The sequence below is a fragment of the Nitrospirota bacterium genome (genome assembly GCA_016214385.1).
In the GTDB taxonomy this organism is placed as follows: Bacteria; Nitrospirota; Thermodesulfovibrionia; order UBA6902; family JACROP01; genus JACROP01.
The window spans coordinates 1-40,649 of sequence record JACROP010000158.1 but is presented as its reverse complement, the minus strand read 5'-3'; the positions used below and the strand labels follow the sequence as shown (position 1 = coordinate 40,649).

The following is a 40,649-nucleotide window of genomic DNA, read 5'->3' as shown; positions in this document are numbered from 1 at the left end:
CTACCGTGATCTTTTGCGACCGGTTTATCGACAAGAGGTCGCGTACGCATGATCAGATGGTGCAGGCGGCGCGGAGCGGGGTGCAGAACATTGCCGAGGGAAGTATGGCGTCTGCAACCTCGAAAAAGATGGAGCTCAAGCTGACCGGGGTGGCCCGGGCGAGTCTGGAAGAATTGTTGCTGGACTTTCAGGCATTCCTCCGACAGAAGGGCTTGCGTGTTTGGGCTAAGGATTCACCAGAGGCGCTTGCGATCAGGGAAAAGTATCAGTCTGACATGTCTGACAGGTCCGACGGGTCTGACCCCTATTCTCTGAAGACAGTTTCGCCTGAAGTTGCGGCGAACACTCTTATTTGCCTGATAAACCAAGCCAGTTATCTTTTGAGGCGGCAGCTTCAGAGGCTTGAACAGCAATTCCTGACTGAGGGCGGGTTCACTGAAAGACTTTATCAGGCGCGCTCGCAAGTGCGCAATAGGAGGAAGAAAACTTGAGTTACACCGAGGATGATTTAATCCAGCTTTCATCCTTACAGCACTTTATGTTCTGCGAAAGGCAGTGCGCCTTAATTCACATTGAGCAGCTCTGGAGCGAGAACTTGTTTACCGCCGAAGGCAGGATTATGCACGACAAAGTTGATACTGCAAACAGGGAAGTGCGGGGTAAGGTTCGTATTGATTACGGTGTGCCGATGCGTTCACTCAGGCTCGGCTTAATCGGCAAGGCGGATGTGGTGGAGTTTCACAAAAAAGATAATGGGACGTGGATTCCTTTTCCCGTGGAATACAAGCGGGGAAAGCCCAAAATGGATGATTGCGACAAAGTTCAGCTTTGCGCGCAAGCGATCTGTCTTGAGGAGATGCTCAATGTTGAAATCGAAAAGGGTGCGCTTTTTTATGGGCGGACGCATCGCAGGGAAGAAGTTATGTTCGACGCCAAATTGAGGCAGGAGACGGTGGACGCGGCAAAGAAAGTTCATGAGCTGATCGAATCCGGAATTACTCCAAAGGCCGAATATTCAAAGAAGTGCAAGAAATGTTCTCTATTGAATCTGTGTATGCCGAAGGTAAACAGGAAGGCGAGTAACTATCTTGTCAATGCGATGAGGCATGAATGAAAAAGCTTCTTAACACTCTCTTTGTAACGACTCAGGGAGCGTATCTTTCAAAAGAGGGCGAGACTGTTATCGTCAAGGTTGACGGAGAAATATCCATGCGCCTGCCTGTTCACACACTCGGTGGGATTGTCTGCTTTGGGCAGGTATCATGCAGTCCTTACTTGATGGGCTTCTGCGCTGAAAATGGTGTAGCCATCAGTTTTCTCACTGAGAACGGGGGATTTCTCGCAAAGGTCCAGGGGCCTGTATCGGGAAATGTGCTTCTCAGGCGGGAGCAGTACCGCCGCGCAGATGATATGAATTCTTCCGCTGAGATAGCCAAGGCTGTATTGACCGGAAAGATTGCAAACTGCCGAACAGTGCTTCAGAGATTATTGAGAGATCATTCTGAAAAAATTGATACGGATGCGATTTCAGATGCTTCACAGAAGCTTGCAAATGCAATGAGAAGATTGCAATCTGAATCATCTCTCGATATCTTGCGCGGAATAGAAGGAGAATCGGCAGACGCCTATTTTGAGGTCTTTGATCATCTGATTACATCGCAGAAGGATGATTTTACTTTTCACGAGCGGAACCGAAGGCCGCCTCTGGATAATGTAAACTGTCTGCTTTCGTTTATTTATACACTCTTAATGCATGATGTCCGTTCAGCCCTCGAATCTGTTGGGCTTGATCCCGCAGTTGGTTTTTTGCACAGGGATAGGCCGGGGCGCTATAGTCTTGCACTCGACCTGATGGAGGAATTCAGGCCGTATATTGCTGATCGTCTCACTCTTTCATTGATTAATCTATGTCAGGTGCAGGGGAAAGGATTCAAAAAGAAAGAGTCTGGAGCAGTGTGGATGGATGATGATACAAGGAAGACAGTGCTGGTAGCCTATCAGAAACGTAAACAGGAGGAGATAGAACATCCATTTCTAAAAGAGAAGGTTGCAATCGGTCTTTTACCCTATGTACAGGCGTTATTGATGGCGCGCTATCTGCGTGGAGATATTGACAACTATCCTCCGTTTATATGGAAGTGAGGAGTGCTAAAAATTGCCCCCTTTGAAAAAGGGGGCTGATGGGGGATTTTCAGGTAAATCGTTATTGAAAAATCTCCCCTCACCCCTCTTTTACAAAGAGGGGAAAGATAAAAGGTGAATTGAAATGTTTGTGCTAATAAGCTATGACGTTGCCACAGATGATACCGGCCCGCGCCGCTTGCGAAGGGTGGCACGCGCATGTAAGGATTTCGGGCAGAGGGTTCAATATTCTGTATTCGAATGCATTGTTGATCCTGCACAGTGGACAAAGTTAAAAGAGAGATTGATTTCCGAAATTGATCCTGAGAAGGACAGCCTGAGATTTTATTATCTCGGATCAAACTGGAAACATCGGGTCGAGCACGTTGGAGCGAAAGAACCAATTGATCAGGAAGGACCTTTGATCGTTTAAGTTGTCGTTGCGAACCGGGAGCTCACATTGTTTGTTTATGTAATTCGCAGCGATTGAAAGTTGTTTTGGAATAATGAAAGTTTTTATATTGCTCTTTGACAACTGAATTTTTTGGAATTGTGTATTGAAGGGTTCGCAAAAAGCTGTAGGTAAGTAGTTTATTTTTAAATGATTTATAGTTTAACAGTCGCTCCCCGCGCGGGAGCGTGGATTGAAACATGAGGTTAAGGGATGATAAGAAATCCCTGAGGCAGCCAATTAAACATAGGCAAGCAAAACGCTTGACACAAAACAGAGGGTTTGATAGCATTTTCCTAAAACACTCCTAAGGCTCAGTTATTCTGCCAATCAAGGATAAGACGCTACGAAGGGAGGTGAGGGAAGAGGATCATTTTCGTATCATCAATTCTTTCAATCGGATGCCATGGGCATCCTACATAACTTGACGGGGAGGACGAGATGCAAATTCTAAGGCTTTTTATGTTAGTGATGGCTCTGTTCCTGGTTGTTTCGATTGGCGCGGTTTCAGCCGTTGAGGCCTCAGACCAGACAGTAAAATTGTCAGGCACCAGATTCGAGATGGAGGTTCCGGCCGGCTGGGCGCCAGGGTATAAGGACCTGGATGAGAAGCTTCTTATGATTTTCTTCAAAGACGCGAAAAGTGGCGCTACCATAGAAGGTGTATACCTCAGAAAAGTACAGGCATCCTCATTCACACTCGCAGACTTCAAGAAATGGAGGATCGATGCAGAAAACAAGAGGTACGAGGGTAAAGGCCATAAGGTGGTCAAAGAGGGCGCTCTCACAATAGCAGGTGAAAAGGGAAACTACATCATGACCACATGGAAAGATGGCGGAAAGGAGTTTGAAAAGCATACCGCCCAGTATCTAAAGGATGGAAAGCAGTATATGGTCGTTCTTCACGGTGAGAAAGGTAAGGTGGACAAGAAAGTCTTTGACCACGCTGTCAAGACATTTGCCCTCGGGAAGGAATAACAAAGAAACGGGGGCAAACTGCCCCCGTTTTAGACGCACACTTTGACCAAGTCTGAAAGATACCTCCAATAAAACAAGAATTGAAGCAAATTGTGTTTGACATTTTTCTCATATATGATATTATATATGATATTCTATTCTTAATATTAATATAAAACATAGGGGGTGAGTAAAGATGCCAGGGGTTGGATTTTATCTCAATCAAAAATTACTTAATGCTGTTAAATCAAGGGCCAAAAAAGAAAAGGTAACTGTCTCTAAAATAATCAGTGAGGCATTGGAGAGCTATCTCTCTGTTAAAGAAAGGAAGTCGGCTAAGGAGAAGCTGTTTAGGCTTATTATTGAGAAGCATCCTTTAGGTGGAAAAGAAGGATGGGATAAACTCCACAAAGAAAGGACTATGGCGGATGAAAACAGGAATTGATACAGGATTTTTCTTCTCTCTTGAAATAAGAGACCCGATAGCTATGAAGGTATGGGATGAAAGAACAGAGGTCGTTACCTCAGTAGTTGTTATGTATGAGCTTCAGAAAAAATTACTGCAAGGTAGTTTTGAACAATGGGCATCAATGATTGAAGATATCCAGAAGGCAGTTACGATTGTACCCTTAACTGTAGAGGCAGCCCTGAAGGCTGGACATCTTGCCCACGATCTCAAGATTCCGGGTCTTGATGCCCTGATTTTATCTTCTCTGATCAATGCAGGGTGTATTGAGATATATACTACAGATTCTCACTTTGAAGCATATAAGAAGAGAGGAGTAAGGATTATAAACCTGGAAAAGTCGTAATAGAGCAAGGAGGGGTTTAATATGACATCAATAACTATTCTGAAGCGCGGAAACAATGCATGATATAATTTTTGTATGGCAAAATAGAGAGGTCTTATAGTCTTTCAGAAAGCTGAGGTAGAGGATGGGGAAAGAAGTATGGACAAAATAGAAGCCTCTACAAAGGTGCACGAGATAATGAAGGAGTTCCCTGAGCTTACTGATTATCTTCTGGAGCTGGGGCTTTGTGGTTGCGGGTTTGGCGATGAAAACACCCTTACATGGAACGTTGTCAAAGTGGCGGATGAGAAAGGTATGGACTTAAAGGTGCTTCTAAATGAGTTGAACAGGAGAATCAGGATATAAGATATTGGAGTGATGGAGTATTGGAGTATTGGTTTCTAAATTTTTAGAATCTCTGGTTTTTTCCATATCAGCAGTATTGTACCTAAAAGGCAGAGTTTTGCTCCGATTGCGATTGCAATCCCTGTCCCGACGTAATGCGCTAAAGTGCCGACTACAAAGTTTCCGATCGGCGTCATCCCGAGGAAGAAAAGCGTATACGCACTCATTACCCTTCCCCTCAGGTGGTCAGGTGCAACAAGCTGTATCAGGCTGTTTGCTGTTGCAAGATGTGTTAGTGCTCCCCAGCCGGTGAGGACAAGCATTGCTGAGGAAAGCCACATGACCTTTGAAAATGAAAACACAATAAGGGCCAGGGAAAAAATAATTCCCGCAGATACAGAGAGTAGTCCTTTTTTCTGCACATCGCCTCTCAGGGCAAGGCCCATGGCTCCGATAAAAGCGCCTGCGCCTGCTGAACTCATCAAAAGACCGAGGCCTGTTGGCCCTACCTGGAGGATATCGCGCGCGAAGACAGGCAGAAAAGTGATATATGGAAACCCGAAGAAGCTTATTATTGCAACAAAGATAATAAGGACATATATCCTTGATTCGCCAGAAATATACCTCAGGCCCTCAACCATTTCTTCTTTTATTTTTGAAGTCTTTTCTTTCAGCCCTGAGCTTGTCGAAGGGTCAAACCGCATCTTTCCAAGGGCAATGATGACTGCGAGGAAGCTCAAAGCATTTATATAGAAGCATGCCTCAAGGCTCAAATAGCCGATGGCAAGCCCTGCTATTGCTGGCCCTATTATCCTTGCGCCATTGAAGGCAGCAGAATTCAATGCTATTGCATTGAGGAGGCTTTCCCTTCCGACCATCTCAATGATAAAAGACTGTCTTGTCGGGACGTCAAAGGCATGGACTGTGCCGAGAATGGCTGTAAGGATTAACACATGCCATACATTGACAATCCCGGTGGATGTGAGTATTGCGAGAGTCAGGGCCAGGAACATGGATGATATCTGCGTTGTAATTAATATATCCCTTTTTGGAAATCTGTCAGCAGCAATGCCGCCAAATAGTGTGAACAGGAGTATTGGCAGTGAACCGGCAGTTCCAACAAGGCCGAGATAGAAGGGGGAATCTGTGAGCTTGAGCACAAGCCAGCCCTGGCCTACAGAGTGCATCCACGTGCCTGTGAGGGAGACGATCTGTCCGAACCAGAATATGCGGAAGTTTTTATGCCTGAGGGACAGAAGTGGTTGCTCCATCTTCATATTCGCTGATTTTACATGATACTATGTTGCAAAGGCAAAGGAGTAATAGTATGATTATTTAATCCGTGAATACATGTAAATTAAGCTTATTGCCGAACAATCCCGGAATCGAGTCGTACCGACTTTTTCGCTTTCTTCCTGTTTTTTTACTGGCCATTTGCTTTTTACTCCCCCAGAATTCCCCGGCATCAGAGAGAATCAAGGTCGCTGTGAGTATTTTCCCGCTTGCTGATATGGTCAAACAGGTGGGTGGAGAAAGGGTTGATGTCAGAGTCCTTTTACCTCCTGGCGCAAGTCCACATACATTTGAGCCAACTCCCAGGGACATGAGGGAACTTTCTGGTACAAAGATTTTTGTAAAAATAGGGGCTGGCCTTGAATTCTGGGCAGATAAAATAGTAAAGGCTGTAGCCTCAAAAGAGCTTGTAGTCGTAGAAGGGGCATCAGGTGTAAAATTAATAAAACAGATCGGAGGACATAATGGACATGAAAAACCAGGACATGCAGAAGATATTCGACAAGCTCAATCAGGAGACCCTCATATATGGCTTGACCCGGTTATTGCTGCTGACATAGTTCTAAAAATAGAGAAGGCCATTATCAGAGTTGATCCCCGGAATGCGGAATTTTATCAAAGAAACTCTAAGTTATATAGAGAGAAACTCCTGCAGCTTGACAGAGAAATATCAGCGAGGGTGAACAATTTCAGGATAAAAGAGTTTGTTACATTTCATTCAGCCTGGGGCTACTTTGCAAGACGTTATGGCCTCAGGGTTGCCGGAGTTATAGTTGAAACCCCTGGAAAAGAACCCGGGCCAAAACACATAGCAAAAATTATAAAAGAAGTTAAAAAAACAGGCTCTAATGTTATATTCGCTGAGCCACAGTTCAGCCCTAAAATAGCAGAGTCAATAGCGAGGGAGTCAGGGGCAAAGGTACTTTTTCTTGATCCCATTGGAGGCGCTGGACTCAAGGGGAGGGAGACATATATAGCCCTTATGAGATACAATCTATCTATAATGGAAGAGGCAATGAAATGATAAACACAGATAAAAATGGGCAAGACAGATACAAAAGCAATAGGGATAAATAATCTCGGTGTGCGGCTTGGAGGAAGAGAAGTCCTTAAAGGCATTAATCTCAGCCTTGATGCTGGATTGTTTCTCGGTATAGTTGGCCCGAATGGCGGTGGAAAGACAACCCTGCTGAAAGTAATCCTTGCACTGATAAAGCCTGACAGCGGTTCAATTGCGGTTTTTGGCAGGACGCCAGATGAAATTATAAAAAGAGACAGCATTTTCGGCTATCTCCCGCAGGGCCTTAAGATTGATAGCAACTTCCCTGCGAGGGCTATAGATGTTGTGCTTATGGGCAGGTATAAGAGAATAGGGATGTTTCGCTGGCCCGGCTCAGACGACAGGGAGAGGGCAATGACACTCCTGAGGATAATGGGGATGGAGGCCCATGCTGGTACACCTTATGGAAGGCTCTCTGGAGGCGAGCAGCAGCGTATTTCCATAGCAAGGGCACTCTCAGGAGAGCCTAAAATTCTGATCCTCGATGAGCCGAGCACAGGCATAGACGTTGTGGGTCAGGAAGACTTCTATCACCTGCTCAAGGGCCTTCAGAAAAAACTCGGCCTTACAATAATCATGGTGTCTCATGATATAGGAGCGGTTACAGCTTATGTTGATGAGATAGCGTGTCTGAATCATACGCTTCACTATCATGGCAGCCCGCTCGGAGCCCTGAATGAGGAAATCCTTGCAGGGCTCTATGGAAAAAATATAGACCTCCTTATGCACACTGATGTGTGCGATAAGTGTGCCAGGCTCAGGGGTATCCGTGATGAAGGTGACTCACAGTGATAGCTGAACTTTTATCATACTCATTTATGCAGAAGGCCATGGTTGCCGGTATCCTCGTAAGTTTGCTGTGCGGTGTTATCTCAGTCTTTGTCGTTTTGAAAAAAGTATCATTTATGGGTGCTGGCATTTCGCATGCGGCCTTTGGAGGAATTGCCCTGGGGGTATTTGCAGATGTCAATCCCCTTATAATGGCAGCGATTTACACTATAACTGTAGCGTGGGCAATAGAGATGTTGAGCAGAAAGGGGAAATTACCTGAGGAGACATTAATCGGAATATTTTTTGCAACCTCAATGGCCCTCGGTATCTTACTGATCGGACTTTCTAAAAAATATAACGTTGACCTGTTTGGTTATCTTTTCGGCAATATTCTTGCAATCTCCAGGGAAGAACTTATCATAATGGCTGTAATGACTGTTGTTGTCCTTTTTCAATTGGTTGCAATCTTGAAAGAGCTGCTCTTCATAACCTTCAATGAGGAGCTGGCTAAGGTGAGCGGCATATCTACTAATTTTGTCAACTCCGTCTTTATGCTTTCAATGGCAGTAACTATTGTAGTTTCCATGAAAGTAGTCGGTATCATCCTTGTCTCAGCCCTCCTTGTAATTCCCGGAGCAACAGCTCACCTTTTGACAAGGAATTTTTATGCGATGCTTTTGATCTCAGTGACTGTTGGCGTTGTGTCCACATTTTTAGGGCTTTTCATCTCCTATGCCTTTGACCTCGCGCCAGGCGGTGCAATTGTTATTGTTGCAGCATGCATTTTTGCGGTGGCTTTCCTATTGCGGAGGGGTTAACGCAGTCTTTTTAGATGGAGGATATGTGAGATACGTAATTATAGGTAACGGTGTTGCCGGGACAACTGCAGCAGCAAACATCCGCAAGGTTGATAAAGAGGGCGAGATAAGCATTCTCACCGATGAGCAATACCCATTCTACAGCAGGATAAGGCTGATGGACTACCTTGCAGGAGAAGTCGATGAAAATGGTCTGATAATCCATTCGCAGAGCTGGTATGACAGCAATGGTATAAGTCTTTTTCTCAAGACTCCTGTACAGGAGGTCGATAGGAATAATAAAGAGGTTGTTACAGCAGCAGGTCGGTACGAGTCACAACCGAGGCAGAGGCTTAAATATGAAAAACTCCTTATTGCTACAGGAGGTGTATCTTTTGTCCCTCTGATCCCTGGCGCTGATAAAAAGGGGGTCTTTACACTCAGAACCCTGAAGGATGCAATAGAGATAAGCAATTATGCAAAGAGTGCAGAAAAGGTTCTCCTCATAGGAGGAGGCGTCCTTGGCCTTGAGGCTGGCAATAGCCTGAGAAAGACAGGGCATCCTGTGGCAGTGGTTGAGTTTTCCTCAAGGCTTCTTCCAAGGCAGATGGATTACGAAGGAGCAGAGATGCTCAAGACCCAGATGGAGGAGATGGGATTTACTTTTTATCTCGGAGCAAAATCAAAAGAAATTCTCGGAAGCGATAAAGCTGAAGGACTTCTCCTTGAGGATGGGAGAAAAATAGATTGTGATTTAATAATCATCTCTGCAGGTGTAAGGCCCAATGCAGGACTTGTCGAGAGGCTCGGAATCAAGCTCGGCAAGGGTTTGCCTGTGAATGACAGGCTTGAAACAGAGATTTCTGATATATACGCTGCTGGAGATATAATCGAGCACAGAGGTATGTTTTACGGTATATGGCCTGCATCAGAAAAGCAGGGGGAAATTGCAGGGATAAATATGGCTGGTGGAAATGCCCGATATAATGGCACTGTCTCATCAAATGTTCTGAAAATAGCTAACATTGACCTTGTTGCTGCTGGAGATATTGATGCTGAAGGCAAATGTGAGTGTATCATACAAAAAGACAGGGACAGGCATGTTTACAGGAAACTGGTTATTAAAGAGGATGTCATTGCCGGCTGTATTCTTTATGGGAGCACCGCTGACAGGAGAAAGGTGCTCAAGGCCATAGATGAAAAGCGGAATATAAGTGCCATTAAAAAAGAACTGGAGAGGTGGAATTTAGATGTGCTCTAAGAAAATTGAAAATTTCTCAAAGGCTGGTGTATGTTAGATTTATGAGGTTGAAGATAAGGCAGAAGCTCCTTATGGTCTTCCTGGGAATAGCAATTGTTTCCACCACAACTATTTTTATTCTTAATTATACAGTCAGCAGCCGCGCCCTTACCAATAAGGTGAAGGAGGAATTGATGGAATCAGTCAGCCGCTCATCAAAAGAGGTGGACAACTTCTTGAGAGACCAGGAGGGCGAGGTTCTATCATTGGCTCAACTGCCGATACTAAAAGCCCTCCTTTATTCTCTGAGGTCTGAAAACTATGATGATTTTGACAGAAAACGGGAGATATTAGAGAGGTTTTTCCTGAGATACCAGGAGCACAAGGGGGCTATTCAGGCAATAAGGGTGGTTGATACAAAAGGGCAGGTGCTCGTCAAGATAAAAGAATTAAAGATTATAGAGAAAAATAAGCCACACCCCTACATACCCATCACTACAGTTGGTTCCCTCTATGAAAAGGAATTTTTCGATAAGCTGATGACTTTGAAGAAAGGGCAGGTGTGGATGTCAAACTTCGAGCTCGGTGTTGATAATAATCAGTTCTGCCCTCCGATGATACGTCTTTCTACTCCAATCTTTTACAGAGATGGCAAAAGGGCCGGATTTATTGTTATTAACATCTGGGGCAAGAGGATTGGAGAGATAATAAATAATACAATAACAAAGGATAATGGCTATTCCTTTATATTTGAAAAGAACCTTCATGAACCGCACCGGCATGGAATATATCTCTCACATCCTGATGCCGGCCTGTGTTTTTTAAATCAGACAAATAAAGGCAGGCTCTTTTTCGAAGATTACCCTGATGGGGCAGAATTGATTACCCGGGATGGGGGTGTGATTCAGGCCCCATCTTCAGGAAACCTCATGGCATATGTCTATTACTCTCCTTACAAATCACAGCAGAGGGGCTGGTATATTGTCACCATGGCATATGGCGACAGGGTTCTTGGCCCTGTTTTAAAACAAAGACAGGTTATGGTAACAGTGAGTCTTGTAACCTTTATAATGGTAGGTATTGCAGCGGTTTTGCTTTCAAGGGCGATGACAAGGCCAATAAGTCTTTTAGCGAGAGGTGTAAAAGAGGTAGGTGAGGGAAACCTCGACCACAGAATTGCTGTATCATCGGGAGACGAGATAGGAGAACTGGCAAAGAGTTTTAACTCGATGAGCACAGCCCTCAAAGAGAACATTGAGAAAAGGATGGAGGCAGATGCAAGGGCATGTCAGGCAGAGAAACTCGCCTCTATCGGTGAGTTAGCCGCAGGAGTCGCCCATGAGATAAATAATCCCTTAGGCAACATAATCTCAATATCCAGGCTGCTGGAGCAGGACATTAATAATGGCAACAATAACGCAGAGGCAATAAAGGCAGACATAGATACAATAATTAAAGAAGGTATGAAATGTGAAAGAATAATAAGCGGGCTACTTAATTTTTCGAGGGAGGTCCCACTGCATAAGAGTATGGAAGATATTAACTGTCTTATTGATGAGGTGATTCATGGCCTGAAATATAAGATTGAAAATAAGAAACTGACAGTCTACAGAGATTATGAAAAAATGCTGCCGATGATTTATGTGGATAAGGCACAGATGCAACAGGTTTTTTCGAATATCATTCTTAATTCTATACACGCAACAGAAACGGGGGGAAGTATAAAAGTTATAACCAGGCCATACGACAATAGGGTTGAAGTGGAAATCTCAGACACAGGTGTTGGAATATCAAAGGAAAACATAAAGCGGGTCTTTGACCCATTTTTTACCACAAAGGATGTTGGTGAAGGCACAGGGCTTGGGCTGGCAGTCAGTTATGGGATTGTGCAAAAACACATGGGAAGCATAAACATAGAAAGTGAATTAGGCGAGGGGACAAGGTGCATCATTACACTTCCCTGTGATGGAGGCAGTCATGTATGAGAATCTGAGGGTGCTGGCTGTGGATGACGACCCTGTCACATGCTCGATCCTCGAGAGGATACTCAATAAATGCGACTGCAAACATGAAATCATACAAAGCAGCTCAGAGGCACTCAAGAGGATCGAAAGGGACAAATATGACCTGCTGATAACTGACCTCAAAATGCCTGAATTTGACGGCATGAAAATAATGAAAGAGACCAAAAAGAAATCCCCTGACACCCATGTAATTATGATCACGGGTTTTTCCACGGTTGAAAGTGCAGTAGAGGCCATGAAACTCGGTGCCTATGATTATATAAGAAAACCTATAGACCCTGATGAGCTTTTGCTCATCGTCGAAAGGGCATTAGAAAATAAAATACTCCTTGATGAAAACAGGTTGCTGAAGGAAGAATTGGCCGAGAGATTCAGCTTCGAAAGCATTATAGGCCAGCATCCCAGGATGATGCAGGTTTTTGAAGTCGTTAAGAAGATATCACAGTCGAGGTCAAATGTAATAATCTGCGGTGAGAGTGGCACAGGAAAGGAACTTATAGCAAGGGCCATACATTATAACGGCCCGAGAAGGAAAAACAGGTTTATTGCAGTGAACTGCGGCGCAATACCGGATAATCTGCTTGAGAACGAGCTTTTTGGCCATGAAAAAGGCGCATTCACCGGCGCTTATGAACAGAAAAAGGGGCTTATAGAGGCAGCAGATGGAGGGACGCTATTTCTGGATGAGATTGGAAATATAAGTGAACCGATGCAGGTAAGGCTCCTCAGGGTGATTCAGGAAAAGAATTTCTTCAGGGTAGGTGGCACTGTAGAGGTAAAAGTGGATGTGAGATTCATTTCAGCCACAAATCAGGATATTGAGAGACTCGTTGAAGATGGTAGATTCAGGGAAGACCTGTTTCACAGGCTTAATGTCGTTACTATATCATTGCCTCCGCTCAGGGAGAGAAGGGAAGACATCCCCCTTTTGATTAACCACTTTATAAAAAAATTCAATCACTATTATGGAAAAGAGATAAAAGGGGTTACAGAAGATGTTCTGAAAGTGTTGATGGGATATGAATGGAAAGGGAATATTAGAGAGCTGGAGAATGTGATAGAAAGGGCTATAACCCTTATGGACGGCGATACCATAGAAGTCAGCGACCTTCCAGCCTATATCCTTAAGAGAGGTGATGCTAAAAATATAAGAAGAATACCTACGCTCAAAGAATTAGAGAAAGAACATATCCTCCGGATTTTGAAAGAGACAGATGGAGACAGAAATAGGGCGGCAGAGCTTCTCGGAATAGATAAGACAACACTGTGGAGAAAAATCAGGAGATATAACATTTGACCTAAGGTAAGATTCGCACAAAATTAGGAGCCGTTGGATTCTTCTTCAGTTTCAATTTCGTGAAATTCCATTGCACCCTCTAATTCCCAGCCACAATTGGGACAGACCATCTTTTCTCTACTAATTACTAAATCTCCTTCTTCAACATACCATTTGTCTAAATCCTTACCGCATCTATAACATATATTTCCTCTAACCAATTTCCCCTCTTATTTCCAGCACATAGCTTACCTAAACCCTACACTAAATCATACAAAAATTATTCTGTGGTATTTTAAGGTGATAAAGATGGGAGCACATTGCAGATTGCAATTTATTGATTGCATAATGCACTCCGAGAAATTATCTTTATTGTCAATCCTCTCCGTCGCTGCTTCTAAGATTATTCGATGCATTTTGCATTTATCCCGATATTTATTAAAAGATAAGTCCTTGAAAATCTTACATTCTCAAGATGGCATTACCCTTGCTTATTTTTAAGTGGAGATTTAACCACAGAGGTCACAGAGTTACAATTTTTCTTTACACTTTTCTCTGTGAACTCTGTGTTCTCTGTGGTTAAGTTTTGACAAAACGATTAATTGATTAAGGAGGGGAAATGAGGAAATCGATATTAATATTTTTTGTCCTGACACTGGGTATTATCTCATTACTCATTGTCAGCAGTAAAACCACTGCGCAGCAAAAGCCTCAGGATGTCAATAGCTGTCTTGAGTGCCATAGTAATGCAGCTAAGATGAAAGAGCTGGGTTTTCCGCAATTCACAATGACCCAGGAGGAGGTTGCCAAGCAGACAGGTATGCCTGCCTCATGCACAGACTGTCACCTCGGAAATCCAAAGGACAATACCAGGGAAGGCGCACATAAGGGAATACTCAGGCTCTACTATGTGAAGACGAAGGGATTCGAAGCAGTGACAAGGGATAAACTTAAGAAATTTGCGCCTGAGTCTCTGGAGCCAAGAGGGAAAAATCAAATGATTGACCTTTTGCCAATGGTTGAAAAAGAAGGAAAACAGGTAAAAGACCCAGAGGTAAACACAATTTTATTTCATGACAAAAACCCTGATACCCTCTCTTATGATTACTCTGTTCAGGAAAAGACCTGTGGCATCTGCCACCAAAAGCAGATGGAGGAATTCAAGAAGACCGCCATGGGTCACAATGCAAAGCAGAGCCAGTATAAGATATGGACCGATAAGAAAAGGGGACCCCATAATTGCGGTCTATGGTTTGTGGATAGTCAAGCTGAGATAGCAAAAAACACATCTGTCCCCTACACACAGGAAATGGCTAAGATTAACCAGAAGGCGTGTAACACATGCCATGTGGGCTGCCTTGACTGTCACTACAAACCAGGCAAGAAAGACCCGAACAACCCCAGGATGGGATCTCATACATTCACAAAGGCTCCATCTCCCCAGACTTGCTATGGTGGTGGAAGGGGTTCCATATGCCATGCAGGGCCTGAGGACAGAAGGAGGGGAGCTGGCTACATAGCAGGAGATTATTCAAATCCAAAGGGATTAACCCCTGATGTGCATTATTCAAAGGGGCTCCTCTGCACAGACTGTCATGAGACTGCGGCTAAGAATAAAAAACTCCTGCATGGACAGGTAAAGAGGCAGGCTAAATGTAACAAGTGCCATGAGCCTGCTGTGAAGGCAGTCTCAAAATCTATTCACAAAAAACTCTCATGTGAGGCATGCCATATCCAGGATGTTGGTGGTTATACCGGCACATTCTGGGGACCTGGTAAGGTTGGTGGTGTTGCTACGCCTTTCAAAAAGTATAAAGACTATTATGGTGTAATGAAAGAGCCCATTCTTATCAAAGACCAGAAAGGAAGATGGATACCTGTAAAGCCCTATGCAATGGCTGCAATGAACCAGAAATCTGCAGGGGGACTTAAACTCGGGCTTGCATGGAGATACCCTTTAAATCTCCCTGACCTTGAAAGGACAGATGATGCCTATGCATTTGTTGGGCTACTGAAAGGGATGCCTGAAAATGACAATGTCCTTGCGTGGATACAGATGGACAAGATGTCTCACAAATATGGCAAATCAAGGAAGTGCGAAAGCTGCCACACAAAGGGTGGAGAGCAAAGACAAGAGGTTTCGTGGAAATTTTCAGACCAGGGTGCAGAACCCTTTGACGGAAAACATACTGTAGTAGCCAATAAAAAGGGTTTATTCATAAAGGATATGCAGGCTACAACAGAGATAAAGGTCAAAGAAGGCTGGAAGACCTCAAGCTTTGCGCCGTGGTATTACCTGAAGGATAAGTGGCAGGTTAAAGGTAATTTCTCAATACCACAGGTAAAGAATAAACGCCTCTATTCTAAGGAAGAAAAGAAGTATAAAAGTCTAAAGGAAGGCGAGAAGTATCATTAAAAATTAGCCTTTTTCGCCACAGCGAATCAGCCGTGGCTGATAAGGACAGGACAATGAGTAGATGGGTAGGGTGTGCTAATGCCATCCTACCCGATGCCTTTTGATATATCACTCTCTAAGACCTCAATAAGTGCTTTTACAACATCAGGCTCGAATTGTGTCCCTGAACATTTTATGAGTTCATCCTTAGCTTCCGCAAGAGATTTAGCAGATCTGTAAGGTCTGTCGGTTGTCATGGCATCAAAGGCATCTGCAGCAGCGAGTATCCTTGCGCCTATTGGTATCGCATCCCTCGAGAGACCATCAGGATAGCCTTTTCCATCATACCTCTCATGGTGATGCCTGATATCAGGCATGATGTCTTGAAGCTGTTTGATATGCCTCAATATCTCCTCTCCTTTTGAAGGATGTTTTTTAAACTCATCGTACTCGCTTCCCATTAAAGCACCTGATTTATATAGAAGCTCTCTGTCAGTGCCTATCTTGCCTATATCGTGAAGAAGGGCTGCAAGCTTGAGTCTATCCAATGCACTTTTATTAAGCCCCATCTTAGCCCCTATAGCTATGGATAATGCCATTACCCTGTCAGAATGTCCCCTTGTCCAGCCGGATTTTGCATCAATGGCTTCTGTGAGGGTTGTTATGGTGTTTATAAACAGGTTTTGAAGTTCACTGAAGAGCATGGAATTTTCCATGGCAATAGTTACTTGCTGGGAAAGGGGCAAAAGGATTTCGAGGACTGTTGCGTCATAACTGTTTGGGATATGGCTGCCGAGGTTGAAGGTCCCGATGGCCTTGCCTTTGGAAATCAGCGGCACGATTATATAAGACCGTATCCCCTCAATTTTATCTTCGTAGAATTGCTTCTCAAGGGCGGTATCCTTACGGATAAATGGTTTTTTCTTGTCGATTGCCCAGCCAATGGCACTTCTTTCCTTCGGTCTGATTATTTTTTCAGCGGATGCTGACCCATTATTTTGTAAAACAGCGACCATATGGATTGTGCCTGTTTTTTCATCACAGGAGGAAATGCTGATCCTGTCATAAGGGACCAGTTTTTTTACTCCCTGAGCAAAGGTGTAATAGACGTCGTCTATGTTTAGCTTTGAATTTATGGTCTTACCCAACTCACAAACAATCGATGTCCTTTCAGCCTCTTTTCTTATATCTTCTTCCTTCATTTTCAAGGATTGAATCATGTGTATAAGGGCTTTTTGAAGGTCTCCAACCTCATCTTCTGTAGTTACCCTTATATGTGTAGAATAATCACCCCGGGATATCCTCCTGCTGATTGATGCCAGCTTTTCAATAGGTTTTGCAAAGGTCTTTCCCAGGATAAAAACCACTGCTGCATTTAATGAGATCAGGAGGATACTGATTCCAAAGGCAATATTTTTTGCCCGTTTTTTCCCATCTACGATATCCTTAATTGAGAACCTTACCCATAATGTGCCTACATTATGTTCGTTCACTGAGATTGGAGTAATTACATCTTGATTTTCTTCAGAGGCAGCTTTCTTTATCTTTATCTCTTCGAGAGTTTTGCCGACCATTTTTGCGTCGCTACTGAAGATTACTTTCCCATTACTATCCGTTACAGTCGCGGAGATTACTCCTGGATGGTTTTTAAGAGCAGTTGTTGTTTCTGAAAGTCCTCCCCAGTCTTCCTCCAGGATGAACTTTGCACATGTGTTTACATAGCCGTTTATCAGTGCAGTGTGTTTTGCAGATACTTCTCTTGAGAGACTCTTATGATAGATGGAGAAAGCCTGCCATACCATTATACTGAGGAGAAGGGCATTGGCCAGGGTTATGGTCAGGACCAGCCTGTGCCTTAGAGTGAGACCGAGTCTCTTTTTAAGGGCTGTCATTTAAAACAAATTTTAACACATTTTTATAGGTTGTTGCAAGGAATTTTTAAAGCAAATCTTAAACATTATACAGGGAACATCCTCTCTAAAAAGGAAATACCCTGGTTATTTTGCTGGCTGGGGAGGAGCCGCAGGTTTTTCCTGTACAGGGCCTGAAGGAGATTCTGAAAAGGGTTTTGCTGGAGTTTCCTGAACAGGCTGTTTTTGCAGCACGATAGAGCCTCTTTTGGCAGATAAAACAGCAAGGCTTAAAGAAGTCAACATAAAGACAATGGCTGCAACTGTGGTGAGTTTATTTAAAAAAGTTGCCGCACCCCGACTTCCAAAAAGGGTCTGGCTTGAACCTCCAAAGGCAGCGCCAATCTGCGCTCCCTTGGTGCTCTGTAGCAGTACAATGAATATTAAAAACACACAGACCATCAGGTGAATTACAACTATTAATGTAAACATCTATTTCCTCCTATGATTTTTGAAACTTTATTATTCTTGCAAAGCTCTCTGTCTTAAGGCTTGCGCCACCGACAAGTGCCCCGTCTACTTCTGACTCTGCCATCAGGGAATCAATGTTTTCAGGGGTCACACTTCCACCATAAAGAATCCTGATATTTTTAGCACCTTCTCCATATCGCTCTCCCAGATGGCCCCTTATAAAGGTGTGAGCCTCATTGGCCTGAGACGATGTGGCAGTCTTTCCTGTACCTATGGCCCATACTGGTTCATAGGCAATTGTTATCCCTTCTATGGGTATATCTCTTAGCGAACCTGAGAGTTGTTTATCAAGAACCTCAAAAGTTCTATTTTCCTCCCTTTCTGTAAGGGACTCTCCGATACAGAGGATAATCTCGAGGCCATTTTTTCTTGCTGCCCTGAGCTTTTTATTTACAACCTCATCGGTTTCTGAGAAATATTGCCTCCTTTCAGAGTGGCCGATAATCACATGGCTGCATCCTGTATCACGGAGCATGGCAGGAGAAATCTCTCCTGTAAAGGCACCTTTTTCCTCATAGAAAACATTCTGGCCTGCAAGTTTTATATTGGTTCCCTGTAACAGATTGGCTGCAGTTAGCAGGGAAGTAAAGGGTGGCGCAAGCGCAATATCAACATTTGTAACATCTTTGACCAATGGGAGAAAGGCGCTTATAAAATCCCTCGTTTCTTTTATTGTCTTATTCATTTTCCAGTTTGCTGCTATAAGGGGTCTTCGCATCAGTTAATTTAGTGGAATCCGGCTCCTAAAGTCAAGGAGCAGAGGAGTAACGGGGTTATGTCCTTCCAACAGAATAATAATGAAATCCGAGTTTTCTCATCTTCTCAGGCTCATAGATATTTCTAAGATCAAAGAAGAAGTTGCCTCGCATGAGTTCTTTTATTTTTCTTATGTCCAGGTTTCTAAACTGATTCCACTCTGTGACTATTACAATGGCGTCAGCTCCTTTTGATGCATCATAAGAATCCCTGCAATACTTTATTTTAGGGAAGAGCTCTCTGGCATCCTCCATTGCAACTGGGTCATAGGCTTTTGTCTTTGCACCCTCTTTAAGCAGGTTGTCAATAATGTAAAGGGACGGGGCCTCCCTGATATCATTGGTATTTGGCTTAAAGGAAAGGCCCAGTACAGCGATTGTTTTTCCCTTTAATACGCCCATGGCATTTTTTATTTTTTCTACTGCCCGATGTTTCTGGTTTTCATTGGCTTTTATGGCTGCCTTTACTACTTCAAGGGCAGTTTTGTTTTCCCCTGCTAACTGCAGGAGGGCACGTGTATCTTTTGGAAAACATGAACCGCCGTAGCCAGGCCCTGGATGGAGAAATTTTGGGCCTATCCTGTGGTCAAGACCCATTGCCTTCGCAACCACATGGACATCGGCCCCGACATCTTCGCACAGGTTTGCAATCTCGTTGATAAAGGATATCTTTGTTGCTAAAAAGGCATTGGAGGCATATTTTATAAGCTCTGCTGATTTTACGGTTGTGGTGATAAATGGTGTCTCGATTAAATAAAGTGGCCTGTAAAGGTCTTTCAGGATAGCAATGGCCTGCGGACTGGAGGCTCCTATAACGACTCTGTTGGGCCTCATGAAGTCCTCTATGCCTGAGCCTTCTCTTAAGAACTCAGGGTTTGAGACAACGTCAAAATCTACCTTTTCTTTAAGATTTCTGGAGATAAGCGCTTTTATTTTTTCTCCGGTGCCAACCGGCACAGTGCTTTTAGTCACAATCACCTTGTAGCTCTTCATGTGTTTTGCTATTTCTTTTGAAACATCTTCTATGTATCCAAGGTCTGCCGAGCCATCTCCCCTTGGAGGAGTACCAACTGCTATAAAGATTGCCAGGGAGGAATCCACTGCATCAGCAATGTTTGTTGTGAAGCGGATGCGTCCTGCCTTGAGATTTCTCTGAAGCGTTTCTTCAAGCCCTGGCTCATAAAAGGGCACAATGCCTTTCTTCAGGCTTTTTATCTTTTTTTCGTCTTTGTCCGCACAGGTAACATTAACGCCGAATTCTGCAAAGCAGACGCCTGTAATAAGTCCAACATAACCTGTACCTATAACGCCTATATGCATTTTATCCCCCTGAATTAAGACAGATTCTAAATCCTAATATCTACCCTTTGTTTTTTGCATCTCCCACAGTTTAATATACTTGCTGAAGGTATAAACAGAATAAAGCACGGCAAGGATAAGGCCATATAGACCATCTAAAAACCCCAGTCTAAGGAGATACATCTTAAAAAACGTAAAAAGAGGCCTTAGTGTCAGGTCAAAAATGCCTGCACCCCTGTCTTTTTTAAAAAGCTCTCTTGCAGCCAATGTAGAGTAAGTGTTCATTCTTTTAATGTAGTCCTCTATATCTCTGTATGTGTAATGTTCTACCGGGTTGTTGAGATAGCCGGTCTCGCCATTTAATTTTACAGACTCATGCACCTCACGGTCTTCGAAAAATCCCTTTTCTTTTCTAAAAAGCCTCAGTGCATAGTCAGGCCACCATCCGCCATGCCGGATCCAGCGGCCAAGGAAAAAATTTTTTCTCGGGATGTAATAGCCATCCACCCTCCCCCTTGCCCCCTCCCCTTGAGGGAGGGGGGTGGGGGAGGGGTAATTTTCATTGTCTTTTGTGTTTCTAATTATGCTAAGAATTTCATCCCTTAAACTCTTTGTTACCCGCTCATCTGCATCGAGCACAAGTACCCATGGGTGACTTGCCAATGAGACAGCCTTATTTTTCTGTTCTGCATAACCCGCCCACTCCTGAGAATAGATTTTGTCTGTGTACAACCTGCAGATACCCAGTGTCTTATCAGTGCTGAAAGAATCTACTATGACAATCTCATCAGCCCATTTTACGCTTTCAAGGGCGTCTTTTATATTGACCTCTTCATTATGGGTAATTATGGCTACTGAGAGCATGACGGCTTAAAACTCCCCTCCTGTGAGTGTTGCAGTAATGCTTCCCAGTTTAATCTTTGTCTTCATCATAACCGGGACCTTCTTTAAATCATCTGTTAGCCAGATAAGGATTTCACCTTTGCTCATGAAAAGGCCTTCGGATTTAATGATAGGTTTTACAACTATAGTGTCAAATTCGCCGGCTGGCGTCTTTATTTTTTCTTTTCTTAAGACCTGGACCTCGACACTCCAGAGCTTTTTACTGTCAAAGATATTATCTATGTATTCGGTGCGGCCTACCCTGAGGTCTCTTTTCCTCAGCTCATAAAGGCCAGAAAGTGGGTCAAATGCCTGTTTTTGCAAATCAAATTCAATCTGCTCATTCTTAATATAATCGTTATAAAGGGCTTTGTGAGATTCTGTGTAGAATTGAACCTCTTTATCCCTCCTGTGCCGGCCCTCTCTTATCTTTATCCTGTAGTTCTTAGGGTATCCATCTGGTCTGATGGCGCTCCGGGCAAAGTCCTCAACAGTATAAAAGACAGATACCCATTCGTCAGAATTGGCCCGTGATGTAATATTGATGCCTTCTGCAGTATCTTCGACCTGCATGGTGGCAGTGCCAGCTTTTACGCCAATCCAGTAAAGGGAATAGGTTAATCTCTCGGGTATTGATGGGTCGGCCTTAAGATTGATAGGAAGAAATAGGATGCAGAGCATAGAGCACAGAATACAGAATACAGGAAACAGAAGTCTGTTCTCTGACCTCTGACCTCTGACCCCTGACCCCTGACCCCTGACTGTTTTCACAGGTATTTCCTCAATTCTTCAAAGACTGTTTTTACAGGTATGGCGCTCATGCATATTGGTTCCTTGCATGTTTTTTTAAAACAGGGGCTGCAGTTTAAAGAAGACCGCAATACTGTTAGACCATAAGCTCCGGGACGATTCCATCCGTACGGCCCTGTCTTTTCAGGGTCTGTAGGGCCAAAGAGCGCTACAACAGGTATGTTGAGTGCTGCAGCGATGTGCATAGGGCCTGAGTCGTTGCTGACCACAGCCTTTGCACCTGCTATCAGGGCGATGAGCTCTTTCAGGTTTGTCCTGCCAGACAGATCGATGCCGTTGCCCTTAGAGGAATCCACAACTTTTTGTGCAATCTCCTTATCCGCGTTTCCGCCTGTGATGACAGATGGGATTGGGAGACCTGCTATAAGGGCGCCAAAATATTCTGCAGGCCATCTCTTTGTCTGCCATCTTGCAGATGGCACGATTACAACATACTCTTTTTCTTTAAGTCTACCCCCCGAATAAGTCGAGGTCTCCGAGAGGAGTTTTTTTACACTTTCTTTTGCAGTCCTATCTATGTATAGGGGAAACTCGACCTTTTCTGTATTCTGTATTCTGTGTTCTTTCAGTATGGCCTTTGCAATTTCCAGATACTTATCCACAGCGTGAAGACTTCCATTTACAGAGATTCTTTTATTATAGAAAAGACGGCTGCCCTCCCTGGCCTCTTCAAAACCTATTTTTACAGGCGCTGAGGCAAAAAAGCTTATAATGCCGCTGCGTAAAAGGCCCTGCAAATCTATGACTAAATCAAATGACTTTGCCCTGAGTTCCTTTATCACTGCAAACATTTCCCCTACAGTCTTTGAGATATCTTTAAATTGTCCCCATTCATCTTTATTAAAGATAATGAGGTTGTTGATGAGGGGATGGCCTTCCAGGATTCCTTTGAGTTTTTTGCTCACCACCCACTCGATGCAGGCCTCAGGGAAGGAATCTCTTATGGCCTTCAGAAAAGGCAGAGAATGGATAATGTCGCCGAGAGAACTTGGCTTTATTATCAGTATCCTCTCTGGAGGACTGGTCTTCATTGTTTTTCCTGCCGTAATATCCAATTTACTGCTCCCTCCAGGTCATCTGCCACATAAGAAGCTACATCTTTTCCTTGAGCTACTTCTACATCAGTTCCTGTCATTACAAAGATGCCCTTTGCCCCGACTCTTTTTGCAACAAGCATGTCTGACAATTTATCTCCTATTATATAGGAATTTTTAAGGTTTATTCCATGTTCAAGCCTTGCTTTTTGGAGGAGCCCTGGTTCTGGTTTTCTGCACGTGCATGAATCATCAGGATGGTGGGGACAATAATAGAACGCATCTATATCGAGTTCTTTTTGAATATAACTATTGCTCTCTTTAACAAATTCTTCACTGACAATTCCCCTGGCGATGCCTGATTGATTGGTTACACCTATGAGTTTAAAGCCGGCTGTTTTGAGTCTTGCGAGGGCTTGTTTTGCACCGTGAAAAATTTTTAATTTGCTGAAGTCGTTTAGATAATTTGCATCCTCTATAAGGGTGCCATCCCTGTCTAAGAGTACTGCTTTATTTTTTGGCAAGATATCCTGAACTGCATCAAAGACATCCTCGACTGTGATAGCATCCATACACTTAAGAGACCCTTCCGGGCATTCTCTCTTCAGGCACGGGCTGCATTGTATATTTTTCTTTATGACCCTGTGTCCATCACCGAGGGGGCCTGTGATGTACGGGTCTGTTGAGCCGAATATAGCCACTATTGGTACACCGAGTGCAGAGGCTATGTGCATTGGGCCTGAGTCATTGGTAACAAAGGCATCGCACTCATTAATTAATGTGATAAGCTCCCTCAAATCTGTTTTACCAGCCATCATCAATATGCGTGATGCGTAATGCGTGATGAGTTCGTTAACAATTTCATCTGCAATTTTGACCTCTGATTGGCCTCCAAATATCACTACTTTTCCATCGAGTTCATTAATTATCCTCTGTGCAAGCCCTGCAAACCTTTCTGACATCCATCTCTTTGCAGAGCCATAGGTTGCGCCTGGATTGATGCCTATTATGGGTGATGGGTAATGGGCTAAAAGAGACCTCGCCTGCTGGACTTCTTCATCTCTAAGATATATGTAAGGTCGTTGCCCCGACGGTTCGGGGTAACTGAGCTGTGCTTCCCTGGTCGCACCGACTTTTGCCTCGATGCCCATTGCCTCGATGAGATTCAGGTAGTAATAGACCTGATGTTTCTTTAGAATCTCTTTTGTTACAGGTATTGCCTTTGTAAGGAGAAATCCCCTTCCGTCCCTTTCGTATCCTATCCTCTCTGGAATTCTTGAAAGCCATGCAATAATGGCCGCATCAAATGCATTCTGTAACAGGATGGCTGTATCAAAATTTTTTTCTCTCAATATCTTTGCGAGTTTTAATTTCCCGGTGATTCCATTAAACCTGTCTTCATAAAGAATAATCTCGTTGATGTGAGGGTTTGACTCAAAGATTGGGGCAACCCATGGCCTTACGAGGAGGCTTATGTGAGCCTGAGGAAAGGCTTTTCTCAGCGCCCTTATGGTCGGAGTTGTGAGGACTGCGTCTCCTATCCAGTTGACCCCGCGGATTAAAATTTTCTTATTCTTAATATTTTCTGCCATGGCTTAATTTCCACCGCCTGTGAATCCAGAGCCATTCTGATGGGTGTTCCCTTATGTATTCTTCTATGTATTTTGAAAAGACTTCTGTGTTATAAAGGACATCGTCCTCCAGATTGCCTGTATTCTTTACGGCGATTTCTTCGCCGAACCAGACCCTGTGTTTCCCATCCCCTGTATAGTTGATAAACGCCGGTATCACTGATGAACCTGTCTTTATTGAAAAGAGTGCCGGCATTTTTGTGGTATAGACCTTTTCACCAAAAAACTCTGTTATGACAGCCTCGTTTTCTGCAACGCTCTGATCCATGAGGATTCCAACATCCTCGCCCTTTTTGAGGGCCATTAAGATTTCTTTAAGGGCTCCCCTCTTGTAAATTACCTTATTCCCGAATCTCATCCGCAGTTTCTCTATAAATCTGTTCAGGTATGGATTATCAAGTGGCCTTACAACAACAGATGAAGGGGAACCCCTCCATGCCTGTGCAAAAGCCAATAGCTCCCAGTTCCCGCAATGTCCTGTAATAAAGATAAGCCCGCGACCTTTTGCCTTTGCCTTATCATAATTTTCTATACCCTCGAATTCTATATTCCTTGCTATGGGGTATCTCCTGCAAAAAAGCATTGAAAGCTCTGCAAATGAGCGCCCCAGATTTTTAAAGTGCCTTATGACAATATCGTGTGGCGTGGAAGGGATATTTAACCCTCCCTTTTTTGCTATTTCAATATTTTTAAGGGCTATTTTTTTTCTGCTGCTCCACGTATAAAAAAGGCATGAACCAAGAAACTCGCCAATTTTAATGGAGAGATTTTTTGGAAGAATACCTAAAAACAGCACGAGGGCAAGGAACAAAAAGGCTTCGATGAGCCATAAAAACGTCTTCATTATTTGTTGGTTTTTTCTTTTTCCTCTTCTTTCTTTTCCTTTAAAACCTCAGATAGTTCTTTCAATCTTTTATCAACAATGTAATTCAATGTTCCTTCTGGATATGTCCCATCAGGCTGGAGCTCACCTGCTGGCATCCCTGTGAGGATTTCAATGCCGTCCTCTATATTATCAATTGAATAAATATTGAATTTGCCGTTTTGCACAGCCTCTAAAACCTCACCTTTTAGCATCAGGTTTTTTAAGTTCCCTTTTGGTATTATTACGCCCTGCTCTCCGCTGAGGCCATCGAGTTTGCAGACCTCGAAGAACCCTTCTATTTTTTCGTTGACTCCTCCGATAGACTGAACCTCACCGAGCTGATTCATGGAGCCTGTTACAGCAATGGACTGTTTGAGGGCAGCGCCAGATATACTGCTCAAAAGTGCATAGACTTCGGCGCATGTAGCACTGTCTCCCTCTACCTCATCATAAAGCTGTTCAAAGGTCAGGGAAGCGGATAGGGTTAATGGGTGTTTTGTAGCATATTTTCCGCCAAGATAGGCTATCAAAATCATTATGGCTTTTTCGTGGATTTTACCGCTTAATTTTGTTTCCCTTTCAATGTTTACTATTCCGGCCTTTCCAGCATAAGTCTTTGCCGTAATCCTCGATGGCTTGCCAAAGCTGTAATCTCCCGTATCCAACACAGCAAGTCCATTTACCTGTCCAGTCACAGAGCCACTGGTATTTACGAGGAGGGTGCCTTCTTTGATAGCCTCCCTTATCTTCTCTTCTATCTTATTGCTCCGATAAATCTTTTCCTGCAGTGCCTTCTCAACATGTTCGGCTTTTACAATGTTGCTCTTGTCTTTCTTTGCCCAGAAGTTTGCTTCTCTTAAAAGATCAGCGACACTGCTGAATTTTGCTGAGAGTTTTCCCTGGTGTTCTGCGAGCCTTGAGCCATACTCCACTATTTTCGCCACACCGCTACGGTCAAATGGCAGTAAGTTTTCCTCTATACACCTTGCGCGCACAAAAGCTGCATATTTAAATATATTTTCTTTGTCCCTCTCCATGCGGTTGTCAAAATCAGCCTTTACCTTAAATAACTCCCTGTATTCCTCATCGAGGTTATAGAGCAGGTAATAAAGCCACGGATTACCAACAAGTACTACTTTTACATTCAGTGGTATGGCCTCAGGCCTCAGGGTCACGGTAGAGACTAAACGGTACTGCTCCCACACATCCTCGATTTTTATTGCCCTTTCTTTGATGGCCCTTTTAAGTGCATCATAAGCAAAGAGATTCTTAAGCAGGTCGAGGGCGTTGATTACGAGATAGCCGCCATTTGCCTTGTGAAGGGAGCCGGCCTTTATCATTGTAAAATCTGTTATTGCTATTCCATACTGCACCTTGTGTTCGACCCTTCCAAACAGGTTGTAATAGGCCGGGTTGCTTTCGATTACAACAGGTGCTCCCTTGGAATCACTGTTGTTTACAAGTACATTTACATCATACCGCACGAATGAAACCTCTGCCTTTAAGGGCTTTAAAAACGGCAGGGCTGGTGCCTGTTCTTCCTGGGTTTTAAAGTCTTCAAGGTGTTCAAGGATATCCTCCTTTACATCCTCGAGGTAGCTCAGGATTTCGGAATTTAGCCGGTATTTACTTTTAAGTTCGTCTATCCAGTGCCCAACAGCCGAGAGTGCTGCCTGCCTTTCCAGCGAGTTTATTCTCTGTTTGGCATCCTTTTCTATTGCTCTTACAAGCCGCACGATGTCGTCAAGTTTATCCTGTAGCTGCTTGCCGATTTCTTCTATTCTCCTTCGGGTCTTTGGTTCAAGGTTTTCATAGTCTTCCTCGCTAAGTGGTTCTCCAATTTTTTTCACAGGGACCATTACAAGGCCGCTGACAGTTTTTCTTATAGAGAAGTCTTTTGATTTTGCTTCTTCTTCCAGGCTTGAAAGCAGGTCTTTTTGCTTTTGCTGAAATTCTTCAAAGATTTTTGTTTTTTGCCTTTCATATTCTTTTGATTCAAAAATCTTCGGTATTTCAACCCGCAGGACTTTTATAAGTTCATCCATATCTTTCTGAAATATCAGTCCCTGCCCTGGCGGGAGGGATAAGGCATCAGGGGCGTCAGGGTTTTTAAAATTGTATACATAACACAGGTCATTGGGTACTGGTTCTGCTTTTGCCATCTCAGAGAGAATGGCCTTTATAGTGGTCATCTTCCCTGTGCCACTTTCACCGAGGATATAGATGTTGAACCCATGGCTGTCCATGCCAAGGCCAAAATCCAGAGACCTCAGTGCCCTTTCCTGGCCAATCGTTCCTTCAAGTGGAGGAATTTCATCAGTTGTGTGAAAGATAAATTCAGAAGGCTCGCAGCAACGGTATAACTCATTTACATTAACTTTTTTTAGCATTTTTACCTCCTCATTTTTGACATTATAGCTTTCAGAAAGTTTATTGACAAGTGTTTTCCCCTGTTAACAAAAACCTGAGATTATGTTATATTAAATTCATGAAAATGAAGAAGCCCCTCGTTATTATTTTTATGTTTATCGGGATTTTTCTGGCTCCGCACTATGTCTTTGCAGGAGGTGCGTATACTTACGATATCCTTCCTGGACAAACACCTTCAGATAAAAAGCCTATAATCGGTGTGACGCTTCCCTATACGATAAAGGATGGTGAAACTCTCCTGGATGTAGCTAAGGATTTAAGGCTGGGGTATAGCGAAGTTGTTAACGCAAACCCTGAAGTAGACCCGTGGATACCACCAGGGGGGGCAGAGATTATTTTGCCGACCGAATATATTCTGCCAGAGGTGATAGGTGAAGGTATTGTTATAAACCTGCCAGAGATGCGTCTTTATTATTTTTTTAAAGCTGGCAGTATCAGGATGGTCAGGATTTTTTCAATAGGTATAGGCAGGGAGGGTTTTGGTACCCCGCCTGGTAATTATAAGATTACTGCAAAGGTAAAAGACCCTGTCTGGCATGTGCCTGAGTCAGCAAGGAAAGAGGACCCAGAAATGCCAAGATTTGTTCCGCCAGGGCCTGAAAACCCGCTTGGGGGTTACTGGTTGCAACTTTCTATTAAGGGCTACGGAATTCATGGAACAAATAAGCCATATGGTGTTGGTAGAAGGGTGAGTCGTGGCTGTATCCGCATGTATCAGGAAGATATAGAATCACTTTTTGACTCTGTAAAAATTGGCACAAAGATTGTAATCCTTAACAGTCCTATAAAGGTTGCTTTAAAAAGCGGGGATGTCTTTCTTGAAGTTCATAAAAATATCAATGGGGATACAAAGGGCCTTTTAAAAGCTGCCATTTCAATAATTAAAAAGAAAGGCCTTCTGCGCCTTGTGGATATTGACCTGCTAAAACAGGTAGTCAAGGATGCAAAAGGCCTTCCTGTTGCCATTACAAAAACCCATTAATTATTTTCTCTGTTTTTGCTCAAATGCCTTTACTGCTTTTGCAGCGGCCTTCTCGGCCCTCTCAGCAGCCTTCTCAGCCCTCTCAATGGCAGATTGATTGAGCTTTTTGGCTTCCTCCGCTGCTTTCTTTGCATCCTCAATGTCCTTGCTAAATCCGTCCATCTTTCCGTCTATGGCTGCAATCCTTTTTTCTATTGATGCAAGCCTGTCATCTAACTTCTTAACCCTGTCAGCAACAGGGTCTATCTGCTCTTTGACATACTCTTTTGTAGCACACCCAGAAGCAATTACAGCAATCAGCATTAGAAGTGCGACAAAAAAGAAAGTGCCCTTTAGAAAATGTGGTTTCCTTATCAATTAAATCACCTCCCCTCTTTTTGATTTTTCTTAAAAGAATGGTAAAGTCGGAATCGACTCGTACCGAGATAGGAGAGAAATAACACATATTATATTGGTATGTCAAGTTTTTGGCAGGTCCATAATCCTTTAGAGATAGAACTGAGAAATGCAGTGTTTCCCCTATCTTTATTTTGGGATTGGCGGGTATGCTTGAAGAGAACAGGATTTTGTAGTATCCTGTGAAATATGGCTCTGTTGAATTATGCGACCAAGGAGATTGTCCTCAAGGTGGTCTATTATGGCCCTGGTCTTTCTGGCAAGACTACGAATCTCCACTATCTTCACTCAGTCTTAAGCCCCAGAACAAAGGGGAAGCTCCTTTCTTTAGCCACAGAGGCTGACAGAACACTGTTTTTTGATTTTCTTCCTGTGGATTTAGGAAAGATAAGGGATTTCAATATAAGGTTCCAGCTTTATACTGTCCCCGGGCAGGTTCGTTATGATGCAACAAGACGTCTTGTGCTCAAAGGAGTGGATGCAATTGTTTTTGTGGCAGACTCTCAGAAAGAAGTAAAAGAACTGAATATCGAAAGTTTTAAGAATATGAGAGACAACCTCAAGGCAAACAATATAGACCCTGAAAATATACCTATTGTTTTTCAATATAACAAAAGGGACGTTAAAGATATCATGGATGTTTCAGAACTTAATAATAACCTTAATAAAATGAATGCGCCATTTTTTGAGGCGGTTGCAATTGAAGGAAAAGGGGTAGAAGAGACTTTCAGGGAAGCCATAAAAAACCTTATTAAACATATGGTTGCAAAATACGGAGTGGACTTAAAACCCTCAAAGGAGACATTTGTGAGTCCTGGCGTCCAGGCGCCACCTGTTACATCGCCTCCTCAGGAACGAGTCGCGGCGATGACATCAGGATTGAAAGAAGCGATTCAGCCAGGGATCGAGCCACAACCACATCCTGATGTATTGAAACCATCTTATCTCGATGAAATTATATCAATTGTAAATGACCTCAAAGATGCAGTGTTGCATCTCGGAATCGAGTCGCAGCGACTTGAAAGCTCCTTTAAAGATAAACATATAGATATAAAAGGCATAAAAGAGGGCCAGGACAAGATACTGTCTTTTTTATCGTCTAAAGAAAAAGTTCAGCCTGAAAAATCTGTCCCCCCTTATGTGGATGAGATTAAATCTGCTATAAAGGACCTTAAGGACAGCGTGCTGCATCTCGGAATCGAGTCGCAACGACTTGAGGGCTTCTTTAATGATATGCATAAGGGGCATGAAAAGGTTATTGAGGCCCTGTACGATATTAAGGAGATCCTTTCAAAGATGAAGACAAAAAAGAAGGGAGTCAGGCTCTTTATAAAGTGATTACAGCTCAGAATCGAGTCGCAACGACATCCTGAGTGTCTTTATAAGGGCCTCGGCCTTTTTGAGTGTCTCTTCGTATTCCCTATCGGGTTCTGAATCTGCAACAATTCCTGCTCCTACCTGCACATAGGCAATGTAATTTTTAATTACAAAGCTCCTGATGATGATATTCAAGTCCGTTTCCCCGGTGAAACTTATGTAGCCGAGAGACCCTGTATATGGCCCCCTTGCCACTGGTTCAAGCTCATCAATAATTTCCATGCATCTCACCTTTGGGACGCCGGTAATTGTTCCGCCCGGGAAAGCGGCCCTTATAGCGTCAAAACAATCTTTTCCTGCTGCAAGATTTCCACGGATATTTGAGACTATGTGAATTACATGGGAATAATCTTCAGTTATCATGAACTCATCCACATATACAGAGCCATAATCTGAAATCCTTCCGAGGTCATTCCTCTCGAGGTCTATGAGCATGATGTGTTCTGCCCGCTCCTTTTCATTTATAAGAAGCTCTGCCCTCATTTTTATATCCCCCTCTGCATCAACACCCCTCGGCCTTGTCCCTGCAATTGGCCGTGTCTCTACAAGGTCTTTTTTAACTCTCAGGAGTCTCTCAGGAGATGAACTTACAATATAATAATCACCCATATTTAAATAGGCTGCAAATGGAGATGGATTTATTTCTCTCAGGAGTGTGTAGATTTGCCATGGAATTACATCCCCCAGATGGGCAGAAACCCTCTGGGAAAGATTGGCCTGAAAGATGTCACCTGCTTTTATATACTCTTTGGCCCTTTTGACCATATCTATGTATTTATCTTTTCCCATTTCATGGCGGACTTCTATATCCTTTGATTTGCCCCGATTTTTCGGGGTGATTATGGATTGTGGATTGGCAATTGCAGACTGGATTGTTTTCTTGAGAAAATTTAATCTCTCACATGCCTCCTCATAATAATTTGCCCAGTCTTTCACCCCCTCCTTTACCCTCCCCCCTCCCCGGCCTCGCTCCGCGAAGCGGGGCGGGCGAGGGGGAGGGATGAGTGGGTGGGATTGTGTTAGGGATGCTCTGATCATGTCTCTTGCCCCAGGACATGATAGTAGCCACAACTTTTTATCTATATGGTCAAAGGCAGCAATAGTGTCGACGAACATAAAATGCGCATCAGGCAGATAAAGGTCATCGAGTGTGCTTTTTGGCAGACGCTCAAGATAATGGACAAAGTCGTAGCTTATAAGGCCAGCGGCTCCTCCATAAAATGGCGGAAGCCCTTCCACAGGTTCTAATTTATAGGCCTCAAATAATTCTTTCAGTTTCCTTAGGGGAGAAAGGGATGATTGATAGTCGGGAGTCGAGAGTCGGGAGTCGGGAGTCTTCTGGTCTTCTGGACTAATAGTTATGACACCATTCTTTACCTCAAAGACCAGGAAAGGGTCAAAACCCATAAAGGAATAGCGAGCTATCTTTTCAGGGCCTTTAATACTTTCAAAGAGAAAACTATATGGCCTGTTGATTGTCTGAAAGGCGTGATGTGGCTGGATAAACGGTATTTCGGTATAAACCGGGTATATCTTTCCTGCCGTTGCACTTTCTATAAATCTGTCTTTGGATGGCAGCATATTCATGCACTGGCCATTTCCTCTACAATGAGTTCGAGTGCCCTGAGGGGGTTGGGTTGTGATAGTATTGCCCTGCCTATTACAAGGTAATCAGCCCCTTCTCTGATGGCATGCTTTGGGGTCATTGTCCTTTTCTGGTCATCCTGCGGTGACCACGATGGCCTTATCCCCGGGGTGACTATGAGAAACCCTCTGCCACAGTGGGCTCTTATCATGGATGTCTCGGTGGGGGAAGCAATTACACCATCAAGCCCTGCCGTGAGTGCAAGGCCGGCGAGGTGTTTTACCTGGGTGTTAATACTCTGCCCGATGCCAAGTTCATTTCTTAAAATTTCCTGGTTTATGCTGGTGAGTATGGTGACACCCAGCAGTCCTGGCCTCTGGATATTTTCTTTGAGGGAAAATTTGACGAGGGTATCAGCACACTGCCTCATCATCTCCATACCGCCCATTGTATGGACAGTAAGCATAAAGACGCCAAGACGGGCAGCAGCAACTGCGGCCTTTGATACAGTATTCGGTATGTCATGATACTTCAGGTCCAGAAATACTTTTTTGCCGCGCAGATGAAGTGCCTCTATTATTCTGGGCCCTGCGGCAGTAAAGAGCTCATTGCCTACTTTGAAAATATCTATGTGCTCTTTAAATTTCTCTATTATTTCTATGGCCTCATCTGTGCCAGCCACATCAAGGGCAAGGATTATACGCTCTCGGTGTTCCATATTCTTATAATTAGGAAGTAAGAAATAGGAAATAGTCCCGCAGTATGCGGGATCACTTTTTACTTCTCACTTCTCATATCTTTGGTAGTGTTATTCCCTTCTGCGCCTGATATTTGCCGAGTTTGTCTGCATAAGAGGTGGTGCAGAGCTCTGCTGCGCCGAGGAATATGAGCTGGGCAATGCCCTCATTAGCATAAATCTTTGCAGGCAGAGGGGTTGTATTTGAAATCTCTATGGTGACATGGCCTTCCCATTCAGGCTCAAGGGGTGTGACGTTAACTACAATACCGCATCTTGCATAAGTGGATTTTCCGAGGCAGATTACTATCGTATCTCTCGGAATTTTAAAGTATTCAACAGAGCGACAAAGTGCAAAAGAATTTGGAGGGATTATGCAAACCTCGCTTTTAAAATCCACAAAGCTGAGCGGGTCAAATTTCTTTGGGTCAACGACTGTACTATTGATGTTAGTGAAGACTTTAAATTCGTCTGAAATCCTCATGTCATAGCCATAAGAGCTTATACCATAAGAGATAACACCCTCTCTTACCTGATTTTCCTCAAAAGGGGTTATCATCCCCCTCAGGGCCATCTCCCTTATCCAGCGGTCATTTTTTACCATAGAAAGACCTCCGTTAATTTTCGAGTAAGACTAACATAAACACTGATGACTTTACAACGCTACCCCAAGGCTGTTCTACCTCAGCTATCGAATGTGTTCCTTTCCTCTGTATTTTCATGCTAAAATGTCACAATTCATCTGCAGCCGCACTGCTGTATCCTGAGGGATGGGTATAAAAATTGGATATAGTCCTTGCTACAAGAAACAGGAAGAAAATCGAAGAGATAAAAAGGATTCTCTGTTTGCCATTGAGAATATTTACGCTCGATGACTTCCCTGAGTGTCCTGAAGTGGAAGAAACAGGAGATACATTCGAGGCTAATGCTGTTAAAAAGGCGACAACTGTTTCAAGATATACAGGCATGCCTGCTATTGCTGATGATTCGGGACTTGAGGTGTACGCGCTGAACAGGGCTCCTGGCGTATTGTCTGCGAGGTATGCGGGTGAAGGTGCGGATGACAGAGAAAACATCGAAAAACTGCAGCATGAGATGCGTTCATTTGGTGATGATAAAAGAGGGGCAAGGTTTGTTTGCTGTATAACTCTGGTATCACCTGACGGCAGCACAAACACATTCTATGGATATGCCGAAGGCAGGGTAGGGAGAGAGCCGAGAGGCTTTAATGGTTTTGGCTATGACCCTGTATTTTATCCCGAAGGCCACAACAGGACATTTGCCGAGATGAGCGATGATGAAAAAGATGCAATCAGCCACAGGGCAATGGCATTAAGAGAGCTTCACAGGTATCTCTTGGGGAAAACAAAATATCAAGAGTCGGTATAGAGTTTAGTCTAAACCTTGAACCCTTACCTAAGCCTTAGACAGCGTATTTTATTATATAGATAAGTAATTTTTATCTTAATATCAAAAATATGAATTTGACTTAAGATATAGTAACGCAATAAAGTTAAAAGGTTTTTTTAAAAAGCGCTTGCCGTAGTTTGATTAATATAGCACGCGTATTTATTTTTAGTTATTTCAATATTCCAGACAATAAAAGGAACTTAAGTAAGGAGGCATGCATGCGGCTTGTTCTACTTGGTGCACCTGGGGCTGGAAAAGGAACGCAGGCTAAGAAACTAATAGAAAAATATGGAATTCCTCAGATTTCAACAGGTGATATCCTGAGAAAGGCTGTGGCTGACGGTACCCCGCTTGGGAAAGAGGCGAAGTCCTACATGGATAAAGGTGAGCTCGTCCCGGATAAAGTTGTCATAGGGCTGATTGAGGAAAGGCTGAAGCAGGGTGACACTAAAAAGGGCTATATCCTCGATGGTTTTCCGAGGAATACAGCCCAGGCAGAGACACTCGACAGGATGTTAAATGACATGGGGATGCCCCTTGATTTCGCTTTGAGTGTTGATGTCCCTAAGAATGACTTACTAAAGAGACTCACAGGTAGAAGAACCTGCAAAAATTGCCAGCAGATGTATAATATCTATTTTTCTCCATCCAAAAAAGAAAATGTATGTGATAAATGTGGTGGTGAGCTCTATCAGAGGGACGATGATAAAGAAGAGACAATCAAAAAAAGGCTTGACGTATACGAGTCTCAGACCGCTCCACTTATTAATTATTACGCCAAAAAGGGGAAGCTTAAATCTGTTATGGGAGTAGGAAGCATAGAGGAGATCTTTCGCAAGGTCTGTGCAGCAATAGCAAAATAGGTAATATAGGTCATATAAGACCTATATTCTGAATTCAAGGAGGACACAGATGGAGTTTATAGGTCATGGCGGCAAGGAGATTGTAGAAAGGGTTATTCCAAAAGCCACAGCGATTAAAAGGTTACAGGAAATGAAAGAGGCAAAGGTAAAGGAGCTGCCTGTCCGCCTGCAGATTGCCACAGAGGTGATTGATATTGCCTATGGCTTTTTTACCCCCCTCGAAGGTTTTATGACAAAGGCTGATGTTGAATCTGTCTGCAAGAATATGACACTTGCAGACGGAAAGACCGTATGGAGCATCCCTATAGTATTCGATATCTCTGACGAAGAACTGAAAGAAAAAGGCATAAAGCAATACGATGAAGTCATTCTTACCTATCAGGGCAACCCCCTCGCTATCTTCGATATAACCGAGATATTCACATATGATAAGAAAGAAATGGCCATGATGGTCTATGGGACCACAGAGGAAAAACATCCTGGTGTAAAAAGGACTTATAACTGCAAGGATAAGTTCCTCGGAGGTAAGATCACACTCCTTAATCCTCCAAAGATAAATCCACCTTTTACAGATTTCTGGCTTACGCCTAAACAGATGAGGGAGAGGTTTAAAGAAAAGGGTTGGGAGATGATAATAGCCCATCAGACCAGGAATGTCCCTCACACAGGCCATGAATGGCTCATGAAGGGTGCATGGCTTGGGGCTTATGGTTCACTCCCTGTGGAGAGGTCCCTCGGTGGTGTGCTTGCGAATCCAATAATCGGCGAGAAGAGGACAGGCGACTATATAGACGAGGCCATCGTCCTAACACATGATGCCCTTAGAAAGGCAGGCTATTTCAGGGAGGATGCCCATATGGTCTCTATCACCCTCTGGGACATGCGTTATGCAGGGCCGAGAGAGGCTGTATTCCATGCTGCCCTGAGGACCAACCTCGGCTGCACCCACCACATGTTCGGACGAGACCATGCAGGTGTCGGAAGCTACTATGACCCCTATGATGCCCACAGGATATTCAACAAGATTCCCAAAGATTCAATTAAAATAAAACCGATATTCAATCTTGACTGGTGGTACTGCCCTGTCTGTGCTGAGGTTACCTATTCAGGCCTCTGCGGGCATAAGGATAAAAAGCAGTCCTTCAGCGGAACACTTATCAGGAGCATAATTCAGGATGGTGTGAAACCTCCGAGACTTATATTCAGGCCAGAGGTCTTTGATATTATTATGGAATGTGCTGAAAAATACGGAAGCGGCTCTCCATTTGTTACAGAAGAATATTTAAAGAAGAGAAACCCGGTATTTACAATCGAACCCTTGAAATAGGAGGAGAATATGACTGAGACGTACCCTATAAATATATGGATTAACGAGGAGAGGCTCGAGAAGCTCCAGAAGGCAGGCCTTGCAGGTATGGCTAAGGAAATGCTGGCAGGGCTGAAGGTATTACCCGTTCCCAATACTGAAATGCAAAAGGATGAGATACTGAAGCTATTTCCCATGGCAAAGTTTGATAGCGCTACAACCAAGAGTATCGAGCTTCTTCCAAAGGCTATAAAGGACAAAATATTTGCCCTTGTGGTTGAGAAGAAGAGCCTTAATGTTATGGATGAGTTTATAAAATCACAAACCAAAAAATAATAAAATCGAGAGGAGGTGGAGGAAGTTTTTAACTTTCAACTTTTAACTTTTAACTTTATTTAGGAGGAGGTGTTAATTATGCCAAGTTTTGTGATTACCGAAAAGTGTGACGGTTGTAAGGCTCAGGATAAGACAGCATGCCAGTATATCTGTCCCCATGACCTTATGGCTCTTGACAGGGAGAAGATGAAGGCATATAACCAGGAGCCAGACCAGTGCTGGGAATGCTATAACTGCGTTAAGATATGTCCCGTGCAGGCGGTAGAGGTGAGGGGATATGCTGACTATGTCCCACTCGGGGCGAGTGTCATCCCTTTAAGGGGCACAGACTCTGTTATGTGGACGATCACGTTCAGAAACGGAGCTATCAAGAGGTTCAAGTTCCCCATAAGGACGACGCCAGAAGGCTCTATTGATCCTTGTGCAGGACACCCTGAAGTTGATTATTCAAAGATAAAACAGCCTGGCTATTTTAATTATGAAGCCAGGAAAGAGTAAATAAGGAGGTGATAACATGGAAAAAGAGACTTGCACATTTTCGTATTGCGAAAGACCAGAGGTTATAGAACATGAGACAGACTTTTTGATCCTCGGCGGTGGTATGTCTGCCTGTGGGGCTGCCTTTGAGGCATGCCAATGGGCAACGCCTAAGGGTCTCAGGGTAACAATGGTTGATAAGGCAGCTACAGACCGGAGCGGTGCAGTTGCTCAGGGGCTGTCTGCTATTAATACCTATATGGGTGGCAACAAGATTGAAGACTATGTAAAGTATGTGAGAACTGACCTTATGGGCATCATAAGGGAAGACCTCGTCTTTGACCTCGGAAGGCATGTGGACAACTCCGTCCATCTCTTTGAGGAGTGGGGACTCCCTATCTGGAAGAAGGGTGATGATGGGTTTTCTCTCGACGGCCTGCAGGCAAAAGATGCAGAGAAGCCACTTCTAAAGGATATCGCTTCTAATGAAGAAAGGGAGAAACTTGTTGTCAGATCCGGCAAATGGCAGGTAATGATAAATGGTGAATCCTATAAGGTTATTGTTGCAGAGGCTGCAAAAAAGGCACTTGAGCATAACAGAAAGGCAACAGGCGTTGACCAGAACCACTTCGAGAGGGTCTTCATAACAAAACCTATAATGGATGCCAATGTTCCCAACAGGATTGCCGGTGCGATCGGCGTCAGTGTAAGGGAGAATAAGGTCTATGTCTTCAAGGCAAAGGCGATCCTCAATGGCATGGGTGGTGCTGTTAATGTATTCAGGCCCCGTTCTATAGGTGAAGGGATGGGAAGGGCTTGGTTCCCTGTATGGAATTCAGGGTCAGGCTATTATTTCGGCATGCAGGCAGGTGCAGAAATGACCCTTATGGAGAACAGGTTTGTTCCCATGAGATTTAAGGATGGCTATGGACCTGTTGGTGCATGGTTCCTTTTCTTCAAGGCAAAGGCACTGAATGCCATGGGTGAAGACCCCGCGGTGAAATATGGAGATGCTGTTGAGAGGGACTACCCCGGATATGGTAAAGCCATGGGAACATGTCTTAGAAATCATGTATCGATGATTTCTATGAGGGCAGGTGAGGGACCCATAAAGATGCAGACCCATACAGCGATGCAGGCAATGGGTAAGGGATTTAAAGAGAAACTTGGTGATAAAGAGGGTGCAAAGAAGCTCAAACACCTTGAGGCAGAGGCATGGGAGGACTTCCTCGATATGACTATTGCCCAGGCAGGGATGTGGGCAGCATCTGATATCGAGCCTGATAGGGAGCCATCTGAATTAATCCCATCAGAGCCATATCTCCTTGGTTCTCATGCAGGTTGCGCTGGTTTCTGGGTGAGCGGGCCAGGTGATATAAAAGGTGCTCCGGCAGAGTGGTCGTGGGGTTATAACAGGATCTCAACTGTCCAGGGTCTATTCATGGCTGGCGATGTTGTAGGCGCCTCAGGCCATAAGTTCTCTTCTGGCTCCCATGCAGAGGGAAGGATTGTTGGAAAGAATGCAATAGCCTTCATCCTCGATAATATGGGCTATAAGCCTGTGCTTAAGAATAAGATAGACGCCCTCGTGGCTGAGCTGTATCTGCCTTTTGAGATTTATGAGAAGTATAAGACCTATACCACTTCCGGGACATTCCCGCCCAATGACCCGAGGAACGTCAGCCCTCACTACATAAAGCCTGACATGTATCAGAAGAGGCTCATGAAGATCATGGACGAGTATGTCGGCGGCATCGCCACTTGGTATGTCACAAGCAAGACCTTGATCGAGGAAGGGCTTAAGAAGCTTGCGGTGCTCGAGGAAGACGGTGCAAGGCTCGCTGCAGCCAATCTCCATGAGCTTCTGAGGTGCTGGGAGAACTACCATAGGGTATGGGCTGCTGAGACTCATGCAAGGCATATACTTTTTAGACAAGAGTCGAGGTATCCTGGTTACTACTACAGGGCAGACTTCCCGAAGATCGATGATACAAACTGGAAGTGCTTCGTGAACTCGAGATACAATGTAGAGACCAACACATGGGAATTCAAGAAGGTTCCCTACGTCCAGATGTTCCCGTAGTTGAGTAATTAAGGTTGAGGCTAAGGTTGAGATTGAGTAAATCGCAGCCTTAGCCTTTCTGTAAAAGAAATGAGAAGTAAGAAGTAAGAAGTAAAAAGTGAGAAGGGAGATTTTTCATGCCCGATCAAAAAGGTATACTGGTTATAGGCGGAGGAATGAGCGGACTTACCTCTGCCATCGAGGCAGCAGAGGCAGGCTATGATGTTACTATAGTGGAGAAAAACCCTTATTTAGGTGGAAGGGTTGCCCAGTTAAATAAATATTTCTGGAAACTTTGTCCTCCGAGTTGCGGCCTTGAGATACAGTTCAAGAGGATAAAAAATAATCCAAATGTTACTATCTATACCCTCGCAGAAGTTGAAAAGATCTCAGGGCAGGAAGGCAATTATGATGTAACCCTGAAGATTAAACCCAGGCATGTAAATGACAGATGTGTAGGCTGTGATGCCTGCGCACAGGCATGCCCTTCTGAAAGGCCGAATGAGTTTAATTTTGGCATGGATAAGACAAAGGCCGCATATCTTCCTTTTGAACAGGCATTCCCTTTTAAATATGTGATCGACGATAAATATTGCAAAGAAGGCTGCAAGAAGGCATGTCTCGATGCATGTAAATATGATGCAATTGACTTTGGCATGAAGCCAGAGACAGTAAACCTTAAAGTAGGTGCGATCGTTATGGCAACAGGATGGGCCCCTTATGATCTGAATAAAGTAGATAACCTGGGATTCGGCAAGGTCAAGAATGTTATTTCTAATATGATGATGGAGAGGCTATCATCCCCGAATGGGCCAACAAAGGGTAAGATAGTCCGTCCCTCTGATGGGAAGGAAGTGAAAAATATTGCCTTTGTTCAGTGTGCAGGCTCGAGGGATGAGAACCACCTCCCATACTGTTCATATATATGCTGCCTCGCATCATTAAAGCAGGCTATGTATGTGAGGGAGCAGTATCCTGATTCAAAGGCCCAGATATTTTATATAGACCTCAGAACACCCGGGCTTTATGAGCATAGATTCTTATGGAAAGCGAAGGACGACCCGAATATTATCCTTACAAAAGGCAAGGTTGCTAAGATTACAGAAGACCCTGAGACAAAGGATGTTATTGTTGTAGTAGAGGATATATCTGGAGGTAGTAAGGTGACAGGAAAATTCGACATGGTTGTGCTTGCTGCAGGGATGGTTCCGGGCACAAAGGATTCTACAATCGGTATAGATATTCCTCTTACAGAGGAAGGGTTTGTGGATGCACCAGCCATGAAAAAAGGGATATATGCAGTAGGAACACTTAAGAGCCCTGTTGATGTTGCAAGGTCAGTTCAGGATGCCACAGGTGCTACTGTAAAGAGCATCCAGAGCTTGAAGAGGTACAGCTTAGAATATCAAACACGGGTAGGACCCCGATGCTTCGGGGTCAGACGGGTAGCCGAGACGGCTGTCCTACTTTTAGAAATTTTATATCTTTAGGTGATTATGAGTTAGGGATGG

At 43.8% G+C, this 40,649-nt stretch carries 40 protein-coding genes; 24 read left to right on the top strand and 16 right to left on the bottom strand.

Going from position 1 to position 40,649, the window contains the following annotated elements; translation table 11 throughout:
- The 8 genes from HZC12_09905 to HZC12_09870 all read left to right on the top strand — a co-directional run.
- The coding region (locus HZC12_09905) for a four helix bundle protein (protein MBI5027018.1) at positions 1 to 491 on the top strand (491 nt) is incomplete at its 5' end.
- Positions 488 to 1,114 carry a CRISPR-associated protein Cas4 gene (gene cas4 / locus HZC12_09900; GenBank protein ID MBI5027017.1) on the top strand — a complete coding sequence of 209 codons (627 nt, stop codon included), beginning with the start codon at positions 488 to 490 and terminating at the stop codon, positions 1,112 to 1,114. The genes HZC12_09905 and cas4, both read left to right, overlap by 4 nt.
- Positions 1,111 to 2,142 carry a type I-C CRISPR-associated endonuclease Cas1 gene (cas1c, locus tag HZC12_09895; GenBank protein MBI5027016.1) on the top strand — a complete coding sequence of 344 codons (1,032 nt, stop codon included), beginning with the start codon at positions 1,111 to 1,113 and terminating at the stop codon, positions 2,140 to 2,142. Before cas4 ends, cas1c begins: the two co-directional genes overlap by 4 nt.
- Positions 2,143 to 2,266: 124 nt before the next feature.
- Positions 2,267 to 2,554 carry a CRISPR-associated endonuclease Cas2 gene (cas2, locus tag HZC12_09890; GenBank protein ID MBI5027015.1) on the top strand — a complete coding sequence of 96 codons (288 nt, stop codon included), beginning with the start codon at positions 2,267 to 2,269 and terminating at the stop codon, positions 2,552 to 2,554.
- Positions 2,555 to 3,013: 459 nt separating this feature from the next.
- A complete protein-coding gene (locus HZC12_09885) occupies positions 3,014 to 3,550 on the top strand; it encodes a hypothetical protein (protein MBI5027014.1) in 537 nt (178 codons plus the stop codon).
- A 175-nt stretch (positions 3,551 to 3,725) separates the two neighbouring features.
- Positions 3,726 to 3,974, top strand: coding sequence for a hypothetical protein (locus HZC12_09880; protein ID MBI5027013.1), 249 nt, complete (start codon positions 3,726 to 3,728; stop codon positions 3,972 to 3,974).
- Entirely contained in the window at positions 3,958 to 4,341 is a 384-nt protein-coding gene (locus HZC12_09875) for a PIN domain-containing protein (GenBank protein ID MBI5027012.1), read from the top strand. Before HZC12_09880 ends, HZC12_09875 begins: the two co-directional genes overlap by 17 nt.
- Before the next feature lie 138 nt (positions 4,342 to 4,479).
- Positions 4,480 to 4,686 (top strand): hypothetical protein, encoded by a 207-nt coding sequence (locus tag HZC12_09870; protein ID MBI5027011.1) that lies wholly within the window; start codon positions 4,480 to 4,482, stop codon positions 4,684 to 4,686.
- A gap of 35 nt (positions 4,687 to 4,721) precedes the next feature.
- On the opposite strand, the gene HZC12_09865 is transcribed toward HZC12_09870, so the two are convergent.
- On the bottom strand, positions 4,722 to 5,942 hold the full coding sequence (locus HZC12_09865; GenBank protein MBI5027010.1) for an MFS transporter: 1,221 nt from the start codon (positions 5,940 to 5,942) through the stop codon (positions 4,722 to 4,724).
- A 233-nt stretch (positions 5,943 to 6,175) separates the two neighbouring features.
- Between HZC12_09865 and HZC12_09860 the strand changes: the two genes are divergently transcribed.
- From HZC12_09860 to HZC12_09835, 6 genes are read left to right on the top strand one after another with little or no spacing between them, the layout of a single operon-like run.
- Positions 6,176 to 6,982: a zinc ABC transporter substrate-binding protein gene (locus HZC12_09860; protein ID MBI5027009.1), complete on the top strand. Its 807-nt coding sequence runs from the start codon at positions 6,176 to 6,178 to the stop codon at positions 6,980 to 6,982.
- 15 nt (positions 6,983 to 6,997) lie between these two features.
- A complete protein-coding gene (locus HZC12_09855) occupies positions 6,998 to 7,810 on the top strand; it encodes a metal ABC transporter ATP-binding protein (protein MBI5027008.1) in 813 nt (270 codons plus the stop codon).
- Complete coding sequence (locus HZC12_09850; GenBank protein ID MBI5027007.1) at positions 7,807 to 8,607, top strand: metal ABC transporter permease; 801 nt, start codon at positions 7,807 to 7,809, stop codon at positions 8,605 to 8,607. Before HZC12_09855 ends, HZC12_09850 begins: the two co-directional genes overlap by 4 nt.
- Positions 8,522 to 9,847 carry an NAD(P)/FAD-dependent oxidoreductase gene (locus HZC12_09845; GenBank protein ID MBI5027006.1) on the top strand — a complete coding sequence of 442 codons (1,326 nt, stop codon included), beginning with the start codon at positions 8,522 to 8,524 and terminating at the stop codon, positions 9,845 to 9,847. Before HZC12_09850 ends, HZC12_09845 begins: the two co-directional genes overlap by 86 nt.
- Positions 9,848 to 9,888: 41 nt before the next feature.
- Entirely contained in the window at positions 9,889 to 11,811 is a 1,923-nt protein-coding gene (locus tag HZC12_09840) for a sensor histidine kinase (protein MBI5027005.1), read from the top strand.
- The gene (locus HZC12_09835) at positions 11,804 to 13,147 is read left to right on the top strand and encodes a sigma-54-dependent Fis family transcriptional regulator (protein MBI5027004.1); all 1,344 of its coding nucleotides are present in this window, start codon (positions 11,804 to 11,806) and stop codon (positions 13,145 to 13,147) included. Before HZC12_09840 ends, HZC12_09835 begins: the two co-directional genes overlap by 8 nt.
- 23 nt (positions 13,148 to 13,170) lie before the next feature.
- On the opposite strand, the gene HZC12_09830 is transcribed toward HZC12_09835, so the two are convergent.
- Positions 13,171 to 13,347, bottom strand: coding sequence for a hypothetical protein (locus HZC12_09830; GenBank protein MBI5027003.1), 177 nt, complete (start codon positions 13,345 to 13,347; stop codon positions 13,171 to 13,173).
- A 398-nt stretch (positions 13,348 to 13,745) separates the two neighbouring features.
- On the opposite strand from HZC12_09830, the gene HZC12_09825 reads away from it, so the two are divergent.
- On the top strand, positions 13,746 to 15,542 hold the full coding sequence (locus HZC12_09825; protein MBI5027002.1) for a NapC/NirT family cytochrome c: 1,797 nt from the start codon (positions 13,746 to 13,748) through the stop codon (positions 15,540 to 15,542).
- An 86-nt stretch (positions 15,543 to 15,628) separates the two neighbouring features.
- Here HZC12_09825 and HZC12_09820 read toward each other — a convergent pair whose 3' ends face one another.
- The 10 genes from HZC12_09820 to HZC12_09775 form a co-directional block, all read right to left on the bottom strand.
- Complete coding sequence (locus tag HZC12_09820) at positions 15,629 to 17,413, bottom strand: HD domain-containing protein (GenBank protein ID MBI5027001.1); 1,785 nt, start codon at positions 17,411 to 17,413, stop codon at positions 15,629 to 15,631.
- A gap of 105 nt (positions 17,414 to 17,518) precedes the next feature.
- Positions 17,519 to 17,863, bottom strand: coding sequence for a preprotein translocase subunit SecG (gene secG / locus HZC12_09815; protein ID MBI5027000.1), 345 nt, complete (start codon positions 17,861 to 17,863; stop codon positions 17,519 to 17,521).
- Between the two features lie 10 nt (positions 17,864 to 17,873).
- Entirely contained in the window at positions 17,874 to 18,620 is a 747-nt protein-coding gene (locus HZC12_09810; protein MBI5026999.1) for a triose-phosphate isomerase, read from the bottom strand.
- 55 nt (positions 18,621 to 18,675) lie between these two features.
- Complete coding sequence (locus HZC12_09805) at positions 18,676 to 19,977, bottom strand: UDP-glucose/GDP-mannose dehydrogenase family protein (protein ID MBI5026998.1); 1,302 nt, start codon at positions 19,975 to 19,977, stop codon at positions 18,676 to 18,678.
- 33 nt (positions 19,978 to 20,010) lie between these two features.
- Positions 20,011 to 20,820: a glycosyltransferase family 2 protein gene (locus HZC12_09800; protein MBI5026997.1), complete on the bottom strand. Its 810-nt coding sequence runs from the start codon at positions 20,818 to 20,820 to the stop codon at positions 20,011 to 20,013.
- A gap of 6 nt (positions 20,821 to 20,826) precedes the next feature.
- Positions 20,827 to 21,609, bottom strand: coding sequence for a DUF3108 domain-containing protein (locus HZC12_09795; GenBank protein ID MBI5026996.1), 783 nt, complete (start codon positions 21,607 to 21,609; stop codon positions 20,827 to 20,829).
- The gene (waaC, locus tag HZC12_09790) at positions 21,606 to 22,679 is read right to left on the bottom strand and encodes a lipopolysaccharide heptosyltransferase I (GenBank protein ID MBI5026995.1); all 1,074 of its coding nucleotides are present in this window, start codon (positions 22,677 to 22,679) and stop codon (positions 21,606 to 21,608) included. Before waaC ends, HZC12_09795 begins: the two co-directional genes overlap by 4 nt.
- Complete coding sequence (gene waaF / locus HZC12_09785) at positions 22,676 to 24,274, bottom strand: lipopolysaccharide heptosyltransferase II (GenBank protein MBI5026994.1); 1,599 nt, start codon at positions 24,272 to 24,274, stop codon at positions 22,676 to 22,678. Before waaF ends, waaC begins: the two co-directional genes overlap by 4 nt.
- The gene (locus HZC12_09780) at positions 24,258 to 25,157 is read right to left on the bottom strand and encodes a lysophospholipid acyltransferase family protein (protein ID MBI5026993.1); all 900 of its coding nucleotides are present in this window, start codon (positions 25,155 to 25,157) and stop codon (positions 24,258 to 24,260) included. Before HZC12_09780 ends, waaF begins: the two co-directional genes overlap by 17 nt.
- A complete protein-coding gene (locus HZC12_09775; GenBank protein ID MBI5026992.1) occupies positions 25,157 to 27,568 on the bottom strand; it encodes an AAA family ATPase in 2,412 nt (803 codons plus the stop codon). Before HZC12_09775 ends, HZC12_09780 begins: the two co-directional genes overlap by 1 nt.
- Positions 27,569 to 27,666: 98 nt before the next feature.
- Here HZC12_09775 and HZC12_09770 point away from each other — a divergent pair, with 98 nt between their 5' ends.
- Positions 27,667 to 28,590 (top strand): L,D-transpeptidase family protein, encoded by a 924-nt coding sequence (locus HZC12_09770; protein ID MBI5026991.1) that lies wholly within the window; start codon positions 27,667 to 27,669, stop codon positions 28,588 to 28,590.
- Here HZC12_09770 and HZC12_09765 read toward each other — a convergent pair whose 3' ends face one another.
- The gene (locus HZC12_09765; protein MBI5026990.1) at positions 28,591 to 28,947 is read right to left on the bottom strand and encodes a hypothetical protein; all 357 of its coding nucleotides are present in this window, start codon (positions 28,945 to 28,947) and stop codon (positions 28,591 to 28,593) included.
- A gap of 228 nt (positions 28,948 to 29,175) precedes the next feature.
- On the opposite strand from HZC12_09765, the gene HZC12_09760 reads away from it, so the two are divergent.
- The gene (locus HZC12_09760; GenBank protein ID MBI5026989.1) at positions 29,176 to 30,324 is read left to right on the top strand and encodes a GTPase domain-containing protein; all 1,149 of its coding nucleotides are present in this window, start codon (positions 29,176 to 29,178) and stop codon (positions 30,322 to 30,324) included.
- Here the strand turns inward: HZC12_09760 and HZC12_09755 are convergent, their stop codons facing one another.
- The 3 genes from HZC12_09755 to HZC12_09745 all read right to left on the bottom strand — a co-directional run bounded on the left by HZC12_09755 (position 30,325) and on the right by HZC12_09745 (position 33,288).
- Positions 30,325 to 31,479 carry an anthranilate synthase component I family protein gene (locus HZC12_09755; GenBank protein ID MBI5026988.1) on the bottom strand — a complete coding sequence of 385 codons (1,155 nt, stop codon included), beginning with the start codon at positions 31,477 to 31,479 and terminating at the stop codon, positions 30,325 to 30,327.
- Positions 31,480 to 31,946: 467 nt separating this feature from the next.
- Positions 31,947 to 32,666 carry an orotidine-5'-phosphate decarboxylase gene (gene pyrF / locus HZC12_09750; GenBank protein ID MBI5026987.1) on the bottom strand — a complete coding sequence of 240 codons (720 nt, stop codon included), beginning with the start codon at positions 32,664 to 32,666 and terminating at the stop codon, positions 31,947 to 31,949.
- Between the two features lie 73 nt (positions 32,667 to 32,739).
- On the bottom strand, positions 32,740 to 33,288 hold the full coding sequence (locus tag HZC12_09745; GenBank protein ID MBI5026986.1) for a dCTP deaminase: 549 nt from the start codon (positions 33,286 to 33,288) through the stop codon (positions 32,740 to 32,742).
- A 179-nt stretch (positions 33,289 to 33,467) separates the two neighbouring features.
- Between HZC12_09745 and HZC12_09740 the strand changes: the two genes are divergently transcribed.
- The 7 genes from HZC12_09740 (at position 33,468) to HZC12_09710 (ending at position 40,628) form a co-directional block, all read left to right on the top strand.
- A complete protein-coding gene (locus HZC12_09740; protein MBI5026985.1) occupies positions 33,468 to 34,073 on the top strand; it encodes an XTP/dITP diphosphatase in 606 nt (201 codons plus the stop codon).
- Positions 34,074 to 34,312: 239 nt separating this feature from the next.
- On the top strand, positions 34,313 to 34,957 hold the full coding sequence (locus HZC12_09735) for an adenylate kinase (GenBank protein ID MBI5026984.1): 645 nt from the start codon (positions 34,313 to 34,315) through the stop codon (positions 34,955 to 34,957).
- 49 nt (positions 34,958 to 35,006) lie between these two features.
- Entirely contained in the window at positions 35,007 to 36,284 is a 1,278-nt protein-coding gene (sat, locus tag HZC12_09730; GenBank protein MBI5026983.1) for a sulfate adenylyltransferase, read from the top strand.
- Between the two features lie 9 nt (positions 36,285 to 36,293).
- The gene (locus HZC12_09725) at positions 36,294 to 36,599 is read left to right on the top strand and encodes a hypothetical protein (GenBank protein ID MBI5026982.1); all 306 of its coding nucleotides are present in this window, start codon (positions 36,294 to 36,296) and stop codon (positions 36,597 to 36,599) included.
- A gap of 78 nt (positions 36,600 to 36,677) precedes the next feature.
- Entirely contained in the window at positions 36,678 to 37,097 is a 420-nt protein-coding gene (aprB, locus tag HZC12_09720; GenBank protein MBI5026981.1) for an adenylyl-sulfate reductase subunit beta, read from the top strand.
- Positions 37,098 to 37,113: 16 nt separating this feature from the next.
- A complete protein-coding gene (locus HZC12_09715; protein ID MBI5026980.1) occupies positions 37,114 to 39,159 on the top strand; it encodes an adenylyl-sulfate reductase subunit alpha in 2,046 nt (681 codons plus the stop codon).
- Positions 39,160 to 39,275: 116 nt separating this feature from the next.
- Positions 39,276 to 40,628, top strand: a complete 1,353-nt coding sequence (locus tag HZC12_09710) for a CoB--CoM heterodisulfide reductase iron-sulfur subunit A family protein (GenBank protein MBI5026979.1) — start codon at positions 39,276 to 39,278, stop codon at positions 40,626 to 40,628.
- Positions 40,629 to 40,649: the final 21 nt, after the last annotated feature.

What these genes read in the sequence shown, in the direction of transcription:
- cas1c (MBI5027016.1), top strand. Translation starts at nt 1,111, where the DNA reads ATGAAAAAGCTTCTTAACACTCTCTTTGTAACGACTCAGGGAGCGTAT.
- cas2 (MBI5027015.1), top strand. Translation starts at nt 2,267, where the DNA reads ATGTTTGTGCTAATAAGCTATGACGTTGCCACAGATGATACCGGCCCG.
- HZC12_09885 (MBI5027014.1), top strand. Translation starts at nt 3,014, where the DNA reads ATGCAAATTCTAAGGCTTTTTATGTTAGTGATGGCTCTGTTCCTGGTT.
- HZC12_09880 (MBI5027013.1), top strand. Translation starts at nt 3,726, where the DNA reads ATGCCAGGGGTTGGATTTTATCTCAATCAAAAATTACTTAATGCTGTT.
- HZC12_09875 (MBI5027012.1), top strand. Translation starts at nt 3,958, where the DNA reads ATGAAAACAGGAATTGATACAGGATTTTTCTTCTCTCTTGAAATAAGA.
- HZC12_09870 (MBI5027011.1), top strand. Translation starts at nt 4,480, where the DNA reads ATGGACAAAATAGAAGCCTCTACAAAGGTGCACGAGATAATGAAGGAG.
- HZC12_09865 (MBI5027010.1), bottom strand. Translation starts at nt 5,942, where the DNA reads ATGAAGATGGAGCAACCACTTCTGTCCCTCAGGCATAAAAACTTCCGC.
- HZC12_09860 (MBI5027009.1), top strand. Translation starts at nt 6,176, where the DNA reads ATGGTCAAACAGGTGGGTGGAGAAAGGGTTGATGTCAGAGTCCTTTTA.
- HZC12_09855 (MBI5027008.1), top strand. Translation starts at nt 6,998, where the DNA reads ATGGGCAAGACAGATACAAAAGCAATAGGGATAAATAATCTCGGTGTG.
- HZC12_09845 (MBI5027006.1), top strand. Translation starts at nt 8,522, where the DNA reads ATGCCTTTGACCTCGCGCCAGGCGGTGCAATTGTTATTGTTGCAGCAT.
- HZC12_09840 (MBI5027005.1), top strand. Translation starts at nt 9,889, where the DNA reads ATGAGGTTGAAGATAAGGCAGAAGCTCCTTATGGTCTTCCTGGGAATA.
- HZC12_09835 (MBI5027004.1), top strand. Translation starts at nt 11,804, where the DNA reads ATGTATGAGAATCTGAGGGTGCTGGCTGTGGATGACGACCCTGTCACA.
- HZC12_09825 (MBI5027002.1), top strand. Translation starts at nt 13,746, where the DNA reads ATGAGGAAATCGATATTAATATTTTTTGTCCTGACACTGGGTATTATC.
- HZC12_09820 (MBI5027001.1), bottom strand. Translation starts at nt 17,413, where the DNA reads ATGACAGCCCTTAAAAAGAGACTCGGTCTCACTCTAAGGCACAGGCTG.
- secG (MBI5027000.1), bottom strand. Translation starts at nt 17,863, where the DNA reads ATGTTTACATTAATAGTTGTAATTCACCTGATGGTCTGTGTGTTTTTA.
- HZC12_09810 (MBI5026999.1), bottom strand. Translation starts at nt 18,620, where the DNA reads ATGCGAAGACCCCTTATAGCAGCAAACTGGAAAATGAATAAGACAATA.
- HZC12_09805 (MBI5026998.1), bottom strand. Translation starts at nt 19,977, where the DNA reads ATGCATATAGGCGTTATAGGTACAGGTTATGTTGGACTTATTACAGGC.
- HZC12_09800 (MBI5026997.1), bottom strand. Translation starts at nt 20,820, where the DNA reads ATGCTCTCAGTAGCCATAATTACCCATAATGAAGAGGTCAATATAAAA.
- waaC (MBI5026995.1), bottom strand. Translation starts at nt 22,679, where the DNA reads ATGAAGACCAGTCCTCCAGAGAGGATACTGATAATAAAGCCAAGTTCT.
- waaF (MBI5026994.1), bottom strand. Translation starts at nt 24,274, where the DNA reads ATGGCAGAAAATATTAAGAATAAGAAAATTTTAATCCGCGGGGTCAAC.
- HZC12_09780 (MBI5026993.1), bottom strand. Translation starts at nt 25,157, where the DNA reads ATGAAGACGTTTTTATGGCTCATCGAAGCCTTTTTGTTCCTTGCCCTC.
- HZC12_09775 (MBI5026992.1), bottom strand. Translation starts at nt 27,568, where the DNA reads ATGCTAAAAAAAGTTAATGTAAATGAGTTATACCGTTGCTGCGAGCCT.
- HZC12_09770 (MBI5026991.1), top strand. Translation starts at nt 27,667, where the DNA reads ATGAAAATGAAGAAGCCCCTCGTTATTATTTTTATGTTTATCGGGATT.
- HZC12_09760 (MBI5026989.1), top strand. Translation starts at nt 29,176, where the DNA reads ATGGCTCTGTTGAATTATGCGACCAAGGAGATTGTCCTCAAGGTGGTC.
- HZC12_09755 (MBI5026988.1), bottom strand. Translation starts at nt 31,479, where the DNA reads ATGTTCGTCGACACTATTGCTGCCTTTGACCATATAGATAAAAAGTTG.
- pyrF (MBI5026987.1), bottom strand. Translation starts at nt 32,666, where the DNA reads ATGGAACACCGAGAGCGTATAATCCTTGCCCTTGATGTGGCTGGCACA.
- HZC12_09745 (MBI5026986.1), bottom strand. Translation starts at nt 33,288, where the DNA reads ATGGTAAAAAATGACCGCTGGATAAGGGAGATGGCCCTGAGGGGGATG.
- HZC12_09735 (MBI5026984.1), top strand. Translation starts at nt 34,313, where the DNA reads ATGCGGCTTGTTCTACTTGGTGCACCTGGGGCTGGAAAAGGAACGCAG.
- sat (MBI5026983.1), top strand. Translation starts at nt 35,007, where the DNA reads ATGGAGTTTATAGGTCATGGCGGCAAGGAGATTGTAGAAAGGGTTATT.
- HZC12_09725 (MBI5026982.1), top strand. Translation starts at nt 36,294, where the DNA reads ATGACTGAGACGTACCCTATAAATATATGGATTAACGAGGAGAGGCTC.
- aprB (MBI5026981.1), top strand. Translation starts at nt 36,678, where the DNA reads ATGCCAAGTTTTGTGATTACCGAAAAGTGTGACGGTTGTAAGGCTCAG.
- HZC12_09715 (MBI5026980.1), top strand. Translation starts at nt 37,114, where the DNA reads ATGGAAAAAGAGACTTGCACATTTTCGTATTGCGAAAGACCAGAGGTT.
- HZC12_09710 (MBI5026979.1), top strand. Translation starts at nt 39,276, where the DNA reads ATGCCCGATCAAAAAGGTATACTGGTTATAGGCGGAGGAATGAGCGGA.